At 37.2% G+C, this 57,671-nt stretch carries 45 protein-coding genes and 1 pseudogene; 8 read left to right on the top strand and 38 right to left on the bottom strand.

What is annotated here, in order from left to right:
• Positions 1 to 233: 233 nt before the first annotated feature.
• The 3 genes from galT to MT489_RS08830 all read right to left on the bottom strand — a co-directional run bounded on the left by galT (position 234) and on the right by MT489_RS08830 (position 4,253).
• On the bottom strand, positions 234 to 1,760 hold the full coding sequence (galT, locus tag MT489_RS08840) for a UDP-glucose--hexose-1-phosphate uridylyltransferase (protein WP_244681180.1): 1,527 nt from the start codon (positions 1,758 to 1,760) through the stop codon (positions 234 to 236).
• A 303-nt stretch (positions 1,761 to 2,063) separates the two neighbouring features.
• Positions 2,064 to 3,053: a UDP-glucose 4-epimerase GalE gene (galE, locus tag MT489_RS08835; protein WP_244681179.1), complete on the bottom strand. Its 990-nt coding sequence runs from the start codon at positions 3,051 to 3,053 to the stop codon at positions 2,064 to 2,066.
• 27 nt (positions 3,054 to 3,080) lie between these two features.
• The gene (locus MT489_RS08830) at positions 3,081 to 4,253 is read right to left on the bottom strand and encodes a galactokinase (protein ID WP_244681178.1); all 1,173 of its coding nucleotides are present in this window, start codon (positions 4,251 to 4,253) and stop codon (positions 3,081 to 3,083) included.
• 146 nt (positions 4,254 to 4,399) lie between these two features.
• Between MT489_RS08830 and MT489_RS08825 the strand changes: the two genes are divergently transcribed.
• Positions 4,400 to 5,611, top strand: a complete 1,212-nt coding sequence (locus tag MT489_RS08825) for an ROK family transcriptional regulator (RefSeq protein ID WP_244681177.1) — start codon at positions 4,400 to 4,402, stop codon at positions 5,609 to 5,611.
• Positions 5,612 to 6,007: 396 nt separating this feature from the next.
• Positions 6,008 to 7,189, top strand: a complete 1,182-nt coding sequence (locus MT489_RS08820; RefSeq protein WP_244681176.1) for a M14 family metallopeptidase — start codon at positions 6,008 to 6,010, stop codon at positions 7,187 to 7,189.
• Positions 7,190 to 7,277: 88 nt separating this feature from the next.
• Here the strand turns inward: MT489_RS08820 and MT489_RS08815 are convergent, their stop codons facing one another.
• Entirely contained in the window at positions 7,278 to 7,382 is a 105-nt protein-coding gene (locus MT489_RS08815; protein WP_244681175.1) for a YjcZ family sporulation protein, read from the bottom strand.
• 234 nt (positions 7,383 to 7,616) lie between these two features.
• Between MT489_RS08815 and MT489_RS08810 the strand changes: the two genes are divergently transcribed.
• The gene (locus tag MT489_RS08810) at positions 7,617 to 9,026 is read left to right on the top strand and encodes a purine-cytosine permease family protein (RefSeq protein ID WP_244681174.1); all 1,410 of its coding nucleotides are present in this window, start codon (positions 7,617 to 7,619) and stop codon (positions 9,024 to 9,026) included.
• On the top strand, positions 9,027 to 9,800 hold the full coding sequence (locus MT489_RS08805) for a creatininase family protein (protein ID WP_244681173.1): 774 nt from the start codon (positions 9,027 to 9,029) through the stop codon (positions 9,798 to 9,800).
• A 219-nt stretch (positions 9,801 to 10,019) separates the two neighbouring features.
• Here MT489_RS08805 and manA read toward each other — a convergent pair whose 3' ends face one another.
• From manA to MT489_RS08790, 3 genes are read right to left on the bottom strand one after another with little or no spacing between them, the layout of a single operon-like run.
• Complete coding sequence (gene manA, locus MT489_RS08800) at positions 10,020 to 10,967, bottom strand: mannose-6-phosphate isomerase, class I (RefSeq protein WP_244681172.1); 948 nt, start codon at positions 10,965 to 10,967, stop codon at positions 10,020 to 10,022.
• A 16-nt stretch (positions 10,968 to 10,983) separates the two neighbouring features.
• A complete protein-coding gene (locus MT489_RS08795; RefSeq protein WP_244681171.1) occupies positions 10,984 to 11,442 on the bottom strand; it encodes a low molecular weight protein-tyrosine-phosphatase in 459 nt (152 codons plus the stop codon).
• Complete coding sequence (locus MT489_RS08790) at positions 11,435 to 11,854, bottom strand: VanZ family protein (RefSeq protein ID WP_244681170.1); 420 nt, start codon at positions 11,852 to 11,854, stop codon at positions 11,435 to 11,437. The genes MT489_RS08795 and MT489_RS08790 overlap by 8 nt, the downstream gene beginning before the upstream one ends.
• A 286-nt stretch (positions 11,855 to 12,140) precedes the next feature.
• On the opposite strand from MT489_RS08790, the gene MT489_RS08785 reads away from it, so the two are divergent.
• Both MT489_RS08785 and MT489_RS08780 read left to right on the top strand, forming a co-directional pair.
• A complete protein-coding gene (locus MT489_RS08785; protein WP_244681169.1) occupies positions 12,141 to 13,043 on the top strand; it encodes an acetamidase/formamidase family protein in 903 nt (300 codons plus the stop codon).
• Positions 13,044 to 13,063: 20 nt separating this feature from the next.
• Positions 13,064 to 14,431 (top strand): APC family permease, encoded by a 1,368-nt coding sequence (locus tag MT489_RS08780; RefSeq protein WP_244681168.1) that lies wholly within the window; start codon positions 13,064 to 13,066, stop codon positions 14,429 to 14,431.
• A gap of 44 nt (positions 14,432 to 14,475) precedes the next feature.
• Here the strand turns inward: MT489_RS08780 and MT489_RS08775 are convergent, their stop codons facing one another.
• From MT489_RS08775 to MT489_RS08735, 9 genes and pseudogenes are all read right to left on the bottom strand, one after another.
• On the bottom strand, positions 14,476 to 15,648 hold the full coding sequence (locus MT489_RS08775) for an MFS transporter (protein ID WP_244681167.1): 1,173 nt from the start codon (positions 15,646 to 15,648) through the stop codon (positions 14,476 to 14,478).
• A gap of 160 nt (positions 15,649 to 15,808) precedes the next feature.
• Positions 15,809 to 16,359 (bottom strand): annotated as a pseudogene (locus MT489_RS08770) (NADPH-dependent FMN reductase).
• Between the two features lie 86 nt (positions 16,360 to 16,445).
• Positions 16,446 to 16,640, bottom strand: a complete 195-nt coding sequence (locus MT489_RS08765) for a CLC_0170 family protein (RefSeq protein ID WP_244681166.1) — start codon at positions 16,638 to 16,640, stop codon at positions 16,446 to 16,448.
• A 16-nt stretch (positions 16,641 to 16,656) separates the two neighbouring features.
• Positions 16,657 to 17,895: a Ger(x)C family spore germination protein gene (locus MT489_RS08760; protein WP_244681165.1), complete on the bottom strand. Its 1,239-nt coding sequence runs from the start codon at positions 17,893 to 17,895 to the stop codon at positions 16,657 to 16,659.
• Positions 17,896 to 19,008: a GerAB/ArcD/ProY family transporter gene (locus MT489_RS08755; RefSeq protein WP_244681164.1), complete on the bottom strand. Its 1,113-nt coding sequence runs from the start codon at positions 19,006 to 19,008 to the stop codon at positions 17,896 to 17,898.
• A gap of 15 nt (positions 19,009 to 19,023) precedes the next feature.
• Positions 19,024 to 20,652 (bottom strand): spore germination protein, encoded by a 1,629-nt coding sequence (locus MT489_RS08750; protein WP_244681163.1) that lies wholly within the window; start codon positions 20,650 to 20,652, stop codon positions 19,024 to 19,026.
• Positions 20,653 to 20,909: 257 nt separating this feature from the next.
• Positions 20,910 to 23,375 (bottom strand): beta-mannosidase, encoded by a 2,466-nt coding sequence (locus MT489_RS08745; RefSeq protein ID WP_244681162.1) that lies wholly within the window; start codon positions 23,373 to 23,375, stop codon positions 20,910 to 20,912.
• A gap of 27 nt (positions 23,376 to 23,402) precedes the next feature.
• Positions 23,403 to 24,017 (bottom strand): SGNH/GDSL hydrolase family protein, encoded by a 615-nt coding sequence (locus MT489_RS08740; protein ID WP_244681161.1) that lies wholly within the window; start codon positions 24,015 to 24,017, stop codon positions 23,403 to 23,405.
• 16 nt (positions 24,018 to 24,033) lie between these two features.
• Positions 24,034 to 24,996, bottom strand: coding sequence for a glycoside hydrolase family 113 (locus MT489_RS08735; RefSeq protein ID WP_244681160.1), 963 nt, complete (start codon positions 24,994 to 24,996; stop codon positions 24,034 to 24,036).
• 200 nt (positions 24,997 to 25,196) lie between these two features.
• Here MT489_RS08735 and MT489_RS08730 point away from each other — a divergent pair, with 200 nt between their 5' ends.
• Positions 25,197 to 27,362, top strand: a complete 2,166-nt coding sequence (locus MT489_RS08730) for an alpha-galactosidase (RefSeq protein ID WP_244681159.1) — start codon at positions 25,197 to 25,199, stop codon at positions 27,360 to 27,362.
• Positions 27,363 to 27,389: 27 nt separating this feature from the next.
• On the opposite strand, the gene MT489_RS08725 is transcribed toward MT489_RS08730, so the two are convergent.
• The 11 genes from MT489_RS08725 to MT489_RS08675 form a co-directional block, all read right to left on the bottom strand.
• The gene (locus tag MT489_RS08725; RefSeq protein ID WP_244681158.1) at positions 27,390 to 28,403 is read right to left on the bottom strand and encodes a substrate-binding domain-containing protein; all 1,014 of its coding nucleotides are present in this window, start codon (positions 28,401 to 28,403) and stop codon (positions 27,390 to 27,392) included.
• Between the two features lie 82 nt (positions 28,404 to 28,485).
• Positions 28,486 to 29,676, bottom strand: coding sequence for an AGE family epimerase/isomerase (locus MT489_RS08720; protein WP_244681157.1), 1,191 nt, complete (start codon positions 29,674 to 29,676; stop codon positions 28,486 to 28,488).
• A gap of 561 nt (positions 29,677 to 30,237) precedes the next feature.
• Positions 30,238 to 31,137, bottom strand: coding sequence for an ABC transporter ATP-binding protein (locus MT489_RS08715; protein ID WP_244681156.1), 900 nt, complete (start codon positions 31,135 to 31,137; stop codon positions 30,238 to 30,240).
• Positions 31,137 to 34,013 (bottom strand): ABC transporter permease, encoded by a 2,877-nt coding sequence (locus tag MT489_RS08710; RefSeq protein ID WP_244681155.1) that lies wholly within the window; start codon positions 34,011 to 34,013, stop codon positions 31,137 to 31,139. The genes MT489_RS08715 and MT489_RS08710 overlap by 1 nt, the downstream gene beginning before the upstream one ends.
• 13 nt (positions 34,014 to 34,026) lie before the next feature.
• A complete protein-coding gene (locus tag MT489_RS08705) occupies positions 34,027 to 35,076 on the bottom strand; it encodes an efflux RND transporter periplasmic adaptor subunit (protein WP_244681154.1) in 1,050 nt (349 codons plus the stop codon).
• A complete protein-coding gene (locus MT489_RS08700) occupies positions 35,045 to 35,740 on the bottom strand; it encodes an ABC transporter ATP-binding protein (RefSeq protein ID WP_244681153.1) in 696 nt (231 codons plus the stop codon). The genes MT489_RS08705 and MT489_RS08700 overlap by 32 nt, the downstream gene beginning before the upstream one ends.
• Positions 35,741 to 36,142: 402 nt before the next feature.
• Positions 36,143 to 38,053, bottom strand: a complete 1,911-nt coding sequence (locus MT489_RS08695; RefSeq protein ID WP_244681152.1) for a glycoside hydrolase family 127 protein — start codon at positions 38,051 to 38,053, stop codon at positions 36,143 to 36,145.
• A 41-nt stretch (positions 38,054 to 38,094) separates the two neighbouring features.
• A complete protein-coding gene (locus tag MT489_RS08690) occupies positions 38,095 to 39,273 on the bottom strand; it encodes a sn-glycerol-1-phosphate dehydrogenase (protein ID WP_244681151.1) in 1,179 nt (392 codons plus the stop codon).
• Positions 39,274 to 39,599: 326 nt separating this feature from the next.
• Entirely contained in the window at positions 39,600 to 41,057 is a 1,458-nt protein-coding gene (locus MT489_RS08685; RefSeq protein ID WP_244681150.1) for an alpha-L-fucosidase, read from the bottom strand.
• A 74-nt stretch (positions 41,058 to 41,131) separates the two neighbouring features.
• Complete coding sequence (locus MT489_RS08680; RefSeq protein WP_244681149.1) at positions 41,132 to 42,145, bottom strand: zinc-binding alcohol dehydrogenase family protein; 1,014 nt, start codon at positions 42,143 to 42,145, stop codon at positions 41,132 to 41,134.
• 30 nt (positions 42,146 to 42,175) lie between these two features.
• Entirely contained in the window at positions 42,176 to 43,081 is a 906-nt protein-coding gene (locus tag MT489_RS08675; RefSeq protein WP_244681148.1) for an aldo/keto reductase, read from the bottom strand.
• 138 nt (positions 43,082 to 43,219) lie between these two features.
• Here MT489_RS08675 and MT489_RS08670 point away from each other — a divergent pair, with 138 nt between their 5' ends.
• A complete protein-coding gene (locus tag MT489_RS08670; protein ID WP_244681147.1) occupies positions 43,220 to 44,068 on the top strand; it encodes an AraC family transcriptional regulator in 849 nt (282 codons plus the stop codon).
• 182 nt (positions 44,069 to 44,250) lie between these two features.
• Here MT489_RS08670 and MT489_RS08665 read toward each other — a convergent pair whose 3' ends face one another.
• From MT489_RS08665 to MT489_RS08615, 11 genes are all read right to left on the bottom strand, one after another.
• Complete coding sequence (locus MT489_RS08665; protein ID WP_244681146.1) at positions 44,251 to 45,855, bottom strand: extracellular solute-binding protein; 1,605 nt, start codon at positions 45,853 to 45,855, stop codon at positions 44,251 to 44,253.
• 55 nt (positions 45,856 to 45,910) lie between these two features.
• Positions 45,911 to 47,074, bottom strand: coding sequence for an MFS transporter (locus tag MT489_RS08660; protein ID WP_244681145.1), 1,164 nt, complete (start codon positions 47,072 to 47,074; stop codon positions 45,911 to 45,913).
• Between the two features lie 132 nt (positions 47,075 to 47,206).
• Positions 47,207 to 47,821, bottom strand: coding sequence for a YesL family protein (locus MT489_RS08655; protein ID WP_244681144.1), 615 nt, complete (start codon positions 47,819 to 47,821; stop codon positions 47,207 to 47,209).
• 38 nt (positions 47,822 to 47,859) lie between these two features.
• Complete coding sequence (locus MT489_RS08650; protein ID WP_244681143.1) at positions 47,860 to 48,702, bottom strand: carbohydrate ABC transporter permease; 843 nt, start codon at positions 48,700 to 48,702, stop codon at positions 47,860 to 47,862.
• A gap of 1 nt (position 48,703) precedes the next feature.
• The gene (locus MT489_RS08645) at positions 48,704 to 49,648 is read right to left on the bottom strand and encodes a carbohydrate ABC transporter permease (protein WP_244681142.1); all 945 of its coding nucleotides are present in this window, start codon (positions 49,646 to 49,648) and stop codon (positions 48,704 to 48,706) included.
• A 70-nt stretch (positions 49,649 to 49,718) separates the two neighbouring features.
• Positions 49,719 to 51,056 (bottom strand): ABC transporter substrate-binding protein, encoded by a 1,338-nt coding sequence (locus tag MT489_RS08640; RefSeq protein ID WP_370876419.1) that lies wholly within the window; start codon positions 51,054 to 51,056, stop codon positions 49,719 to 49,721.
• 406 nt (positions 51,057 to 51,462) lie between these two features.
• Positions 51,463 to 52,971 (bottom strand): alpha-glucosidase/alpha-galactosidase, encoded by a 1,509-nt coding sequence (gene melA / locus MT489_RS08635; RefSeq protein ID WP_244681140.1) that lies wholly within the window; start codon positions 52,969 to 52,971, stop codon positions 51,463 to 51,465.
• Positions 52,972 to 53,088: 117 nt separating this feature from the next.
• Positions 53,089 to 53,976: an AraC family transcriptional regulator gene (locus tag MT489_RS08630; protein WP_244681139.1), complete on the bottom strand. Its 888-nt coding sequence runs from the start codon at positions 53,974 to 53,976 to the stop codon at positions 53,089 to 53,091.
• A 61-nt stretch (positions 53,977 to 54,037) separates the two neighbouring features.
• Positions 54,038 to 55,333 (bottom strand): DUF4129 domain-containing protein, encoded by a 1,296-nt coding sequence (locus tag MT489_RS08625; protein ID WP_244681138.1) that lies wholly within the window; start codon positions 55,331 to 55,333, stop codon positions 54,038 to 54,040.
• Between the two features lies 1 nt (position 55,334).
• Positions 55,335 to 56,444, bottom strand: a complete 1,110-nt coding sequence (locus MT489_RS08620; protein ID WP_244681137.1) for a DUF58 domain-containing protein — start codon at positions 56,442 to 56,444, stop codon at positions 55,335 to 55,337.
• A complete protein-coding gene (locus MT489_RS08615) occupies positions 56,445 to 57,404 on the bottom strand; it encodes an AAA family ATPase (protein ID WP_244681136.1) in 960 nt (319 codons plus the stop codon).
• Between the last annotated feature and the right edge of the window lie 267 nt (positions 57,405 to 57,671).

Here is a 57,671-nt window from a genome sequence, read left to right as displayed (position 1 = left end):
AGCAAGAGAAAATTTATTAATTTTGCAAAATAAAAAGCCAGCTTTTTAGCTGACTCCTATGCGTAGACAAATTCATTTTTAATTACATTCAGACTAGTAGAAACGTTTGTCTTTCTAAGCGCGAAGCCTTCCGAGAATCGGAGTTGCCATACTCAGTAATTGGCACCACAGGAAGGCAAGCACTGGAGAAAGCAAGTGTTTGTCAGCAGTCTGAAGCAAGCTTTTAAACTGACTCAAGAATTTTTTATCATATGCTCAATAAACTTTTTAAAAGCTGCCTGACCTTCTGGAGTTCTTTTAAACACACCAGCATGTTCAAGAACAGTAGAGAAGACACGGCCAACCTCTTCACGTAAAATATCGTGAACATTATTTTCATTCAGTTTAGGATGAGCTTCAAGGACCTTGCACGCCCAATCGGCATGTTTGTTTGTTATCTCATCCTCATATAGCGAAGTTTTATAATCGGGTTTTACTAAGTAATCCCCAACGAGCTGAAGCTCTTCTTTTAGCCGTCCTGGCAAAACAGCCAAGCCCATTACTTCAATCAATCCGATGTTTTCTTTTTTAATATGATGAACTTCATTATGTGGATGGAAAATACCTAATGGATGCTCATCATTTGTACGATTATTTCTTAATACAACATCGAATTCAAAATATCCATTTACCATGCGGACGATTGGTGTTACCGTATTATGCGGTTCAGAGCCGCTCGAAGCATGAATTTCTACTTCCGGGTCACTATAATATTTCCACGAATTCAAAATAAAGGCTGCAAGATCTGCAATTTGATTGCGATCCTTTCCACGCAAACGGATAACCGACATCGGCCAGTGCACGATTCCTGCTTCTACTTCTTCATATCCTGGAAAAGTAAAAGTGTTTTCCATTTCTGCTTTAGCCATTGGAAAAACATGATTTCCGCCTTGGAAATGGTCGTGGCTTAATATAGATCCGCCTACAATTGGAATATCAGCATTCGAACCAATAAAATAATGAGGGAATTGTTCAGCAAAAGAAAGTAGTCTTTCAAAGCCAGCTTTCGAAATTTTCATTGGACGGTGCTCACCCGAAAATACAATCGCATGCTCATTATAGTAAACGTATGGGGAGAATTGTAAAAACCATTCTTCACCATTTAAATCAACAGGAATAATTCGGTGGTTTTGCCTTGCTGGATGATCTACCCGTCCAGCATATCCCACATTTTCTTTACAGAGCAAACATTTCGGATACTCTGTAGATTCTTGTTTATTTTTGTTTGCAGCAATTGCCACTGGATCCTTTTCAGGCTTCGATAAGTTAATCGTGATTTCAAGATTTCCATAAGGAGTCTGTGAAAACCAATGCTCATTTTTTGCCACTCTGTCTGTTCGAATGTAATGAGAATCTTGGGCTAGTTGATAAAAATAACTAGTTGCCGCCTCGGCTCCCTCTCTTTTATAAATATCATAAAATGTATGAATGATCGTTGATGGACGAGCAATAAATGCTCCCATCAATTCAGTATCGAGTAAATCACGAAAGGTCACCGTATTATGAGGCAGCTTCCCATTTTCCGCTGCCCAATCTAAAATAGTGGCAAGAATTCTAACGGGCGAATTATCGTCCGGAGCTTTCACTTCAACGGATTTCCATTCCTCAAGACTTAACGTGGCAAGTAAATCATTCCTTACAAAATCAACATCCCACGTTTCAATCAGTCTCTTTTTCAATCCATATTGAATTAGCTCTTCCAAAGCTTCATATATTAACATGCTGTCGCCCCTTTCGTTTTGGTATTTTTCATATTTTTGAGCTCCGTATGGGAGTATAAGAAAATTGAATTCTCGTACGGGAATTGAAGCAACATTAACGGCGATTGCCTTCACTCATACGGGAATTGCAACATCTTGAACCGGAATTGGCATCACTCGAACGAGAATTGAAACACCTCAAACGGGAATTGCTATCACCCGAACGAACACCTTGAACGGGAATTAGCTCATTCGAAAGAGAATTTAAACACCTCGAATGGGAATTGGCCCATATCAAACGAGATTACATCTCCCAAAGTCAAATTACTCCACATACCCATTCGGATTCTTTTGGAACCACGTCCAGGCACTTTCAATCATAGATTCAAGAGAATGATGTTGAGGTTTCCAGCCTAATTCTTTTTTCGCTTTTTCCGATGAAGCTACGAGTTTTGCAGGGTCACCCGCGCGTCTTGGAGATACTTTTTCTAGAATTTCTTTCCCAGTTACTTTTCGTGCAGTTTCTATGACTTCCTTTACGCTAAAACCATTTCCGTTACCCAAATTGTACGTTCCACTTTCACCCGTTTTCCGTAGCTTTTCAATTGCTAAAATATGAGCGTCTACTAAATCCATTACATGAATATAGTCACGGATACATGTTCCATCCGGAGTATCGTAATCATCGCCAAAAATAGCAATTTCATCTCGTTTTCCTAGAGCTGCTTCCAAAACAATTGGAATTAAGTGCGTTTCAGGATTGTGATCTTCCCCAATGATTCCGTTCGTATGTGCACCAGCTACATTAAAATAACGTAGAACGACGTAGCGAATGCCATATGCTGACTCGCACCATTTCAACATTTTTTCCACTGCAAGTTTCGTTTCGCCATATGGATTTGTTGGGTTTGTAATAGCTGATTCGACAATCGGAATTTCTTCTGGCTCTCCATATACAGCTGCAGTTGATGAGAAAACGATATTTTTTACATTGTATTTGTTCATTGCTTTGACGAGAGAAATAGCGCCGCCTACATTATTGTCGTAATATTGAAGAGGCTTTTGAACACTCTCACCAACTAAAGAATCTGCAGCAAAATGCATAATTGCATCAATTTTATTTTCGTTAAAAATACGATCTAGAAATGGTTCATCACGCAAATCACCGTCATAAAATACAGCCCCTTCTGACAAAGCTGCTGAATGGCCCTTTTGTAAATTATCGACTACAACTACTTCTTCCCCACGCGCAAGTAATTCTGCAACTGCGTGACTCCCAATATATCCTGCACCACCGCAAACTAGTATCGCCATCCTAACTCCTCCTTAATGTATAATGCTTCACTCAACGATTTCTTTAGCTCCGTCGCCAATTCCCACTACATAAAAATCAGCTTTTAAGCCAGTAGCTTCTTCATACACTTCTCCAACATTTTTTATAAAATCGTCAAGCTTTTCTTTGTTGACAAGATTAATCGTACAGCCACCGAATCCCGCTCCTGTCATTCTTGCGCCTAACACATCCTCATTCCAAGCTGCTTCAACAAGAGCATCCAATTCTTTGCCAGTCACTTCATAATCTTTCATAAGGGATAAATGAGATGCATTCATTAATTTTCCGAATGCTTCAAGATCACCTTCGTTTAATTTTTCAACAGCAACTAACGTACGTGCATTCTCGGATACTGCATGTTTTGCACGTTTGCGATCTGTTTCGTTTTCAATCAAATATTTATGTGCTTCAAATTCATCTACAGTTAAATCGCCAAGAGATTGAATATCAAGTTCTTTTTGCAATTGTTCAAGGGCTCTCTCACATTCAGAGCGACGTTCATTATATTTTGAATCCGCCAAACCTCTGCGCTTATTCGTATTAGCAATAACTAAAACGTGATCGGATAATTGGAGCGGACTGTATGTATATTCCAAAGTTTGGCAATCAAGTAAGATAGCATGCCCTTCTTTACCCATTCCGCAAGCAAATTGGTCCATAATTCCACAGTTTACACCGACAAACTCGTTTTCAGCTTTTTGAGCATATTTTACGATTTGTACACGATCAATATTTAAATTAAAAACTTCATTCAGCATGACACCTGTTGCAAGTTCTATTGAAGCAGATGAAGATAGTCCTGCTCCGTTAGGGATATTCCCGTAAAATAATAAATCAAGTCCTGTCGGAATGCTTTTCCCTTCTTTTTGGAAAACATCCACCACACCTTTCGGATAATTAGCCCAATCATCTTCTTTCTTATATAAAAGACTATCTAATTGTGCTTCAATCACACCAGCATCAGGAAAATTCATTGAATAAAAACGAAGGACTTTATCTTCTCTTTTCCTAGCCAATACTGTTGTTCCTACATCAAGTGCACATGGAAAAACATGCCCGCCATTATAATCGGTATGTTCACCAATCAAGTTTACCCTACCAGGGGCAAAAAACGTACGAATCTCTCCATTGTCACCGAATATTTCGGTAAACTTTTCACGTAATTCTTTCTTTTTTTCCATGACCTGTCACCTCGTATTTTTGATGGATTGCTTTAAAAAATTGCATTTAAAAAACACTTTGTTAATTAATTTAATTTACTTATATGGTATTATAAGAATAACTGTTTTGCAACAATTATATTCTAAATTAAGGAAGTGCTTTTTCAATGAAAAAAGGTAGCTTTCAATGGATGAAATCATTAAATCGAACGATTATTTTAAATAAAATACGTACAGATGGACCGATTTCCCGCGCTCAAATTGCGAAAGAAACCAAATTGACTCCACCGACCGTCAGTAGTCTTGTCAGTGAATTGATTGAGAAAGAACTTGTGATAGAAAGCGAGCAAGGTGAGTCCATTGGCGGGAGAAAACCAACATTATTAGTTATCAACAGTGATCGCTTCTATATTATAGGATTGGATGTTGGAGCGAAAAAGATTCGTGCTATTCTTATTGATTTATCCGGAAAAACTATCGATAAAACGCAAACCCTCATTCCCAAACCTATTTCAAATGAAGATTTACTCACTTTAATTAAGCGGACAATTAATCATCTTACATCTAATCACGACACAATAGAAGTGATTGGCATAGGGGTTGGAATGCATGGTGCTGTAGATGTTGAGACAGGTTCAAGTTTATTTGCGCCAGGATTGAATTTGAGAGATATCCCTATCAAAAAAGAGCTTGAAGCTGAGTACGATGTTCCGGTAAAAGTAGATAATGACGTGAGAGCAATGGCTTTCGGAGAATATTGGTTTATGGAAGAAAAAAAGGACGAAAGCATCGTGACTGTTAATATTGGAATCGGTGTTGGTGCAGGCATTGTATTAAACGGAAAAATATTTCACGGAAAGTACGACTTAGCCGGAGAAATTGGCCATATGACAGTTGATTTAAAAGGTAATCTTTGTTCCTGTGGGAATATTGGGTGTTGGCAAACACTTATTTCTGGACCTGCTATTGGTGAAGCGGCTAGAAATCAGCTCGAACGATATCCCGAAAGTCTTCTATTAAATATGGTTGAAGGTGATGTTCAAAAAATTGAGGGAAAAACAGTATATGAGGCTGCCGTTGCCGGGGATGCCCTCTCCAAAGAAATTTTAGAAGGAACAGGTGTATACATTGGAATTGGGTTAACAAATTTAATCCATATGTTGAATCCGTCAAAAATCATTATTGGAGGCGGGGTTGCAAATGCTAGTCCCTTTATTTTGCCTATAATCAAGGAAACCATCTCTGAAAGAGGTCTAACCCGTCAAGCAAAAGCAACTCCAATTTACTGCTCTAATCAAGGAGCTTATGGAACTGCAATCGGGGCTTGCGCACTTATTCTAGGTGAAATTTTTGAAGGTGATGTTCCAGTAGTAGGTTGAAGTTCTGGATTTTCAGAGCAAATTTCTTGTTAAAGAAAGATCTGATTTTTCTTTACGGTATTCTTTATTAAAGTGTCTTTCTCAGAATCCATAATAATGAGTTCATCGAGAATTATTCTTTTTAATTAGAGATGAAACTGACAAAAACCATTTTTCGTCGAGAACTACCCGTTAATTCTCGACGAACTCCTAAATTTTATAATTTCTTAGCGAATGATATCTTAATTTAGAGATGAAACTAATCAAATATCAACTTGTTTCATCTTTTTTGAACAATAAAACCCTCTATGTAAGGTGTCATTCCTCCAAACCCATCCATACATTATATAGGTTTCTGTCATCTTTCTTATCTTTTCACATACTACTAAATTGATAAAGGTTTTTGGAGGGACGCAAATGGAAATTCGAGTCCGGTCAGGGGATACTCTTTGGCATTATAGCCATTTATTTTTCATACCTACTGTTCTGATTGTTGATTCAAATCCTGGTATTAACCCTAATAATCTTCAAGTAGGGCAAATGGTAAAAATTCCTGGATTTACTGAAAGTAGTTACACTATTCGCTCCGGAGATACGTTTTGGAAAATTGCACAATCGCATCATTTAAATATTGATGCATTACTGCTGCTGAATCAAAATACGAATCCAAGCCAACTTGAGGTAGGTCAAAAAATTCGAATTCCTCTAAGAGTCACAACATTAACGATGGATGGTCAAGATCACTATGACTTTCAAAAATTAAATAATGATATTGAAAAACTATTGGCTGTCTATCCTTTCATGAGAAGAAGAGAAGCAAGTAAAAGTGTGGATAATTTACCGTTATATGATTTGCGCGTTGGAAAGAGCAATCGTAAAATCCAAATGAACGCTTCTTTTCACGCAAATGAGTGGATTACATCACCGATTTTAATGAAATTTTTAAATGAATACTTGCTAGCATTAACTAATGCTCAAAATATTAGCGGAGTTTCGGCTTTATCAATTTATGAGAATGCCCAGCTTTCTGCTGTCCCAATGGTAAACCCAGACGGAGTCAGTCTAGTGTTAAACGGTCCGCCAGCAGGAAAACGAGAAGAAGTCATTCGTTTAAATAGTGGCAGCACGGACTTTTCAGGATGGAAAGCCAATATTCGCGGAGTCGATTTGAATAAGCAATTTCCTGCTAATTGGGAATTCGAGAAAGAACGAAAGCCTAAAGTGCCAGGTCCAAGAGATTATCCTGGGTCATCCCCATTGTCAGAACCAGAAACAAAAGCTATGGCGAATCTTGTGAAAAATGAAAGCTTCGCCCGACTCCTTGCCTTGCATACACAAGGGCGTGAGATTTATTGGGGCTATGAAGGATTGGAGCCACCTGAATCTGAAGTACTTGCCAATGACTTCGCAAGGCTTAGCGGATATAAAGCCATTCGTTATGTTGATAGTTATGCTGGTTATAAAGATTGGTACATCCAAGATTTTCGCCGTCCAGGATTCACAATTGAACTTGGATTAGGCCAAAACCCTCTTCCTATATCACAATATGATGAAATTTATGCTCATGTAAAACCGTTATTAGTTCGAGCATTAATCTAAAGTCCTCCAATTTCGGGGGGCTTTTTCACTTTATTTAATTAGAGAAAGGGCGGACAATTATTGTCCACCCTCTCCCTAAAGCGATGTTTTAATAGTAACCTCCGCCAACAAACGCTGTCCCAACAATAATTAACAAAATAAATAGGACAACAATTAGCGCAAAGCTGTTTCCGTATGCTCCTCCACCACTCATAAGGTTACACCTCCCTTAATACCGGGATGATTTATCTTATGAGAGATAACCAATTTCGGAATGGACATTCATGTAGACATTTGAATCATTCTACGCCAATTTATTATTATTTCATTCTTCATACCGAATTGTCAGAAGGATTGATAACGCATAATTCATAATTCGTATGAATATATTCTCATTGAAAGTTTGTCCGGTTATCTGGACATTTTTTTAAGAAAAGGGGGGTATTAAATGTCTGATGTCGTAGAAACAAAAGAACATGCACTTGAAGACGGCGAGTATATGCTCGCACCCGTACCTGAAGCAGCAAGACGCCCAACTTGGAATCAAGTAATGGTTTGGGTTGGTTTCGGGTACGTCGTTACAGGATTATTTGTCGGAGGAGTGCTTGCAGGTTTTGGTGGACAGCCTGGTGTTGCGCCTTCAACCGCGTTTTGGGCGATTGCTCTAGGGATGGGGTCGCTAACAGTCTTGACATCTTTACTTGGCATTGCAGCGCAGAAAACTGGGATGAGTCTTGCACTTATTAGTCGTTATTCTTATGGATCAAAAGGGACAAATCTTCCGATGATTGTCATGGCTTTACTAACTCTCGGCTGGTTTGCAAGTATTACGGGAATGGTTGGACAAATTTGGAGTTCCTTTATTGGAAATCCTTCTGGAGTGGTTGTTTTTAATCCGGCTTCACTTGGATATGAAGGAATTCCTGCTATTACACTGGAAAACTTTCTAGCGTGTATGGTGTTCGGACTTGTTTTCACTTTTACTGCCTATTATGGTATTAAAGCGATTGAAGCGATTGCCATTCCTGTTGCACCTGTCATATTAATCATTGCGATCATTGTAGGAATTAGAATGCTTAGTGAGGGTGGTGGTTTTTCATCATTTTTATCAGAAGCAAATAATCTTGGCGGACTTGGTTTAGGTCATGCGATAACCGTTGTTGTGGGAAGCTGGATTGCAGGCGCTGTTATGGGAGTTGACCTTTTTCGCTTCAACAAGTCGGTCAAAGCGGTCATTTGGGGCGCGGTCGCTTGCTTCGTTTTAACTAATCCGATTTTAAATTTCGTCGGTTACATTGGCGCTGTATCAGTTGGCCAATTTAACTACGTAGAATGGATGCTAGATAAGGGACTGTTTCTTGCTATTATTGGGGTCATTGCTTGGACTACTTCTCTATGGACAACGAATAACGCTGAATTATATTGCAATTCATTATATGTTGGTCCCGTACTTTCTTCTTATAAAAAACCCGTCCAACGTAGGAAGCTAGTCTTGATTGCCGGTATTCTTGGAACAATCATCGGTTCCCTTGCTTTCTATCAAATTTTCTTTGCAGATTTTATTACCGTGCTTGGGGCAGCTGCTCCTCCACTTGCCGGCCCGCTTATTGCCGATTATTTTCTTGTTAAAAAAGGGAATTACGATGTTAGTAAATTAAACAGCCAACCAACTTATAGGTTGCCTGGTATCATTTCATTTTTAATTGGTGCAGCACTAGGTTTATTGTTCCAATATGTTATTCCGCTTCCATTTGGCTTGCCATCAGGATTAATTGCGTTAGTCATAACCATCATTTTATATCCATTGATCTATAAATCTCTTAATGATAGCAAACATGATACAGGAGGCATTCAGTAAATGAAAAAAGTATTTTTAAATGAATTCACTGCAAAAGAAATAAAAGAAAAACTGCAAAATAACGAGATTGATAGTGCCATTACGATGTTCGGAGCATGCGAAAGCCACGGCTGGCATCTTCCTCTCGGTCCCGATATTTTTGTTCCTACTGAAATCGCGAAACGAACAGCAGAACGGTTGGATAAAACAGTCGTTGTACCTGGTATCCCGTATGGAACCTCTATTCATTACAACAAATTTCCGATTACAGTTTCTATCCGATACGAAACGACGATTGCTATTGCAGAAGATATTTTTACGAGTTTAATTGAACATGGGATTAAACATATTATCATTTTAAATGGCCATGATGGAAATATCCCTGCACTTGAAGTGGCCGCCAGGAATGTAAAAGCAAGATATAAGGAAGCAGTCCTCGTGTACATTCCAGCATGGTGGGAAATTACCGGTGAGCAAATGAAAGAGGATTTCGAAGTATGGGATGGTCTTGGTCACGGTGGCGAAGGAGAGACATCTATTACGATGGCAGTTCGTCCTGAGCTCGTTAACCTTGATGATGCCATTTGCCAAATGCCGCATGACATGATTGCTATAAGCGAACATGCATCTGTTATTTTTGATATCGAAGAAATAACCGAAACCGGCGCAATAGGAGACCCAACAAAAGCTACTATGGAAAAGGGAGAAAAAATGCTAAACATCGTAGTTGACTACCTAGTTAACCTAATTAAAAACTTGGAAAACCGAAATTGGAAATATGATTTGAAGAAATAATCGAAAAGCCCATTCCTCGTTCTTAATTGAGGAATGGGCTTATAATTCAATATTATTCATTAAATCCACGAAAATTATCTCCAATTCTCTAGAGACATACTTTCACGAAATCCTTTACAATCTCGGATGTCGATTCGATCTACTGGGGGGGGGGGGCAGAACCTGTCCCTTTTGGCCCCGTCCCCTTCGAACCTGTCCCCATTGGACCTGTCCCCAATTTTACAGATGCGACACAATTAATGTCGCATTCCCATCCAATTCAAAGCTTCCAGTCTTAGCTGGCAAGATAAAATGATCTCCTTTTTTCACGGGATATTGTTTTTCCCCTACTGTTAATTCCGCTTCTCCTTCAAGTACACTGAAAAGCATGAAAGGTTGATTTTGTTCAAATTTGGCCTTTCCATCTATGTCCCATTTATACACTGTAAAGTAGTCGGATTCCACGAACTTTGTAATGGTTGCCCCTGGAATTGTATGTACTTCTGGTGAAAAATCGGCAACTTGATGAGGAATCGTTGAAACATCAATTGATTTTTCAATATGTAGTTCACGTAGTTTTCCGTCTTGTCCAGGACGATTATAATCATATAGTCGATATGTTGTGTCGGAACTTTGCTGGGTTTCAAGTACAAGCGTTCCCTCTCCTAAAGCATGAATTGTGCCGCTTGGTACATAAAAGAAATCTCCAGGCTTTATTTTTATTCGTTGTAACAACTCGTCCCACTGATTGTTTTCAATCATCGACACAAATTCTTCTTTCGTCTGAGCAGAATGACCGTAAATTAATTCCGCTCCTTCTTTACAGTCAATAATATACCAGCATTCCGTTTTGCCAAGTTCACCATTTTCATGCTCATTCGCGTATTGGTCATTTGGATGCACTTGAACAGATAAATCATCATTCGCATCTAATATTTTTGTCAGGAGCGGGAATACTTTCATATGTTGATTACCAAATAATTCGGCATGTTTTTCCCATAGTTCTATCAACGTTTTACCTGCGTATTCTCCATTTCTTACGATAGATGGCCCGTTTGGGTGAGCCGAAATGGCCCAACATTCCCCGGTATGATCGTTCGGAATGTCATAACCAAACTTCTCTTTTAATGCGGTGCCTCCCCAAATTCTTTCCTGGAAAACGGGTTGTAAAAATAATGGTTCGCCCATGTTGTTCATCCCCTTACTACATTTCTGCTTTTATTTTATCCAACAAAGCTTGGCATCCTTCTAACACTAAATTATATGTCTCTTGAAAATCCCCAGTGTAATATGGATCGGGAACATCTGTTTTTTTATCTGTCAATTCAAGTAACCTCATAATTTTTGGATGACGCGGTTGGCCACAAATGTCATAAATATCATGAATATTCATCTCATCCATAGCAATAATGTAATCAAATTTCTCAAAATCTTCTTTAGTAAATTGTCTTCCAAGCATTCCTTCCGAGGAAATTTGATATTCTTCCAATTTCTTAAGAGTCCCCTTATGTGGTCGAGCACCAACATGCCATGAGCTGGTACCTGCAGAATCGACATGAATAATCTCTTCCAAATTTTCTCTCTTAACCAAATCCCTAAATATCGCCTCTGCCATTGGTGAACGGCATATATTCCCGAGGCACACAAACAAAACCTTAACCATTTTCATGTCTCCTATCTCTTCCTTTTTTCCTTAAAAGAATCACTCCAATAAGAGCAATAAGTGCACCTATTGAATCTATTCCAACGTCTAGCAGAGCCCCCGTTCTTTCCGGGATAAAAACTTGGTGCAATTCATCTGTCGCAGCGTATAACGTTGTCAACAGCCATGCAAACCAAAATCGGTTCTTTTGTAATCCATTGTAGAAAAGTATAGCGAGCAATCCAAAAGCACTTAAGTGAACACATTTACGAAACACGAGATTCCACATTTGTGCATCTTCCTTAGTAAAATGAAAAAACTTTACCAATATTGACTGTGTATTACTCCCTGTAGATGATGGGGATGCGGTCGCTATAAAAATCGCTATACACCAAACAATCGCGGCTATTAGCCATAAGTATCTTTTATTCATAAACATAATCCTCTTATCATAGTCTTCTATTATTATATCGAAATCAACTATTGCATGCACTCAACAAAAATATGAATAAAGCATTCATTTTTTTCACTAGTGCAAAAGAGTGGCTTTTTTTTAATTAAATCAATCATTTTTCTCTAAAATCTCTTTATTTTTAAAATATTCATAGGAATATATTCACATAATGTTCACTTTTATTTACCCATATGTTATACTCTTTGCAATATGTCATAACATTATGACATTAATATTTATACAAAAAAGAAAGGATGGTAGAAAAATGAGTCAAACAGTAGGTCTAGGTACACCGATATATTCATTCAGCAAAGATCATAAACCTGTTGCCACTGTTGCTTCAGGAAGTCGAATTACAGTAGAATCGTATGATTGCTTTGAAGGTCAAATTACATCCAGTGAAACAACGATGAATTCTATCGATTGGGAGCGGATTAATCCGGCAACAGGTCCAATCTTTGTAGAATCTGCACAACCTGGAGATGTACTAGCCGTTACGATTCACGGGCTTGATATCAAGGGTCCGGGTGTACTTGCAACAGGACAAAACCTTGGCGTCATGGGCCATAGAATTGATGAGTTCACGATCAAAATGATTCCGCTTGAAGGGGATGAGGCTGTTTTCAATGAAAAAGTTCGCATTCCACTTAACAAAATGATCGGAGTCATTGGTGTAGCTCCAGAACTGGATGCTGTACCATGCGGAACACCAGGAAACCATGGTGGAAACTTGGATACGGTACTTATAACAGAAGGTGCAACTATTTATTTCCCTGTATTCCATGAAGGCGCTTTATTTGGTCTTGGGGATATGCATGCTGCAATGGGAGATGGAGAAATTGGTGTATCAGGAATTGAAGTAGCTGGTACAGCGGATTTAACACTTGAAGTAAAAAAGGGAAAGAGCTTGAAACATCCACTTGTTAAAAGTAAGGACGGACTTAGCATTTTAGTATCTGCCGAAACACTCGATGAAGCAGCAAAACTAGCTGTTGAAGAGATGATCGATTTATTATTGCCATATACAGATATGGATGTAGCAGAGATGACGATGCTCATGAGTGCTATTGGGCATTCACAAATTTCGCAAATTGTCGATCCACTTCTAACGGCAAGATTTTTTGTACCACAATCGTTTTTAGATGCATATAACATAGAAATTTTTTAATTGTTTAGGGGGAAATTTGAGTGGCTATAGAAAAATTAAGCCAAGAGGCTGATTTGAACGGGAAGGCTCCTGCATATAAACAGGAACTGAAACGTGCATTAACATTTTGGGATTTAATGATTTATGGTTTGATTTTCATGGTTCCGATTGCTCCATTCGGAATTTATGGTGAGGTTGCAACTGGAGCAAAAGGGATGGTTGCCCTTGCATACGTTATCGGTATGATTGGTATGATTTTTACCGCTCTCAGCTATGCTCGTATGTCGGAAGCTATTCCGTATTCCGGATCGGTTTACGCTTATGCACAGCACGGAATTAACGATACTGCAGGATTTTTCGGAGGCTGGCTCATTCTATTAGATTACATATTTGTTCCTGCTCTCCTATACTTAGTGAGTGCCGCCGCTCTTGCAGACATTGTACCTGAAGTACCGATTATAGTCTGGCTTCTTATTTTCATTGGCATTAACACACTCATCAACGTGTTAGGAATTGAATTCACTGCAAAAACGAATAAATATATTTTGATTGCTGAACTTATTGTCTTAGTTATTTTCGTTGTTGCAGGTATCATAGCCATTGCTCAGCATGCTAATGGTGCAGAATTTACGTTCAAGCCTTTATATGATAAGGAACATTTTTCAATGGCAACTGTCATGGGAGCTGTTTCTATCGCAGTACTGAGTTTCCTCGGATTTGACGCAGTTTCTACACTCGCAGAAGAATCAAAAGGTGGAAGAAAAGCAATTGGTAATGCGATTATTGGTGCATTACTCTTAGTTGGTGTAATGTTCATCATCCAAACTTGGGTCGCTGCACTTATCTGGCCTGATTTTACTACATTTGAAAATGTTGATACAGCATTCTATCAAATTGCTGAAATCGCTGGTGGCGCTTGGTTAAAATGGACAACCATCATTGCTACAGTTATCGCATGGGGTATTGCTGATGCACTCGTTGCACAGGCAGCCATTTCTCGTATTATCTTTAGTATGGCACGTGACCGTAAGTTGCCACATGTACTATCAAAAGTTCATCCTAAGTTTAAAACACCTTATGTCGCAACATTCGTTGTTGCAGCAATTTCATTTATCGTAACTATTTTCTTCTCAGCACAAATTGGACAACTTGTATCTGTCATCAACTTTGGTGCACTTTCTGCATTCTTGTTGTTGCACATTTCAGTTATCAATTTTTATATAAGAAAGAAGAAAAGTACAAATTACTTTAGTCACCTAGTACTACCTGCCATTGGATTTCTAATCATTGCCTATGTTTGGATCAATCTCGACATACTTGCTAAAAAACTAGGATTTATCTGGCTTGGTATTGGGGTCATCTACTTTATTTATTTAAAATTATCGAAGAAAGATATGAAATTAGAATAGTAAACGAAAGGTGCGAAATCCCCATAGGATTCGCACCTTTTCTATTATCCTTCTACCGCCGCTATTTTTCTCAGGGGTTTTTCTTTCATAGAAAACAAGATAAAACCAACCGTTCCAATAAAAGAACAAACCGCCATTGTAAAATAAAGTGTCGAACCACTGAACGTATCGAATATAATTCCACCTACAGAGGAACCAATAATATTCGTTATGCTAAAAACTATTCCCATATAAACCATATGGCCGGTTGCCTGCATTTCAACAGGCAAAGCTTTATATAAATATTCAATAGCACCCATATATAAAATTGCAAAACATAATCCGTGCATAACTTGTATCGAAAGTAAAATAGATGGATCCTTAATGAAACCGACCATCGTCCATCTAATGGTAAAGAGAAAGCCTGCAATGATAATATATATAATTGGGTTTTTAGAACGGAACCAAATGAAGCTTGTAATAAAGAGAATTGCTTCACTCAGAACCCCTATAAACCATAGCCACCCGACAAGCATCTCGTTCCCGCCAATTTCAAATAAATATAAACTAATGAAACTATCATTTATACGGTGTGTTAGAAATATAAAAAAGCTTAAGAGAAAGAAAGTGAGTAATGTCTTATCTTTAAAAAAACTACCTACTTCTTTCAAGTTCACTTTTTTCGTACCTGAATTGGCATCCTTTAATGTGAAAGACAGTATTAAAGTCATACCTGCTACGATCATCATCGGGATTGAAAGGGATGATACACCCATTTTATTAAAATAAAATCCGCTTGCTAAAGAGATGATTGCAAATCCAAAAGAACTCCATGACCTTATAGAACCAAATGTAACCTTCTGTTCATCCGCAATTCGCTTCGCTAAATTATCCGATAATGGATTCAGTGCTGTAAAGAAGAAGAAAAATAGTGCCCCTGCCACATACAGCATAGCAAGAGAGCTAAGCTGGAAGATCAAAAATATACCCATTAAAATACCAATCAACACTACGACGATGATCTTTTTTACAGTTTTATATTTATCACTCATAAAGCCCCAAACAGGCTGGGCAATCAATCCCACCAAAGTACCAAGCGCAAAAAACATCCCTATTGCTGATTTCGTTAGCCCGTTATTTTGAAAATATAAGGGCAAAAAACTAACGACCAGTGAACTGATCGCGGCACCAAAAAACAAAAACATCTTGAGCGACAAAAGAGGATTTTTCCGTAACATAATCATAAGCTTCCTTTGCGAGTATATTCTAATGAAGTTTTCTTTTAAAAAAACAAGGAGCCAGCCCTACTAAAGGACTGGCCAAATATGGCTACTGTTATATACTATACTACTGTTTGGCACAACTTGAATAGCACCTAAATAACTTTCCAAATATATTTTATCTCCCTGACATAATTAGCTCTATGAACTTTTCCACTTTATCATCTAAGAAACTAAGTGTTGTGTCATCTACCAATTTGCCTGTATTCTCGTCAAATTTCTGTGCTGCAAAGTTAACCAATACTTCATTACCGCCTGGTGAAAGAATTTTAGCCTGAACACCTGGTGCTGATAGAATTTCCCGCAAATGCAATTGAGCGCGAATGGTACCAAGCATTCCGGTAGATACACCAAGAGGCATTACGGCTTTACCTAGAAACACTCTTTCCACTCTGGATGCCCAATCAATGGCGTTCTTTAATACACCAGGAACCGACCAGTTGTATTCAGGTGTAATAATAATAACCCATCTGCTTTTGCAATCGATTGTTTAAAATCTTTTACTACCTGTGGTGGATTTTTTTCCTCATCTTGGTCGAAGTATGGAAGTTCACGAATATTAGCAATTTCAATACTAAATTTATCCTTGTAACGTTCTTGCATCGTTTTAGCAAGTTGCATATTATAGGAATCTTTTCTTATACTTCCTACGATTGTAAAGATGTTCATTATGTAACTCACTTCTCCTTTAAGATTGTTGATAAAATCATAAACTAATTTAAATCCTCTGCCAATTTATTCGCTTTCTTCTGTAATTACCAAAACCACTTTTGATAAGCCCAGTAGCCAATTAAAAATATCATGCCTGCAATGACATTCGTCCACCCTAAAAATAAAGCAAATTTCTTTTCTTTTTTCATTTGAATTTTTTTAAAGGTGTTGACATCAATTAATAAAATGAAAAGTCCAGTTGCGATTAAAAGGACTACAAAATAATAATTATAGTGCACCGTGAGTCCCCTCCTTTTATTTCGCCTTCATACCTGTTCGAAGGATCTGTGACTCAACTTGAACATGAACACTTAAATCATTTTTATAAATATTTTGCCAGTCTTCCAATGTTTTTACATGTTTGCTCCAATAAGAAGGATGCCTCGCCCTTATATGTTCACCAAAACCAAAGATATCTGATTTTTCCTTTTGCATTTTTTTGATTAATTTTTCCATGGCTTTCGTATCTTCTTTATTAAATTTTTTTTCAATTTTTTTTATAATTTTTGGGTTATTTATCGGTATTTTGCCTTTCTCTTTTTCAATAATTTCATTTTCGTAACGAATTCTAATCCAAATTTCTGGTTTTCCGTTACGGATTGCTGTTTTAAATTTCGCCCTTCGTTTCATGGCTCGCAGCAATACTTGTTCATTTGTACCAGGAACCGTATAAAATGCCGCATATCCGCCTTCCCCTTGTTGAATGAGAGCCATTTGCAGACCAATTTGAATAGGGGCAATATGTCCTTTCATTTTGTCGCCTTTAAAATATGCAAGTCCTTCCAAATTAATGTTTCCACCTTGTTTAATTTCCAAATAAGGGAGGAACGCATCCTGCCCTTTGCTTGCATGAATACGCCAAAACGCCCCAACTGGATTATTTGGGAATTTCCCCAATTTGACAGAGTTTTCAACCGTTGCATTAAGATATAGAGCAGGAACCCGCTCCAGTTCTGGCGCTACATTCATATAACTTGAGGCTTTTCCCTTCGAAACGGCCATCCAAGCAGTTCTTCTTACTTCAGATTGTCTGCGTAAATAATCGTTAAAACGGCCAACTCCTTCTTTAGCAATTTCTTCACTAAGTATGATGACCCTTAAATGTCCTAAAAACAGTTTATCTGATAATTCTTGCTGTAAATTGGTCATCGCCGAATCAAGCGAGGAGCCTACGACAGACAATACCCAAACTGGTTTCTGCCCCTCTCCTCCCCCTCCTCCAATTTGCGGACCTAAAGGGATACGGCCAGGGACTGCTATTTGGGCGGTTAATTGGATTAAATGAGAATCTTCTTCTGATGTATGACCTTTTATATTGGAAATCTGTTTTTCCTCTTGGCTTCCATGTTCCGTTCCGTGATCCATTTTAGCTTTGTCAATCGAAATTGCTAAGACAGTTGCTCTTTTTTCTATATCTAAGCTATCCCAACAGCCAGATAAAAGAGGAATTACTAAAACGATCAAACAAAATAGTGATACAATCCTCCTGAACATTTAGGATCCCCCTTTTTTCTCGGGTAGTTTACGAATGATGGCCGTGAATAAGATGAGAATGGGGATTAAAATGGTTAGCAAAAGTCCTATCCTCCCAACAATTTTTATAACATCATACATTTGGAAGACGTTTCTTGGTATCATCGCGATAAAAAATACAATAGGCAACAAAAACATAGAAAAAGTTTTATGACCTTGCAATCGGAAAAACTGACTTAGTGAATGGACCGTTAACATGTAACTAGAAAAAATCGTCGTAAAAACGGCAGTTACCCAAACAGCTAGAAACACTACATCTAATCTTTGTAATAGGTTCCCTGGCAAAGAGGTTGCTCTCGCAAGTTCTAATGTTGGCCACATTAAGTTTTTCATTTCGTCCACCCCAAAAACAGATAGAGCAGCGAGCACAATCATGATATATAAGATTCCAGAAATTCCTATACCCCAAATGGCTGATTTCATGGCTTTTCCAGGTTTTTGCATATAAGGTATAATGATCGTTATAATAAAAAAACCTTGAAACAATGCGGCTACTGTCAACATCCCTACAAATACATGATTTAGGCTATTTGAAATTAGGGGGTAAAATATCGGTTGAAAATATAGAGGATTTGCATTCTTAAATGATAATACGACAATAATTAAGGCAGGTATCAAGATAGCCGGCACATAAAAATTATGAATGTAAGTAAATGTATTTATATCATCACGTGTAAAAACAGCAGACATTAACAACATGACAATGACAGTTACCTCAATTGGAGTATTTTTCAATACTGCCGCTACTACAACTTCCCCAAATTCCCGGGATGCCATCGCTGTTAAAAATGTAAAAAATAAAATAATTGTTAAACCATAAAAACGGCCAATCCATTTCCCCAAAACGATTTGACTGTATCCAACGATGGATTGATTCGGAAATCGTAATCCTAGCTTTGTGATACTATATAATCCTATAAAACCAATCAAGACAGCAATTAATGTCAAAAGTGGAGCACCCGTGCCTCCGGCTTGAACAGCAATCAGTGGAAGGTTTAAAACTCCTACTCCAATAATGGTGCTTATTAGTATTGTTGCGGTTTGAACAGCCGTGATATCACGAGATTGCCCCATACAATTTCTCTCCGATCATTTTTTACTTACCTTTGTTTGATTGGACATGTTATTAGCATTAGCTCTAATGATCTCTTCATTTTTTCCTGTCCTTGTATCATTGTTCGGGTGAAGAAATTCAGGTCTTCTCGGCATCCATCTAAATGGAAACCTGATGACAACGTCTTTCATTCCTTGTAAATTCCCAGGAGAAACAGGACTCATATATGGGACTCCAAATGATTTTAAAGACAACATGTGATTGAAAATAACAATGATTCCAACCATTACTCCATAAAGTCCAAATAGACCAGCTAATATAGCCAGTGGAAATCGTAACATTCGTAGAGCGAACGACGCATTATAAACCGGGGTTGCAAAAGAACCGATAGTCGTAATAGCAATCACTACAACAGTTATCGGGCTTGATAACCCAGCGTCTACCGCTGCTTGTCCGATGACTAAGACACCGACAATCGATAAAGCTCCGCCAATTTGTTTCGGTAATCGTACCGTCGCCTCACGCAATACTTCCATCGCCACTTCCATCATTAAAACCTCAACTACGGCAGGAAATGGGACCCCTGCTCTCCCTCCAGCAACAGCTACTGCAAATTCTGTTGGCAGCAATTCCGGATTAAATGATATAAACGAAACGTAAAGTGCAGGAAAAACTAACGAAAATACGAGAGCTAAAATTCTAACAACCCGTGTAAAACTCGCCAAAAGAAAACGCGTTGAGTAATCTTCCGTCGTTTGGTAAAACTGATTGAAGATAACAGGAACCATTAAGGCAAAGGGAGATCCGTCAACAAGAACCACTACTCTTCCTTCAATGATATTTCCGACCACACTATCAGGCCGTTCCGTTAAAATCGTTTGCGGGAAAGGAGAAAACTGATAATTTTCAAGGTACTGTTCAAGATACCCGACATCCATGATGGCATCCACATTAATCTCTGATAAACGCTTTTCAACTTCATCGACTAAGGCAGGATCCGCAATTCCTTTTAAATAGCAGATTGCCACTTTTGATTTTGTTATCCTGCCGACTCTCATCTTTTTCACACAAAAATCAGGCGTAGGTAAACGATATCGAATTAATCCTATATTCGTATCTAGCCGTTCGATAAAACCTTCTCTCGGTCCTATAATAACCTGTTCAGTTTCAGGTTGTGTAATAGCTCTTTTTTCGATGTGATGTGTATCATGATGGAATGCTTCATACACTCCATCAATTGCAATTACCGTTTCCCCCGCAAGAATCTTTTGGACAAGTTTTGCAAGTTTAGATTCTAAATTAATTTGACTATGATATATCACTTCTTCAGCCAAAACTTCTACAATATTACTATTTTGAATCTGATTGATTTCAAGATGCTCCGGCGGAAATAAAATTGGCTTTATCAAATCATTGTTAATTACTGACTGATCAACCATATTACTTATATAAAAAATGACTGCCGGGAATTTTCCAAAAATAGTAAGCTTACGGTTTATAAAGTCATCATTTTCTCCTAAAATATTGTTTATATATGCAACGGTCCTTTTTAGATCGCCATTTAATGTTTCATTGCTTGACTGATCAAGCTTAACATGAGGAACGTTGTTATCAATTTTGCTGTTTTCTTTTTTCGTTTTCTTTTTCCTTAACGAACCTGACATTTATATCCCTCTTAACTTGTCAGAATATAGTAAAGTCATTATGTGTAATATACGAATATTTATGTAAAACCTATCATAAAAAAAGAATTCCTCTAAATGTACCCATGTATAGCAATACTAATCCTTAGATTTTACATAATAGCAAAGTTTCCCATTCAGACTTACAATCCACCTTAATAAACAATTCGCTTTGTTTAGTAAGTCCCTAAACGGAAAAAAAGACAGGCTTGGTCTTAAGCCTGTCTGCTTTATTATGATCAATACGTGTTGTAAATGCTTCTCACACTTAATATATTCTTCAACTCTTCTAAGCTTAATTTCTTGCTCAAGCTTTCTTTCCTGACCGTAATCTTTTTCACATCCCCAGCAGATAAGTCAAAATAATTATCGCTGAATTTGCAATCTGCTTCCTCTAAATCAATTTCTACATATTTAGCAAATCCACCTTTTGCTTCTACCGAAAGGATAAATTGCTCATTCTCTTCCTGAACTTCAACAGTGATTTTCGGATCAACAAATTCGAAATGCTTTGGTTTTACGAATAATGCGACTGCATTTGAATGAACTTCCCCATCCATAATGAATGTCGCTTCAAGATAAGTATTTCTTATATTTCCATCTGAAAGAACATCCTCAAAAGAAAGCTCTATGCAATTTTCTGCGGATAATTTTCCAACACTAGCTTCAACTGTGCCTTCCTTCAATATTTCAGATGTATTTGTACGTAATTTCCATTCAATTCGTCCCGTAATGTCTTCCAGAGAGTCATTCGTTACATGAATCGAAGCTGTCTTGCCTTCTTCTTCAATAGAAAGAAGAATCGGTGCATAAAATTTCTTCGCGAAATAATGAAGCGCCTTCCAACGGCCAAAACTATCAACGCTTGACCATGAAGCTACAGGCCAGCAATCATTTAACTGCCAATATAGGGAACCCATACAGCGACCACGGTTACGGCGCCAATGTTCAACTCCATATTTGATCGCTTCCGCTTGTAAAAGCTGAGAAGCATAAAGCAAGGAATCAAAATCTTTCGGGTAAAGGAAGTTCTCAGATAAATAGAATAAAATTTTTCCGTTTGCCCCTGCATTTTTCTGATGAGTTTCCATCACTCGCGAGAAAATATTGCGATCCTCTGGAATCGTGAAGCTCTTCACTGTTTTTAATGAAGGGAATGATTGGAAACCAAACTCAGAGCAGAAACGGAAAAAGTACTTACGATATTCCGTAAATGGCTTTAATCCGTGCCATACTTCCCAATAATGCATATCCCCGCGGTTCGGGTCACGCGGTTGATCAAACCCACCACCGGATGTCGGAGATGATGGCCAGTAAAATGTTGCAGGATCGAGTTCCTTCATCATTTCAGGGATAATGTATTCAAATAACTTAATATAATCTGTCTTGCGCATTGGATCCTGTGGCCATCCCCAATGTACCCAACCTTCTTCGGTTTCGTTATTTCCACACCAAATACCGAGACTCGCATGGTGGCGTAGACGTTTTACATTGTCTGCAACCTCTTTTTTTACTGTATCTACAAATTCATCTGTCAGTTTATACACACTGCACGCAAACATGAAGTCCTGCCAAACGATGAGGCCGAGGCGATCACATAGATCATAGAAATAATCTTCCGGATAATGGCCACCGCCCCAAATGCGTACCATATTAAAATTCGCTTCAATACTATCTTTTAAAAGCTTTTCTGTTTTTTCCACAGAGTTTCTTGCTAAAATATTGTCCTCAGGAATATAGTTAGCACCCATTCCAAAAATAGAAAGGCCATTTACATAAAATTCAAAGGATCTACCAAACTCATCTGGAACTGATTTCACTTCAATTGTCCGTAGACCGATATTGTAATCCTTTGTATCAAGCTTTGAACCATTATTATCTAGTACAGATACTTCCACTTGATATAATGGCTGTTTGCCATACCCATTTGGCCACCATAATTCAGGGTTCTTCACGTTAAAAGTGATGATGTCTTGCAGTGCTGAAACAGCAACCGTATTTACTTCAACATCTCCTGCTGGGCTTTTCAGAGCTACTTCCAGTTGAAGATCTTGATTCGCACTCAGCTTTTCCACTTTTACCTTAACATCTAGTTGCACTTCATTATCTTTATGCACTTGTGTCATATACACATCATCTAGCTTTGCGGAAGTCCAAGCTTGGATGGAAATATTTCTCCAAATACCCATGTCCGGAATTTGTGGACCCCAGTCCCAACCAAACATATAATGGGCTTTTCTTAAATATGGATATCCAGCAACTGCATCACCAACTCCAGCTAGTGGATCTTCTTCTTGCAAAGGTCGGATATATTCTGTAGGAGAATTGAATTTAACTGTAATTTCATTTTCGCCTTTACGTAAAAAAGGTTTTACATCCATTTCATAAATACGGTGCATATTATTTGTTTTTTCAATAAGCTCCCCATTTACAAAAACTTCGGCAAGTGTATCGAGACCTTCGCAAATAAGCATAATTTTTTCTTGGCTAAAAAACTCTTGTTCTACTAAAAATGTTCGTGAGTATACGAAATCTTTTGCTGCAATTTCAAGACCAATTTTTTCATTATCGCGATAAAATGGATCTTCAATTTTTCCATGTTGCAATAAATCATTCATGACAGACCCCGGAACTTGAACGTCAAGCCAAAAATCTGCTCCTACTTCTTGCATTTTCCATTGTCCATTTAAATCAACTTTTAACATCCTGCCCACTCCCTGAAGTTATATTGCTTATTTTAATAAACTCTCACATGCTTTTAGCCAAGAAGTGGCCATTAGCATATTCCCCGCCGAATTCATATGAACACCATCAGTTGTCAGCTTATATGTTGTACCCGTTTTCAAATATTCAATAAAATCCTGATGAGTCGGAACGAGAATAGCATCGAATTTTTTAGCAAGTGACCTAACAATCTCTACATATGGAATTAACTTTTGATTTCCTTCAGAATGAACATCTTCGTCGATTACCGTTGGTTCCATTACTATTAGCTGTGCATTCGTTTTTTCTAATAATCCAGTCAAAATCTCTTCAAATTGCTCAGGATAAACTTGTGCCATATCCGGATTATCAAGTTGGCGCCACACATCATTAATTCCGATGGATACTGACACATAATCAGGATTTAAGGAAAGAACATCTTTCTCCCACCTGTCTTGTAGATCTGTTGCACGGTTGCCGCCTATCCCTTTATTAATAATTTCTAGTTGCTTGCTTGGGAACTTTGTCATTAAATAATCATGAATAATTCGAACGTAACCGATTCCCATTCCCTCAGGATCTTCATTTCTACCCCATTCAGTAATGCTGTCACCAATAAATAAAATTCTCGCATTCTCTTTCATCTTTTTCCCTCCAAGTCTATTTATTGAAATACCAATCTTTTAAAACTTCTTCTGCTTTCTTTCCATAAATATCAAAGCCTCTATTATTTTTTGCTTCTTCTAGTGAATATAGCTCCGTGCTCCAATCCCACCAGAAAAAGCCTGAAAACCAAGGCTCGTCCCAAAACGTTTTCATAACAGAGCTATAAAAATTAGCTTGCTCTTCCTCATTGAAAGGCAGGTCTCGATGTTCAAAATCCCACGGCATCATTGCACAGCTTTCTGCGCTTCTGCATCCAATTTCCATAAATACTATTGGCTTATTAAATTTCCTATGAAGATTTTCAATTCTTCCTTTTACCTTTTCCCAGTTTTTCAACATTGTTTCTTCACTGTCACCAGGTTTTTCTCCAACAGGATAATAAGCACTAGTCCCAATAATATCTACTTGATCAAACCATTCAATTCCATCCTCTTTCCCATGATTTGCATTGTAAATGATCGGGCCGCTGTAAACATTTCTAACTCTCTCTACAACCTTAATCCAATGCTCCGTCTGGGATTCGGTCCCCACCATTTCACAGCCTATGCAAAACATTTCACATCCAAGATCTTCTGCCAATTCTGCGTAATGAACGACAAAATTAGCATAAGACTCAAACCATTGCGCCCAATAATCATATGCCTCTTCTGGAAATCCTATTCTAGCTCTCCATAATCCATCTCTTGAGTTAACAACTGGCTTAAGGCATACTTTCAAACCAAGCTCTTTTGCTTTTTTTACCGCAAACATGATATCACTATCTGTCATAGTGAAACCGTAATCAAAAGGAATATCGGTGGAGAAGATGGTGTTTTGGTATGTATAAAAAGACAAGGCAATCCACTCACTACCTGTTTCCTTTAATTTCTCTAACGATTCAACCGCTCTTGGAGTTCGATAGGCCCCTCTTGATGAATTCCAGCCATATGTCATCCCTTTAACAAATAAATCCTTCACAATAATTTTCCCCCGTTATCATATTTATCAGGTGTGATAATCATCATGATGTGACTTTCGTTCTGTAAAATTAATCATAACTTAATCGTTAACCTTAGGCAATTTGTTTTTCAAAAATTTATTATTTTGAAACATGACTTTTGAAAGTTAATATGACATACACTATACTTGCTTTTAAAATACATAAGGGAGATTTTTCAATGACTATCCATTACGAAGATCAATCTAACATATTTCATCTTCAAGCAAAAGATATGAGCTACATCATTCAGATCGTAAATGGAACTCCTGCCCACGCATATTGGGGTAAAAAATTGCGCCACGAAAAGAGTTTGGAACAATTTATTGCTCCTCGCTGGGACGATAAACACAATAGCCTTCCACTAGACGGGCTTCCCCAAGAATATCCCCAATACGGAACTGGTGACTTTAGAAGTCCTGCATACCAAGTTCATTTGTCAGATGGAAGCAGAATAACTGAACTTGTTTATAAAAAACATCGAGTTATTAAAGGAAAACCGAAGTTAGAAGGTCTGCCTGCTGTGTATGTAGAAAACGAAAATGAAGCTGAGACACTTGAACTTGAATTAAGAGATGAATATAGTGGTCTAACTGTTTTCCTTAGTTATACGGTATTTGCAGATCATAATGCTATTGCGAGATCAGTTAAATTTTTAAATGAAGGCGAAGATCCTATTGAGCTATGGCGTGCCCTTAGTGCATCCATTGATTTTCATGATTCAGATTATGAAATGATGTACCTTTCAGGAGCTTGGGCAAGGGAAGCTCAAGTACGTACAAGACCTTTACTTCCCGGCTCTACTAGCATTAATAGTAAACGTGGTGTAAGCAGCCATCAACATAATCCTTTTGTTGTGATTAAGAGGCCAGATGCGAATGAAGATCACGGAGATGTATACGGTTTCAGTCTAGTGTATAGCGGAAGTTTTCTTGCAGAAGCGGAAGTTGATCAATATTTTAATACAAGGATTTCTATTGGAATCAATCCTTTTGATTTTGGCTGGACATTAAATCCAGGAGATCACTTTCAAACACCAGAAACGGTTATGGTATATTCAAGCGAAGGTATAGGAGGTATGTCAAGAACGTACCATAAATTGTATCGCACACGACTTGCAAGAGGAAATTTCCGAGACAAGGAACGTCCAATTCTTGTAAATAACTGGGAAGCAACTTATTTTAATTTTGATGCAGATAAAATTGTATCGATTGCCGAAGCAGGTGCTGAGCTCGGAATTGAACTTTTCGTTTTAGATGATGGCTGGTTTGGAAAAAGGGATGACGATACGACATCTCTCGGTGATTGGTATGAGGATCGTAGAAAATTGCCAAATGGCCTTGAAGATTTAGCAGAGCGTGTTAAAGCCACTGGATTGCAATTCGGACTATGGGTCGAACCTGAAATGGTGTCACCAGAAAGTGAACTTTATAAAAAGCATCCTGATTGGTGCATTCATGTAAAAGATAGGCGAAGAACCTTACAAAGAAACCAATTGGTACTAGATTTTTCTAGAAAAGAAGTACGGGATTATATATTTGAGGTATTAAGTGATATTTTTACAAGGGTCCCTATTTCTTATATCAAATGGGATATGAATCGATATTTAACGGAAATCGGTTCCGTAGATTGGCCTACTAGCCAACAAACTGAAATTGGTCATCGTTATGTTCTTGGATTATATGAATTACTTGAGAGAATCACAACAAAATTCCCGCATATCTTATTCGAAAGCTGTTCAAGTGGTGGAGGCCGTTTTGATCCTGGTATGCTTTTCTACATGCCACAAACATGGACAAGTGATACAACAGATGCGATAGAACGTTTAAGAATACAATACGGGACAAGTATTATTTATCCGAACAGCTCTATGGGTGCACATATTTCTTCTATTCCAAATCATCAAGTTGGAAGAATGACTCCACTTACTACGCGTGGAGATGTTGCGATGTCCGGAAACTTTGGGTACGAAATGGATTTAAGAACTTTTTCAAATGAGGAAAAAGAAATCGCCAAACAGCAAGTTTCATTGTATAAAGAAATTCGCCCACTCGTTCAAAAGGGAGATTTTTATCGTTTGAAAAACCCATTTATAGGTAATGAAGCGGCATGGATGTTCGTTTCAGAGGATCAACGCGAAGCATTAGTCTTTTATTTTAAAGTATTGGCTGAACCACAAATGCTTAATAAACGATTAGTTTTAAAAGGACTGAATCCTGAATTTAACTATGTTTCCGTAAATGACGGTATTGTGTATGGTGGAGACCAACTGCTTAACGCAGGGATTTATTTGCCAAAACTACATGGCGATTATGCTAGTACATGGTTTAAATTACGGGCACAATAAGGAAAGAGAGAGGGCAGCCTCTCTCTTTTAATTTTTCGTTATTTTTTTCACCGAATCCCTGTAAACGATATTTCCTTTTACCTGTACTCTCCCATGTTTCTTATCTTTGTCACGTATTTTTTCATGAATAAATCCGACCGCCGTTCGCGACATTTCTTCAACATTCACTTCAACTGTTGTTAGCCTTGGTTCTGTAATTGTCGCATAAATATCGTTATCAAATCCAACAACGGAGAAATCTTCCGGAACACGATAACCTAAATCTTTCAATTTTGCGATTAAAAGATGTGCGATTTGATCACAATTACATACAAATGCTGTAGGAAGATCCTCAGGGAATTCAAGCTCAACATACTTTCCATGTTCGTCACGATCACTCAAAATATATCTCTCGTTTAGTTTTATATTATGTTCAAGCAAGGATTTATAGTAACCGAGAAATCGATCTTGAATACTGCTAGTCGAATAAATATTGCCGACATACGCAATTTTTTCATGGCCGTTTCGAATCAGGTAATTAGTAATATCATATGCGCCATAAAAATTATCGGTAATGACCGCATCCATATTTGACTCGTCATCATAAAAATCCATGAATACAGTTGGCAGTTCTACCGTTTGCAATTTTTTAATGTAAGGCTTCTTAATTTGCCCTAGTATTATAAAGCCATCAACCTTTTGTTCCAAATAAATTCTCGGAAGCTTTAATTCATCCTCATCTTCAGATCTCAAAATATGCAGGATACCATAATACCCTTGTTCTTCAAGAACTTTTGATATCGATTGATAAAAATTCAAATAAAACGATTGAGCTAAACCTGTAAAACGTTCAGGAATAATAACGCCAATATTGAATGATAGCCCATCTTTCATCGATCTTGCTGCCGTGTTAAATCGATATCCCATTTTTTCTGCTAATTGTTTAATCTTTTCTTTTAATTCATCGCTGACGCCTTCTTTGTCATTCAGTGCTTTAGAAACCGTCACACTGCTGACTCCTATCTTTTCAGCGATATCCCTCATCGTTACATTGTTTTTCATTGATATCCCTCACGTGCACAGCATGCAGCCGTTCATATTATTTCTATAAAAGTTGCTATTATTTTAGCAGGTTCTACTTGGATTATCCTGAAAACCTTTCAATTGTCCGTGTTCTTTTCATAAATTCTAAACAAAATCGCCCGTTATGATAAGAGGCTTTCCACGAATCCGCAATATTTATTTTTTGAGGTTGACCATCTGGATTTACAGCTGAATACCATTCACCGTTTTCGCGTTTGTCAATCAAATACGATTTCATATAGTCCCATAAACCCTTAGTCAGCTTGAGGAATCTTTCATCTCCAGTACGTTCATACGCATTATAAAATCCAACAGCTGCTTCGGCTTGCACCCACCAGACTCTTGTTCGGTCTATTTCATTACCAACTTGTTCATTGACGAGCGATCCATCTTCTTCAATAGCGCAATCTGCAATATTATAAGCAATATCAATTACCATTTGGTTATAAGCTGGATTTTCAATGGCAATCGTTTGGATCGCTTCATCTATTAACCAACTCGCTTCGATATCATGACCAAATGATTTTACATCAATGAGATTGTTCCAATTTTTATCAAAAAACACACCTAGAAACTTTGTTTCTTGTATGTAGATGTTGTCGTGTAAAATGTGAAGAAGATTTTCGATTCTCTCTTGCAATTCAGGGGCTGGCCACGCCTTATATAAGTTCGTATATGCCTCAAGAACATGAATATGAGTGTTCATTGTGATATCAGCTAATATTCCATTACCACTTAACATTTGATTGGGCATATCATTCCATTCCCTATCAAATTCTTCACAGTATGCATTGATTTCACGATTAAATCCTTTTTCTTCAATTAAAAAATAGATAGTTTTGGCCAGTTCAAGCGCTTCTTCATCCTTGGATGCCATAAAATATTCACTACATGAATACACCCCAAATGTTTGTGTGTACACATGCTTTCTCGTATCTTTCGGATCACCCTTGTAATCTAAAAGCCAATAGAGACCTGAAAACTCTTGATCAAATACTTTTTCTTTTAGAAAACGGAATAATTTCTTCGCCGCTTCCAGGTACTCTGGATTACCCGTTGCACGATATGCAGCTGAAAAAGTCCAAAGAAATCTCGCTGTAACAATACCACTTTTATCAGCCTCTTCGTTTACCGTCAAATCATAATCTACTAATCCGTATAGACCGCCATACTCTTTGTCTTGTAGCTTTAACCAAAACGGGAGAATATGCTCAGTCAACTCTCGTGTCACTTCTTCTTTTAATTTGATCAAATGCTTCCCCCCCATATAAGGAGTATTAATTTATCGATAACTTTATTAATAAATATTACTTCTTGCATAGTAAAAAGTCAATGTAAGCGCTTTATAAAGATAAAGAGAAACAAAAGATTATTTGAGGTAGTGGCGTTATTAAACCTATTTTGCAGATTAATTACCTTTGTAACTGAAATAATGAGAGACTACGATCACCGATATGGCGATTGGTTACCTTTGTAAACAAGATCATGAAGGTCTAGGTCACCAATACTGGGATTGTTACCTTGGTTAACGAATTCACGAACCACAAGGGCAGCATTACGGAAATTGGTTACCTTCATAAACAAAATCATGAAGGTCAGGTCACCAATACATACTTTGATGAACATCATTTAGATCCTAATTCGAACGTAATCCCTTACTATTTCAAGTATGGTTGAAAATACTACTTGGAAATAAACTTTGGATAAGAATCCTCTCTAAAATCGAACCATTTAATATCCAAATCTACTACAAAAACATAACAAAAAAAGCCATCCCTATTCGAAATGGGACGGCCGTTTTCATGTACATTGTTTATACAACTTTTGATTTTATTTCATTGGGATTGACGATGACTATTTTTCCATCTTCTAGTTCCATTCTTACTTTGTTTGTTTCGGAAATTCCGATGGCTTCTAAGTAACTTTCTGGTACTTGGATTCTTCTTGCACTATCGAGGACTGCCAATTCCACGTGTGTATCCTCTTCCATACCGTCATCGCTGCTTTCGTTCTCGTCATTATTTATATAGTACGATTTACGTAAGATCTCACTAGATGTTTTTCCGTCACGAATGGCAACGACACGATCCATTTTTCTCGTAAGCTGGGTATCATGGGTAACAATAACGATTGTTACTCCAAGTTCCCTGTTTAAATTACGAAAAACGTCTAAGATGATATCGGCTGTTTTCACATCCACGCTTCCCGTCGGTTCGTCTGCCAATACTAGTTTGGGATTATTGGCAAGGGAGATGGCGATTGCCACCCGTTGCTGTTCACCGCCGGACAGTGCACTTAGTTTGTTATTAATTCGATGGCCCATTCCGACCATTTCTAATAACTCTTTTGCACGTTCACGTTTATGGCGTCCTTTTATTAACATCGGCAGCTCGACATTTTCAATTGCCGTCAAGTAAGGGATCAAGTTACGGGCATTATTTTGCCAAACAAAGCCGACTGTTTCGAGTTTATATTTCACTAAATCTTTATCGGATAAACGGAGCAGATCCTTACCGCCTACGATTAGCTTCCCAGCTGTTGGACGGTCCAATCCACCAAGCATGTTAAGTAATGTGGATTTTCCACTACCACTACTTCCGATAATCCCCATTATTTCACCTTGCTCAACTCTTAGATCCAGTCCTTGCAATGCGATAACTTCATGATCATCATCAATCTTATAGATTTTCATTAAATTTTGGCAATCGATCATTAATCTTCACCTAACTTTATGGCTTGATGAATTTTTATTTTTCTCAAGAAGCCGATTAATATAGCGGATCCTAAAATTAGCATAGCAGCAGCAAAAATATAGATCTTCGCCTCATCGCTTGCATTGGAAATTACAGTAAATGGCGGCATTAAGTCCCTTACATTCAACGAAAGCTTGAATAATGGAACGTATAATTGACTTGTTATTCCTCCTACAATGATTCCGAGTATACAAGCAAAGCCCGAAGTCAAGAGTTGTTCAGAAACTAGTATCCCGACTAATTTTGGCATTGGAATTCCCATTGCCCTGTAAATTCCATATTGTAGTGTTCTTGATTTGATCGTCAGCACCCAATATAAGAGGAATCCGATAAACGAGATCAATAACGATATAAGGAACCCTAATGTCATTGTACCATTTAATCCTAACAACAATGCTCCATTTTTCAAATCGGTTATTTGCGGATTCACATCGTTCATGACAGTTACTGGTATTTTAGCGTCCTTAACCTCTTGATAAAACTCAGCACGAGTAGTATCTGGTTTCAATTTCAACCAAACCTCATAAGGTTCCAGTCCAAGCATATTTTGAACATATGGCAGGTTGGCTACAATCAGCGCTCCTTCGGATTTGCTATCATCTACCTTTGCAAGAGGATTAAACGATGGCCAATAATCAATAATTCCATATACTACAAATTCACCGTAGTCGGAACCTGCCCATTGCATCGTAATATAATCACCTTGCTTTAAATCTAAGGATTCAGCTGCTTTTTTCGAAACAAGTACAGCACTTGGCTCCTTCGCAATCAAGTTCAAATATTGATACCAATGATGCGGCAGTAAAGAAGGCTTAAACCATGCTGTTTCCCCAAAAGCTTTCGGTTCAATTGCCATTAAAGTGGGGTAATGGATACTTTTTCCACTTGGAGTTGTAACGGATACCGAATTCTTTTTAAATACTTTAGCAGCGTGCTCTACATGTTTTAACTTTTGAATAGGATCAAATGGTGGTTCCGTATAAACGACTGGTTCAACTTCCGCTAAACCAGCACCATTCGAATCTCCACCGCCCCCTTCTGGTCCACTTGGACTTGGAGGCATATAACCACTACTTAATGGACGGCTGCTTTCCCATCTTAATAGCATGCGGACTTCCGAACCATTTTTATAAAGCAACTGTTCTTCCAAATTTGTGTTTATGGTTCTGGCTGCACTCGCGCTGAACACACCCATTCCGATCGTCATTACAAGAAACAACATAAGAAATTGGTATTGCTTCGTTGACCTACTTACTTGTAAAAATGTACTATACAACGATACTGGCCAAAACTTTTCTCCAATTTTATAAATTAACTTCAATATCAATGGATAAATTCTTAATGCTACTAAACCTAACCCAATGATGAAAAGAGCCGGCATGAAAAAAAGTTCAGGATCAATCATAATATCGGAACTCTCAACATCAAGAGATTGTAAAAACTTCTGACTACGGTTAAAAGAAACGAGTCCATAAATGGCTATTCCAAGTACAGCAAATTCAAAAACAATTGAATACCAAGGTACCTTACCAACATCCCTCGCAATTTGCTGTTTATGACTGACAATACTTTGACCGGAAGCTCTATAGACTGGAATCATAATCATCACGATAGAAGCTAATACGGCTAGCAATGCATAAAGATATGCTTTTGCGGAAATTTTGACTGGCAATGCTGATCTTTGAATAAATTCAAGGAAACCATTGGAAGCACCGAGTAATTTACAAAGCTGCAAACCTATGATAGGACCTATTAAAAGCGCAAGCGCTCCTAGAATGGCTATTTCAATAAAATAGATTCCTAGAATCTGAAAACGACTCGCTCCCCTACTAGTAAAAACGGCTATCTCATTTAATTGTCGTTCAATAATTAAGCGGGAAATCATATATAAATAAATGGCTAGCATGATGAGAACCGGAACATTCAATGACCAGAGCATTGTCGTCATTTGCTTTCCTTTAGTATCATATGATTTTAAAATAGTACTAATTGGAAAATTAAATAAAAGAGTTGCTTTTTTCACACTAGCAATTTGAGACTTCATTTTATTTGAAAGAGAAAGCAATGCCGGAAAATGCTCACTTGTTATTTGTTGATAATCGAATGCCGTGCTAAATCTTCCAATACCTAAAATCTCTTCATGGTTTTTAACTAATTCATTTTTAAACCATTTTTCGTTAACAATAAAATCATCACTAAATGATTGAGGTAATAGCGCCCAGTACGGATTTTCTTCTGATTTAGGCTGAAACGTTCCGACCGGCATGACGGTAAACTTGTGATTCTCATTTCCTATAATGAATTTAGTTCCGAGAACCATACTTCGTTTTACAAGTGCCGTTTCAGATACTAGTACTTCCACAACCCCATCGGTTGTCTTATCACTAGGATATGTACCGTCTGAAATGGTAATATGCTTCTCTAACCCAGTAATCATCAGCAGTTTTGCCGCATTTTGAGACTGGCCTCTTCTCTCCTCATCCTCATACATTGTTCTAAGTGGAGTGGTTCCGATTAAATTGACATCCGCTAATATAGGCAATCCGACATTATTAATGTTAGTCTCTTTAATCTGTTCAACTTTACTTAATGCTTCTGCAGGATTTTTAACAATCGCTTGAGCAAATGAATCCGAAAAAGAAAATTCTCCTGGATATTGATTTTTTTTCACTTGATGGTCTTCTAATTCTCGAATCAATAATTTTTGTAAAACGCTGGAAGTATAAGTTGGAATACTGGAGACTAATGATACGGTAATGATCAAACCGAGGAATAAGCTTCCAGTTAGCCAACGATTGTTCAGCATTTTACGAAAAATTAATTTTATAATTGCCACGGGCTTATCCCTCCTACTTTAAGATGATGACGTCCCCTTCATTGAGTCCTTTCAACACTTCCACTTCTGTAGAGGAAATAATTCCGACTTCAATATCGACCTCACGTTTTGTATTGTCTACCATGACTTGAACATAGTTTCTTCCGACAGTCGTACGAAGACCATTCTTCGGAATAATTAATGTATCCTTTTTCTTTGCAGTGATAATTTCAATTCCAGCAATATCTCCAACTTTTATTTCTTCAGGTAGTTTTTCTGCCTCTACTAAGATCGATTTACTATAAAGATCAGGGTTTTTTTCATATATATCAGCTGGAACATCTTTTGGTGTTTGTACAACTTTTCCTTTTATATCTTCACCTTTTATGTTGGTGATTACATCCATTCCAAGTTTTACATCAGCAAGATCGTTAGCATTTATTGCCGTATATTGAATTTGCAATTGAGTTGTTTCCGCTACTTGGAATAAAGATTCATAAGCAGGTACGCCTTGTCCTTGTCGAATTTCAGTAACATATGTAATGACTCCATCTATCGGAGATACAATTTTTGACTCAGCTAACTGATTATTCATAAAATACAGTCGGTTATTAATACTTTGGATATCTAGTTTTCCCATTTCAATAGAATATTTATCATCTTGATGTGCTTCCATTTGCTGAAGTCTAAGCTGAGCTTTTTTCAAATCAATATAAGCTTGGTCTATTTCAAAAGCTAGATTCCCTGTCTCTAATTCTGCAAGGGTTTGGCCTTTCTTAACTAGATCTCCTTCTCTAACACTAATCTTCTTTAAACGTCCGCCATCTTTTGTATAATATAAATCATGATGACTAGTTGGAACCATTGTCCCTGATCCTTTAACTCTTTTTATAATTTCGCCTTTTTTCACCTCGGCCGTTTCATAATCAAGCTTCGCAGGTTCAACGAGCGGAGGAGCCAATACTGGTTCTTCTTTAGGTAAAAAAGAACATCCACCTAAAAAGATTGAAAGTAAGGCAAAAACCCCTAGTAAAAAGTAAACTTTTATTCTATTAGATGATGATTTCTTGTTTATCTTTTGCAATTTTCCGATCCTCCAATGTATAAACATGTTCTATTATTTCAAGAATACCAGGATCATGAGTCGTCATCACGATCGTTGTCGTTTTGCTTTTCACCAGTTCCTGAAAAGCACTAATAATATGGAAAGCCATTTTTGTATCTAATTCAGCTGTAGGCTCATCTGCAAGTAAAAGTGCTGGTTTTGTTGCAATAGCTCTTGCTATAGCAACCCTTTGCTGCTCTCCGCCGGAAATTTCATACGGACGATGTTTCGCACGTTTGGACAATCCAACAAGCTCTAATGACTCATTTATTTTCTCTGCCCATTCGCCACGCGGCACTCCAGCAATTCTAAGTCCGAACTCAATATTTTCTTCAACAGTCATTAAAGGAACAAGTCCATAGGATTGGAACACAAACCCCATCTTTTTCCTTCGCAACTCCGAACGCTGTTTTTCATTGTATTTACTGATTGGGTTTCCTTCTATGTATATCTCCCCATCAGTTGGCTTATCTAGTGCACCGATTAAATTAAGCAAAGTTGTTTTTCCAGAACCAGACCTTCCTCTTAGAGCAACCAACTGATATGGCTCAATCGTTAAATTAATTTGGTCCAAAATATCTACTTTTTTATTTCCAGATCCAAATGACTTACTTATATTTTCGACTTTTACAACCGGTTCCATTTTCACAGCACCTTTCTATCCTTTCTGGATGCTAAACTCTCAAACTTTTAAACAACCACCCCTTTATCACCCTAACTGTCTGTAGTCAGCGCTTACAAGAATATTGAAATAAAATTTAACTATATTACTTTAGTCTTAAAATTATGTCAGTTTTCGCATAACTTTATCATATTATTGATAATTCTATACGTCAATGCAATTTTACAAGTATATTACAATATTGGAAAAGCACAGGGCGGCCCTTATCCGTCCGAGCATGTTTTAAGCGATAAAACCCGTAGCTGGATAAAAAACACATTTTTAGAGTTTAACAATAATCTCTCATTAATTTATATAAAGGCTGTCCCTTAATCTAAAATCCTCAGCTTTTAGATCAAAGGGTACAGCCTTTGGAATTAATACTTATTTCTCATTCACCCAAACTAGCATTTCTCCTGGATCACGATTACACCAAGCAAAATATGGGATGGCTGATAACCTATGTGGTTTAAATGTTTCTTCAGCTGGTTTATATAAGGCTGGACCCCATTCTGAATCTTCTAATCTACTAGCTTCTGCCTCGATTACGACTATACCACCTAATAGTTCGCTATCAAAATGTGCTTCCAATCTAGTACTCTTTGGCAAAAAGATATTCGGCAAGTTAGTACCGTTATCTACTTCTTCAAGGCAGTACACTACAGGACCTCTCTGCAAAGCTGTTTTCCCAGCGTTTTCTCTTACACGTGGGTGTGCTTTAATCCGCTCTATCGGCATGTCTAATATAAGATCAATATAATCATTTTCACTCCATGTTCGATTCAAATAAACATATCCGTTAACGGTATTTTCGATCGCTACGTTTTCTCCATTTACTTTTAGTTGCGCTTTCCTGCACCAACCAGGGATTCTTAATGCAATCAAAAATTCTGTGGGTTCTTCAGGAGAAACAGATATGGAGACTGTTCCATCCCATGGGTACTCTGTTTTCTGTGTAATGGTGACTTTTCTGCCTTTTACATCGAATTCCGCTTCGTTCCCCATATAAAGATTTACAAAAATTCCATCATTGCGCTCTGTATAAATATATTGACCAATTGAACTGATTAACCTAGCTAGATTGGGTGGACAGCAAGCACAATTGAACCATTTTTGGCGAACTGGTTTCACATGTCTTTTATCGTGCCTTGAACAAGCATCCGGCCAAACCTCTAGTGGATTTACATAAAAAAACTTTTTTCCATCGAGGTCCATTCCACTTATTGTTCCATTATATAGAGCTCTTTCCATCACGTCGGCATATGACGAATTTGCTTCTAAATTAAGCATTCTTCTAGCCCAAAACACTAATCCAATGGAAGCACATGTTTCTGTGTAAGAGAGGTCATTCGGGAGGTCGTAATCGAAACTAAATGCCTCACCAAACTCACTAGATCCAACCCCTGCTGTTATGTACATTTGCTTATTCGTCACATTCTCCCAAAGACGCTTGCACGCTTCTTTTAAAGAGTCGTCACCTAACTTTTCAGCAAGATCTGCCATCGCTGCGTACATATACATTGCACGAACAGAATGGCCAACCGCTTCTTTTTGCTCGCGGACAGGTAAATGGGACTGGCTGTACTTATAACTGCTAAAATACCAAAATGGTTTAGTATCACCTCTTGCTTCGCTTTCTCTATCAAAAAAATGTGGTTCTTTCCCACGCTCTTCAATAAAAAACTGACTCAAATTTAAGTATTTTTTATTTCCAGTTACTTCATATAATTTAACTAGTGCGAGTTCGATTTTCTGGTGACCATCGTATCCTTTGATTTTCCCTTCTTGTTCTCCAAAAACAGAATCAATATAATCTGCAAATCTGCACATGATATCCAATAATGTACGTTTACCCGTCGCTTCATAGTAGGCAACAGCTGCTTCAATCATATGACCCGCACAATATAATTCATGTTGATCTCGTAAGTTCGTCCATCTAGCATTTGGTTCTTTTACAGTAAAATATGTGTTCAAATAACCATCTTCCTGCTGCGCTCTACCAAGTAATTCAATTAATTTATCTGACGTTTTTTCCAGTTCAGGATTTGGATCCGCTGCCAAACTATATGCAACAGCTTCTAACCATTTCGCAACATCACTGTCTTGAAAAACAAACCCATGAAACTCTCCTTCTGCTTCACCAGCTGCAATTCGAATATTTTCAATTGCATGGCTTTTAGCTGCTCCTTCTATACGATCATTTAAAGCCTCCCACTGATAAGGGATAACTTCGTCACGAACAACATCCATATACCTGCGCCAGAACGAATCAGTTACTTTTGGTTGACCTGCCATCTTTTTCAGCTCCTATGAATTTTTATTCTATAAAATTCTATTTACTGACTGAGCTTGATGTTATAACATTTCAACATTGTAAAACGATTTCTTAATAAATGGGCTTCCTTTAAACTTCTTTCAACTAATTCATTGTTAATGCCTAATTCTTCGGGCGTCGACGGACCACCTACCTTTTTTAAAAGGCCAGCTACTTGCTCAGTTGTAGGTATCGATGAAATAATCTCAGCTATTTTTTCGCTTCGATTGTTTAATGCTTTTGGTAAAAGCTCCCCTGATGAAAACCAATCACGGTAAAGATTTGCGAGAAGAACGGAACTGACCCCGACCTTTGCACCGTGTAACACTTGGTGACGGTTCTTTTGTAAAAATTCCATTTCCCAGTAATGTGAAAGATGATGTTCTCCGCCAGATGCGGGATGTGATTGTCCAAACAAAAGCATGGCAAGTCCCGACTGAATGAGGGAAGCAAGTAAAATGCGAATTCCTTCTTCTTCCCCTAGAGCTATTTCATCTACTTTTTCTACACAATTTTCTAAAGCTTCCTTCGTAAGAGATGCAGCAAGTGGACAAAATGGTTCGTCAGCTATCAATCTACCAAAATTCCAATCAGCAAGTGATGTGTATTTTGCCAACATATCACCAAATCCAGCCGCAGTCATTTCTTTTGGTGCATTCATAAGCACTTCAATATCTGCAAAAAGAGCGATCGGAGATACAGTTTGAAACGTCTTTTTTACTCCACGGACTATTAGTGGAGCACCTAAGGAAGTAAAACCATCTACCGAAGCCGCTGTCGGAATCGAAATAAAAGGTTTTCCTGATTTAGCACTACAAAATCTTGTAATATCGTGAATCGTACCAGAGCCAACAGCTAAGAGGGCATCGATGCTGTTATCGATTTCCAATAGTGCTTGTACAATGGCTACTTCATCAGCCACTATATCTCCGATTTTATTTGATTCAATAATACATACCGAATATTCAAAATTTAATTCTCGCAAAGTGTTCCCCAGTTTTTCTCCTGCAGCAACATATGTGTTTTGATCCGCTAATAAAAGGACACGCTTAAACTTTTTTTCTAAAAGAAATGATGAGCATTTTGCAAAAGCATCGGTCCCAATAAACATCGTTTCAATCGAAATATGATTATGGTTATTACCACAATTACATGTCTTACCTAAAGCTTCTATTTCCGCAATCATTTCTTCCAAATTCATAAAAGCCTTCCTTTCGCTTTACTTGTACGAACATGTTACCATTTTTCGCTTGATAGTTCAATTGTTTATGGGAGTTATTCTAGTTGTTTTACAATAAAAGTAAAATAAACTTTTCCAAATCTGAATACCTGTACGCATAAGCGCTTAAAACTAATATAGTAGAAACAATCTAAACTTTAAAACACACTTACCCTTTCTTATTTTTGATTAGAATAAGAAGAAAATTGACAAGTATTACAAAAAACTCCCCATATAAGTACTCTTTCTACTTTTGAGGAGTTTTTTTTATTACGTTTGTTAACCTCATTACACATTCATGTTCTAAGTCAATCTATTTCAATCTTTAAAACAACGGGATATAAACTTTGTACTGTCTTAGTTTGAATAACTAGTGCTTCCTCATTTCTCTCCCAAGAAGGTTGCTCATTAAAGCCAATAATACTTACATTCTTAATAATCCCATGGAAATATGTTGATTTTTCTTTAAGTGATTTTATTTGGACTTGCCCATCCTCAGGAAAAACTAATATGGTCGCATATAAATAGCTTCCTTTGCTTGTAAAACGAATATCTTCACTAGTAAACTTTTTAGCTGTATGGTCAGTAAATTGACCCTCCTCTACTTGAGTAGGTCCTTCTCCAAAAATCCTCCAGTAAGAAGTATCGTAAATAGCTTCACCGTTCACTTTTAACCAATCACCAATAGCCATTAAGATGTTTTTGTCTTCTTCTGGAATCGTGCCGTCTGCTTTTGGTCCGATATTTAATAGAAGACTTCCATTTTTACTAACGATATCTACTAAATCTTGAATGATTTCTATGGGTGATTTGTAATTGTTATTAGGAGTATAGCACCAAGAATTGCGTGCAACTGCTGTATCTGTTTGCCAAAAATATGGCTTCATATCCGAGAATTGTCCTCTTTCTACATCTGGAACGGCTGTACCTAACATGAATGCATCGTGTTTATAGTTGATAGCTACATCATATCCCCACTCAGCCGCTCGATTATAATAATAAGCCGCAAACTTTTTAATATAGGATTTAAAGGCAGAATGATGAATCCACCAATCAAAATAGAAAATTTTTGGTTGATAACGATCTACTAATTCACAGCAACGAATCAACCAGTCTTCTAAATACTCTTGATTTGGTGGAGAATCATATAAATCCTGAAATTCTGGTTCTCGACTAGCTGGCCAGTAAAAGTCCCCTACTTTAAGCGGTTCTTTAATATCGGAATCAAATTCCTTCCCATGTGACATAAAGAACCAGTGTTCAGCTCTATGAGAAGAAACACATAACTGTAAGTCCTGTTTTTCAAAGGCTTCTTTCATCTCTCCTAAAAGATCTCTTTTAGGTCCCATTTCAAAAGAATTAAATGATGATATATCACTCTTATACATTTGAAAACCATCATGATGTTCCGCTACTGGCATTATGTATCTTGCACCAGATGCCTTAAATAAATCTGCCCATTCACTTGCATTAAAATTTTCTGCTTTAAATAAAGGGATAAAATCTTTATAACCGAATTCTTTATGTTCTCCATATACTTCAATATGGTGTTTATACTCATCAGTTCCTTGGATATACATATTTCTGGGATACCATTCATTTTTAAAAGCTGGGACAGCATACACTCCCCAATGAATAAAAATTCCAAACTTTGCACTACGGTACCAATTAGGAACTTTAAACTCGGATAGTGAATTCCAATCAGGTTTGAATGGACCATTCGCAATAACTTCATCAATAGTTTTTAGATACTCTTCTTTTTTCATTTTAGAATCCCCTCCAAAAGTAGTCGGGTTTGTAGACCAGACCTATTTTAAAACTCTATTCTTTAATACTAATCTTATATTTCTACCACTGCTTTGATTACTTTAGATTCCGATTTTAACCATTCATTAAAAGTAGATGGCAGCTCTTCAAAGGTACAACGATGTGTAATAAATTCATTTATATTTATATTGCTCTTTTCTAAGGATTGTTTAACATAAAAAAAATCATCCTTAGTTGCATTTCTACTGCTCAGTAATGTCAATTCCTTTCTATGAAACTCGGGATCTGAAAAAGTAATTTGATCATTTACCAAACCAACAAAAATAAGTTTGCCTCCTTGCTCTGGATATTGAAAGGACGAGTTCATTGAGTGAACATTTCCTGTTGCATCAAACACCGTTTCTGGTAGCTCTCCATTAAACATTCCCCGTAATTTTGTAATGCTTTCTTCATTCGGAACAATTGAGTCGAATACACCTATCTCTGATAAACAAAATTTTAATCGTTCTTCATTAATGTCCATTGCAACGACAGTAGCGCCTTCCAGTATTGCAAATGTCATCACCGCTAATCCGATGGGACCAGCTCCGATTACAAGAACCTTTTCTCCCTTACGTAATGATGCCCTTCTCACAGCATGAGCACCTATACTTAGCGGTTCAATCAACGCAGCTTCATCTAGGGTTAGATTATTTGTTTCGATTAAATGATCAACTGGTACGGAAATATACTCTCTCATTCCTCCGTCCTCATGAACTCCAAATACAGATAGTGTAGAACAACAATTTGTTTTCCCTGATCGGCAAGCAAAACATTTTCCACATTCTAAATAAGGAAGAATAGATACTTGATCGCCAACCTTTATTTCGGAGTTGTCACTGTTTACCTTTTCTACAATTCCAGATAGTTCGTGTCCAAGAATTCGCGGATATGTAAAAAAAGGCTGATTTCCTCTAAAAGCATGAAGATCTGTCCCACAAATACCAATTCTCTTTATTTGTACTAACGCTTCTCCTGGATGACATTCTGTTTTTTCACTATTTGTCATTTTGAAGATATATGGCTCTTGACATATAATTGATCTCATCATTTCACCTTTCTACTATTAATACAATCTTTACCAAGTTTCGTTATGAATGGGCTCCAGTATTTTCTGTACTTCTGTAAGCAGTCCTTCATCCATTGGTTCTTCAACCCACCGGATATTATTTTTAACATTTTTAGGATTTGCTGTGCTAATTAATGTGGTTGGTATGCTTTTATTATTTACAGAGAACTGTACTGCGAGTTTTTCGATAGGTACCCCTTGCAAGTTGCAAAAATCGACTGCTTTTTGGCATACACTTTTTATTCTCTCACTTGCAGGATGCCATTCAGGAGCACCTCTTTGACTAAGTAGCCCCATCCCTAAAGGTGATGCATTTATTACTCCAGTCTTTGTTTTACTCATAAGAGGTAGAATATCTTCAAGAGATGTATCATTGATCGTAAAGTGACAATAGGATAAAATCACATCTAAATTAGTTTGTTTCACCATATCTGTAAAAATTGATAAAGGAAGGCCAGAAACACCAAAAAATCTAATCTTACCTTCTTTCTTTAAGTCATGAAGAGCGGGAATCCCCTCATTAACTATTTGGGATCTATCACCAAACTCGATATCATGAAGTAAAAGTATATCTAAGTAATCTGCATGGAGCCGTTGCAAACTTTCGTCTACACTTTTAATGATTCTCTCATGTGAAAAATTAAAATCGTTTTCTCCGTACCTACCAGCTTTTGTACATAAATAATACTTATCTCTCGAAACTGTCTTTAACGCTTTTCCGAGTACTGTCTCAGCCCTTGTTAACCCATAATAAGGTGAAACATCTATTAAATTAACGCCTAAATCAATAGCTGTATGGACTGTCTTTATTCCTTCAGTTTCATAAATATTTCGAAAGACAGACCCAAGGGACGAGGCTCCAAAGCTAAGTGCTGAAACAGATAATCCTGTTTCTCCTAATGTACGGTATTCCAATCTCTCACCTTCTTTGTAAAATGTTCACGCTTTCAATTAATAGTAGCAAAGTAATAATGTTATAAAAATATCTATTTTTGTCCTTTATGTACCTTTTTTTGATATAATGTTAGAAAATTAAAATAATCGTGGTGTGACATGAAACCTCTAACAAAATCAATTGAAAGTGATTTTATTCATATTGTTTTCCAAGATACAAAGCAGCCTGATCATGAGTTGCCCGATCATGTTCATGATTGGCATGAGATTGTTTATGTTTACAGTGGAAAAGGCACTTTTTTTATTAATCAGCATTTCTATGAAATGTCCAATGGGGATATTTTTGTATTACCTGCAAATACGATTCATCGAGCAGTACCTGATTCGAAAAATCCAATCACTTCCACCGCTTTATTTTTTCATCCTTCCATCATCGCTCAATCTACTTTTTTTAGGAGTCTATCAATTGGAGGAATTATAGATAAAAGTAAAAAAGACCAAGAATATCGCTATTCTCTTACAACAAACAAAAATGATAAGATCGAAAACTTTCTAATGGAGATAGAAAAAGAATATAGGTATCAACGAGTGGATAGTTGGGAGGCAATTGTACTACTGTTGCATTTATTATTGCTAGAATTGAATAGGCATTGTTTAAAGCAAAATGAAAGAATTGGAAACCTTGAACCCGAATGGCTAAAGAACAGTCTAATATATATTGATAAACATTTAGGTGAAAAACTAGATTTAAAAACAATTGCCAAAACCGTCTCCGTCTCACCTGCTCATTTAAGTAGAGAATTTAAGGATTTTATTGGAATGAACATTACTGATTACATCACAACAAAACGTATAATCTGGGCGAAGGAAATGCTTCTTTCGACAAATGAACCGATTCATTCCATCGCCCATCAATGTGGGTATCAGAGTATGCCCCATTTTTATAGAACTTTCAAAAGTATTACTGGAAAGACACCTAAAGAGTATAGATTTAATATTCAATACTAAACTTGATACTAACTCTTTAATTAAGGTATTGGAATTTTTACAGTTAACTACAAAAATAGAGTGAGATTTCATCTCTCACTCTCAATTTTTGGACAATTAATATTTATTTTTCTTTCGAGAAGCAGAGCAAAAGTACAAAACGTCTGAGAGAAAGATTCTTTTTATTTTTCTCTTCATACCATTTAAAATTCTATCTTATTTACTTGATATTCATCATAATACTTTTGCATCATATCTATCGATCTTGTAATCCCTATGCTTTCTAACTGTTGTGCGTATTGATCCCATTCTTCATCTATACCACCCTCTGTTATCCATTTTCCGAAAGCTCCCATCGAAAAATTCATTAAGGCGGTATTAAGCTGTGTTAATATATAGTAATCTTCTGGACTATATTTTATAAAAATCTCAGGATATAGGCTTTTTTCTTTATCAATTGAATCAAGGGCTGGTTTCAATGGTTTTGTTTGATCAATAACAGCTTCTAAATCAGCACTAGGTGTTAGCTGCAAAGAATCCGGTATATACATCGGACCATAATCTCCCCAAGTCGTTGTCCATTTCCATGTTGCTGGATCCATTCCAAGGTCCTCAGGTGGAAGTACCGTGTAAGTTCCGTCTCCATTATCGGAAATATTTGCTCCGATAGAACCAAATAAGACTTGCATACTTACAATTGGGTCATATAGTTCGTTAATGAATTTCATTGCTGCGTCCTTGTCTTTGGCGTTAGCGGACATCTGAACCATATTCGATCCATACGTCAATCCGTAGTAATCATAGCTCCAAGAAACTTGTTTGTCGGAGCTTGATGAAACTTGCAAGGATGGCAACGAAATATATTGCGGGGCGAGTGTATTTCCAAATCGTTCTGATATTTCCCAGCCCCATGTAAAGCCAACGTTTGCTATATCACCATTGCCACGCGCAACGGATTGATATGTCGCATAATCGCGGGAAATAATGTCTTCGGTTAATACACCGGCTTCCCAACATTTATGTAAAAATGTAATCAATTCCTTAGCACGTTCATCTACGAAAAAGTTCTTCACTACACCATCTTCAACAAAATACCCTTGCCCTCCACCATTAGTAATTGTAATTCCAACACTTCCTAATAAAACAGTCGGATGAAAGAAATGAAATCCTCCCATTTCAAGTGGAGCAAAATCCATTGGGATTTCATCATTTGAATCTCCATTACCATTTGCATCATTTTCTTTGAATGCTACTAAAACAGCAAACAATTCATCCCATGTTGTTGGTACATCCAAACCTAAGTTATCTAACCATTGCTTATTTATAAATTGTCTCGTTGCCGTTTCCGTTCCAAATGGTTGATACTTCGGCAATCCATAAATTTTTCCATCGAGTTGGGTCGCAATCATTTGCGTTTCAGGCTTATCTTGAAACATTTGCAGAACGTTCGGGCCATGCTTTTCAATTAACTCCGGCAAATCTTCAAACAAGCTAGGATATTGCGCAAATTCCGCATCAGTTATTGCGTTTGAACCAATGATTAAATCGGGAATTTCCCCACTTAATAGCATTTCTTGTTTTATTTTTTCCCAGTCTGAAGTTACTTCCTGCCATTCAATTTCCACACCCGCATTTTTCTCCGCTTCTTTGAGCCAATTCATATTGGCTACATCTTGAGTTAATGGATGTTTAACGATAATAGCATTTAGCTTTACCTTACTTTTTTTCATAGTACCAATGCTGATACAGCCCGCCAACATAAACATACAAATGGTTATCAATAAAAAAGCTAAAAGGTTCTTTTTCACCTTATTCCCCCACTCTTCACTATTAGCTAGTTTAATGATACCAAGTTTTGGAAGACTATGCTGCTGATTTTTCAACTTTTTCTGATTTTTCTAACGAATAGCTGATGAATATGATTAATATGAGAGGTAATGATAATATCCCAAACAAAACACCCATTTGAACATGCTCAGCGATAAATCCAAATATATAAGGAATGGTCATCCCACCAATTCCACCTGCTGCAACGGCTAGACCAAAAGCAGTTCCAGAGTATTTCGATGAAAACATCGTTCCTGCTTGTGAAACTACAAGCGGCCATATTCCGGAAAAACCGAGACCCATTAGAAACAATGTTACTGGAGCAACTGAGTTAAATACCGGGAATACTTGTGCGACTAGTCCCATAATCGATATGAAGCATAATCCACTCACAAGAATTTTATTTGAAAATTTTTCCGCCAACCAAGCTGAAATAAAACGACCGATTGTAATTCCAAACCATAATAAACCTACCATAAAACCTGCAAACGTTTGATCATAATTCAAATCTGTTAAATGTTTCGGAGTCCAACCCCAAGCAGTTGTTTCTACCCCTACATAAAGTGCTATAGCGATACAAAGCAAGATAAAGCTTTTATTCCCTAGAATGTTTTTAAATGCCGAAATATCAAAACTTCCATCCGTCTCAACTTCTGGATACTCATAGCTTGTTACCCATATAACAGCAGCAAAAGCTAAGATAGCTGCGACTAAGTAGGCGGTATTCCATGAAAATTGTGAATCGATTAACCACCCAGAAAAAGTAGGACCGATAATGGCGCCAACTCCGAAGAAAACATGGGCAAAGGTCACTGCTCGTCTTTCATTCCCCGGATTGACATCTGCTACGATGGCACTAAGAGTACTCTCGATGACACCTCCGAAACCACCTACTAGAAAAAACAAAATAATAGAAAGAGCAAAATAAGGAGATATGGAGAATAATAGGAGAGAACTCGCAAATCCAAATCCTGCCCAAACAACTACTCGCTTTTTCCCGATCCGATCGGAAATGATTCCTCCAAATATAATCGCTACTGTAAATCCAGCAGCAGAAACCGAAAAGAAAGACCCCATTTGCGCTATAGACAAATGAAAAGAATCGGACATTTTTTCAATCAAAGGTCCAAGCATTGTCATTTGCAATCCAAACACTAAAATGGTGAAATTGATGGCATACGTAAAAAGTTTTCTGTTCATACTTTTTCCCCCATACATAGGAGTCAGCCCCTTACCAACAAGCGAAAGGGACTGACTCCATCAATAATTTTTATATTTTTTTGAATTACGTTAATATTAGAATACCAAAAGTCTGTAAGGAAAGAAAGCGATTTAATTTTTATCCAATTGTTTAAAAACCTGCATGGCTACCCACATACACCCTGCTAACCCAATGCCAACCGAAAAGAAAAGAATAAAAGCAGGAATCTCTAAAGAAATATAAAACACAATGAAAAAGACCATGCCAAGTAAAAGGGTATAATGGATCTTTGAAATCCCAATAATGAAGGCATTTTTTATATGAATATGCCACTTCGATTCATAATGAGCCATTAATGGAAATGACCATAAAGCAGTAATCGTAAAGAAAAAAACTAAAAGATAGAAAGCAAATGGAATGATAAACATAATTTCGTTTGTTGCGTTAACCATTACCCGATAATTTATATAAAGCACCAAGCCACCAATCATAAGCATCCAACCTATTAAATTAGCACTTTTAAATTCTTGCTTATAAATCTCTCTAAACGTTTTATAAATATGAATCTCATCATTTCCGGTAATCCACTTTCTTGCTACTCCAAGAGCAGCAACCGTGGCAGGAAAAATACCTGCTACGAATAGACCGAGCAATGAAAATAGGAACCATAATACGTTCAGAATTGCGAAACGCATAACCCAATGCATGATTCTATCGAGAGAGGTTATGATTTGTTTACCATCCATGTTGCAGTCACCCTTAATCAATCTTCTATCACTCTATTCTATCCTTTTACCCCTCCAACTGTAAGCCCTGTCACAAAATAACGTTGGAAAAAGATAAACAATACGATGATTGGTAAAATCGTCATAACGGAACCAGCAATCAATATATCATAGTTATTCCCATATGGCGTCAACAATGTCGCTAATCCAATCGGCAAGGTAAACATGTCATTTGAACGTAAAACGATAAGCGGCCATAAGAAGTTGTTCCAGCTTCCTAATCCTTGTAATATTGCCATCGCAGCTAAAGATGGCGTCATTAATGGCAACATAATTTTAAAAAAGATTCCATACTCCGTCGATCCATCAATTCTTGCAGCATCCATTAATTCTTTAGGTAACCCAAGTGCAAATTGCCTAAAAAAGAAAACAGCAATTGGTGCAACAATCGCAGGCAACATAACAGCCGTATATGTATTAATTAACTGCCAGCTGATCATGAGTTGGTAAAGCGGCAGCATTAAAATTTCAAAGGGAACCATTAAAATAAATAAAACGAGTAAAAACAAAAGATTTCTCCCTTTAAAATCATATAATGCAAGAGCGTATCCTACCATTGATGAGAAAAATAAAGATAGAACAATAGTAATAGCTGAAATGACTAAACTATTTCCGTACCAGTCCCAATAATTCCCGGCCACTGTAAAAATATAGATATAGTTGTCCATATTCAATGAACTCGGATCAAAAGTTAAGCTAATTCCGTTCCGCATCAGTTCGGATGAAGGTCTAAAGGAAGAAAGCAGCAAACTCAAAATTGGGAACAAAGCGATCAATGATACGATTACAAAAAACACATTAATCACCCATTTGAGTCCTAGGTCCTTTTTTGTCGGTTTCATATTATTCATCTCCCCTTTTAAATGCTCCGGTGAGGATTAACTGAATGAAACTAATAATAAAGATAATAATCATCAATACGACACCAATTGCAGCACCGAATCCCATATTATTTTGCTGAATACCTTGCTGATAAAGATATCCTACAACTGTTAATCCGATATTACCAGGAGAGCCACCACTCCAGTAAACGAAACTCTCTTCAAACATCCGATAGCCACCAATGATTGAAATGGTTGACACAAAAATTGTAACTGGTTTTAAAAATGGCAGAGTTACGTAGCGAAATTTTTGGAACCTAGATGCACCATCAATATCAGCCGCTTCATATAATTCGTTTGGAACAGTCTGTAATGCAGCGAGAAAGTATAAAATATTGACTCCCATCCAACGCCAACAACAGAGCAAAACCATCAAAAGCATGCCAGACCACGCATGATAACGCCATTCAACAGAGTTCAGACCAAGCCAATTCATTAATTGGTTAGCAGCTGCGCTGTCAGTTTCTCCAAATAACAATCGGAAAACCATACCTGCAACAATCGTGGAGGTTAATGCCGGAATAAATAAAGAAGCTCTAAACAAGACTTTGAATTTCACTAACTTTGAGTCTAGTAAAACTGCCAATACAATCGGAACAGTTACTAATATGACAACAGTCAACACCACATAAATGGTCGTATTTGATAAAGCTTTATAAAATGTGGGATTAAAAATTCGGGAATAATTCTTGAATCCTACGTAAGTGATTTGTCCAGGCAAAATACTTTGAAAACTCATAATGAATGCTTTGATTGCTGGATAAAATGTAAAAACGAAAAACGAAAGAACAAACGGGGTTACGAATATATAAGGTACAACTTTTTTAGAGTTTAAAAACTTTAAAATTTTATTCGGGCTCTTTATTGGTGCAATTTCTGTTGCAGCACTTCGCGGTGTTGGTAACATAAGATACCACCTCGTCATTTCTTAATTACTTGATAGGACAGGCAATGGTCCTGCCCTATCAAGTATTCATTTACTGCTTGTTGCTTCTAATTTTATCTGCCGCTTCTTTCAATGCTTCTTCTGCTGTCTTCGTTTGTTGTCTCAGGACACTGTCAAATGTAACAGTATTGATTTCATTTTGTACCTCAGGTGTTTGTGAAGTGATATTAACAGGATTGATTTCTTCACGAATTTCTAAAAGCGTATCGAAAATATCATTGCCAAAATATTGGTAGAACTTATTATCTTGTTTAACCTCATCGCTTTCCCATACATCCCAGCGTGGCGGGTCAAAACCTAGAACCGTCCATAATTTAATGTTTGCTTCTTTTGAAAGCTTTGCAAATGCCAAAAACTCTTTCGCAAGGTCAGGGTGTTTCGTTTGATTCGTTACAACTGTCCCTGTTCCACCCATACCTGCTGAACGGAATCCACCTGGCTCCCAAGCCGGCATCGGACGAATGACCATTTTATTTTTTAAATCTGGCATGTAATCTATAAATCTACCCATATACCATAATGGCATTGAGATGGATGCAGCTCCACCCTCATTCATATAAGCGTAATATTCTTCCGCGTGAGGCTGCCCTCCTGGAGTCAATTCAGCAATTTTATGCACATAAACAAGGTCATGTAGAAATTGAAGTGCTTTTATATTTTCTGGACTATCAACAGTAACTTCCCCATTTTTATCAAACCAGTCTGAACCTTGTTGGCTAATCATAGCCCACATAGGTATGTAATCACCTGTAGTGACATTCGTCATCATTTTTCCAGTTTTTGCAACTACTTGTTTTCCAGCTTCTACGTAGTCATCCCATGTTTTAATGGAATCAATATCTACTCCGGCTTCATCCATAATTTCTTTGTTATAATACATGACTGATGCACCGACATGTGTTGGCATTCCGTAATATTGACCGTCTTTACTATATATTTCCAAACGAGCTTTAACAAAATTATCGATTTCAGGCTCAACAAACTGATTCATCGGCAATAATTGCGGCTCCCCTTGCAAATAATTTGGGAAACGGCTGATTTCAATATCCACTATATCAGGGGCACCTTTACCAGATTGTAGTGCTAAAAGAAGGTTATTATGCATTTGATCATATGGATATGTTTCTACTTTTAGTTTAATCGGCTTGTCAGAATTCTCTTCATTCCAGCGTTTGGCAGCTTCTTCAAAAAACTCCATATGCAAGGAGGCAAACGTCCAAAAGCTTAATTCTGTCGCTCCTTTAATATCATCTCCAACAACAACACTTTCTGTAGCTTCTCCAGAATCTGAGCCTGATTTCTTACCACCACAAGCTACAAGAACAATTGACATTAATCCAATAAGTAAAATGAAAAGACTCTTTTTTATCACCATTTATCCCCCCTGTTATTTAACACATCACTCAGTAACCAGGAAACGCTTTCAAAAAAATTGAAAACTCACACCTCCGTAGTATTTATCGGTATAGTTGTTGTACAAGTGGTGATAACTTTACTCTTTTACCTGTACGAACATGTTATCATTTACGATAATTATGGTCAACCATTTTATTTAAAGAAACATAGTCAAAAAGTCTTATTTAACAGTAGTTTTTTCGACAAAAATATCCATATTCATCTCCTTAAAAAGGTTGTAGTTGTATATTTATGTATTTTTATAGAATTACCTATACGTACCAATAGGTTTTTATAGTTATATTATACGCTTATTTTTCAAGACGAAAAAAAGAGTAACTTGTCATGTTAATACGACAAATCACTCTTTTAGTTTAATATTATTTCACCTGCGCTGGCCGCTCCTTGGCCTTATCTGCTTCCCCGGCATTTTTACTCGCCGCTTCACGATCTTCAGCCATTTCTTCGACCGATTTTACTTTCAGACGAGCTGCGCCTTTGTAATCGTCTTTCGTAGGAATGAGATTACCTAAAGCAAGGCGTTCCTTTGCCTCGATGATTGCCTTCTCATATTGTGGCAACCATTTTTCCTGAGCCACTAGCATCTCGTCAGTCATTTGCCAAATTTCTTTCGGATTACATACCGCACCTGTTAACGGGTCCATCATCATAGCTTGACGAAGAAGGAAATCATCGCCATGTACTGCCGCTTCCACTGCAAGTCTTTGAACAGATATACTTATGTTACAAACTGCTGCTGGACCAAGTGGTAAATCACCCACATGAGGCATATTAATTCCATTTCTATCAACATAGCCTGGCGCTTCAATGATTGCATCCTCTGGAAGATTCGAAATGACTCCGTTATTTACAACGTTAAAGTGACCGCGGTACACTCGACCTGTCTCAAGTCCTTCGATAATCCAAGAGCCATGCTCTTCGCTTCGTTTTTCCGGCTTGTATTCCATTGGTTTTTCTTTTAACCAATTCGGAAAGTCTGTTTCAAACCAGTTTCTTCCTTCTGTACAAACACGCAGATAGCCTCCAGTTTCACCATTAATCCATACGCCTAAATCAATCCAATCATTGATTTCTTCAGGTCGTTTGCGGTACCAAGGAACATATTCACTTAAATGACCATTCGATTCAGTACTGTAATAACCAAATCGCCTTAACATATCAATGCGGACTTTTTCAGTTTTACTAAATTCGGGATGACTTTCAAACGCTTCCAATATTTTATGTGTTAAATCTTCCCCATTATGTTTTACACTAATATACCAAGTTTGATGGTTGATTCCCGCACAAATAATATCAACTTCTTCTTTCTTAAGTCCAAGAGCTGTTGCAATCTGCCAATGTCCACCTTGAACACCATGACAAAGTCCGATTGTGTTGACCCCGCCATATTTATTGCAAGCCCACGTAATCATCGCCATCGGGTTGGCATAATTAAGAAGAAGTACATCAGGAGCAGCCATTTCTCGAATATCCTTACATATGTCTAACATTTCCGCAATTCCGCGCTGCCCATACATAATTCCGCCCGCACATAGTGTATCACCTACACATTGATCAATTCCATATTTTAAAGGAATATCAACGTCCAATTGGAAAGCTTCAAGACCACCAATACGGACAACGGAAAAAATGTATTTCGCATCTTTAAACGCCTCTCTGCGATTGAGTGTTGGTTGAATTTTAATATTTAGGCCATTTTCATCAATATCCCTTTGGCAAAGCTGAGTAACCATGTCCAAATTTCGCTCATTAATATCGGTAAAGGCAACTTCAATATTATGAAATTCAGGAATTGACAGCAAGTCACGTAAAAGTCCTCTAGTGAATCCAATACTTCCTGCTCCAATAAAAGCCACTTTAAATGACATTAACATATCTCCTTTTCAAAAAAATTTGATTGCTATCATCATAGCAATCATGGCATTCAGAATATTGCAGGATAATAACTTTTCAGTTCTCCGCATGTTTAAAATCTTAACTTTTGATTAGCGAAATTTTGCTATTTGACTCGAGCAGGTTCTTCTATAATCAATCGGCGTCATATTTGTATGCTTTTTAAAGACTTGACTAAAATATTGACTACTATTAATTCCAACATAGTGGGATATTTCAATAACAGGGATATCTGTATCGGCTAAAAGTGCTTTTGCCTTGTCCATTCGAAGATAGGTTAAATATTCCATAATAGTACAATTCATCAGTTTTTTAAAAACTCTATGTAGATATCCAGGGTGCAGATTAACAGCCTTTCCGATATCTTCTAACTTTAAATCGCAGTCATAATTTTGGTGGAGAAATTCAATGGCTTGATTAATATATACATTCGCTTGCTGATTTTCTTTTTTCATTTTGTGATCTTCAACTACCATCCTTGCTAGTTGAATAAGTAATTGCGATAAAAGCAGTTGTACCATCATCTGCTTATCTTCTTTTTTATCACTTTCAAGAACGAGATTTTTAAGAGTGTGGTAGATTTCATTTGGATCTTTTAAAACGATGTAAGGAATATCCATGTGCAGGAACTCTGATAACGCCGTGTTTTCTTGTGCTATCTCCTTAATGGACGGAAAGCTTCCACTCGATTTAATGAATGAAAATTCCACGTTTAACATTCTGCATGAATGACCTGCTTCGACAACGAGCCGATGAGGAATATTCGAATCCAGTAAAATAAAATCGCCTTTTTTTAACGTAAATGCTTCTGTTAATGTCTCAACTTTGCATTCACCATTAATCACATACATAATTTCCACATCTTTATGCTCATGAAAAGCCATTTCATATGGTTGCCAATGCTTGAAATAATAAGCATTAATTTTAGGAAAATAGTTTTCTTTTAGTAGTAGCGGGTGAAAAATGCTTGTGATGTTCATCTCTTTCCCCCTTAAAACCTATGAAAAATTAAAAGGGACCTCATCAATGATCCCTAAACATTTATTCTTTAATTAATAATCGCAGATTTTTTATTTTACTGTCTTCCACGTTTTTCTTCCCATACCGCACTTGTTCATATGCATCACGCAATTCTTCTAATGACGTATTTTCCGTTACTAACGTCTTTAATAATTCAATAGTTTCTCGTGGTGTCTTGGATGCCTTGTACTCTATTTCTTTTTTATTTTGCTTCAACATTTGCTTGTATACATATCGAACCTTTTGCTCGTTTGTAAGGGAGTCCCATCTTGGTTCACGCTTAAATATTTGTTGAAAGAGCCCCTTTGCTTTATCCTTCTGGGCATCTTTCCATTCTTTCCAGTCAAAAACACTTTCTTTTTCATCTATATATTGGCCAGCTTCTTCCAATTCTGATGAACGAAAGATAATATTTTTCAAAAATGCGATGAATTTACTAAGGTACTTTTTAACTAACATTCTTACTCTTTTAATAAATAATAGAAGGATTCCCACAGCTAGAACAACAATTACAGCGTAAAATACGTACATGAAAATCATTTCTAGAAATTTTAAAAAGGCATTGGGCTCCCCTTTTTCGAGGCCAAGTTCCATCTGGTTTGGAGGTGGTGTTTCCTCCACAGCTTTCCCACCTTGATCTGACCCAACTAACCATAAAATCAGCTGAATGAAGCCTTTAAATGCTTGTAAAACTGCTTCTTGTACAACTTTTCCGTTTGTTAATAGAAAGATTACGGCAGCCGTCAATATTAGGTACACTCTATTTTGAGTTTTAATGGCCCGACTTATAAAAGGTTTCTTATCTTTAGATAAAGTTGATGCCTTCAACTGCTCACTATTTGAAATGAAAAGAATAATAACAACTACAGCAGCTCCACATATCGAAATAATAGTTAAATAAGATTGAAATTTTTCAACATAACGGAAAAGAATGTAGCCGACAAAATAAATTCCAAAACCTCCATACCACATAAATGATGTAGGGAGAAGACTTTCCCAATTGCGACCTACATACATCATTCCACGGTAAATAACGATTGGGTGGATGAAACTTAATAAAATTAACGACAAGATATAGTGACCAAATAATATCGTTGGAATAATCGAAAATACAATTGAACATATGGCATAGACCCACCATTTTTGTTGCGAAAATATTAATCTAAATAGAACGCCTACAATAAACAAACCGATTAAAACAGCAATCCAAATCCAAAGCTTTTCGGGCACAATAAAAATTCCAAACATTAAAACTAGCGGAAAGAAAAGGAGGTATTCAAACAATCCTTGAATGAGTGTAATTATACGTTTTTTCATGTTATCCCACCTTTTCATTCGCCTTTTTTAGTAAAATTTCAGATTGTAAAGGAAGAACTTCTACCGAATTTCCATGTGCCTCTAGCTTTTTAATGATTTCCCTCATTCCATCAGTAATGATAGCCGTAATTATAAGGATATCGGTCCCTTGTATATGACTATCCACATCCTCCTGTAAGAAAAATTCAAAAAATGTGCTAGTGCCTATTTTCACTTTTGCCAGGGTTTCAAATAAATAGGTCAGCTGTTGCTTACTGTTCTCAGGTTCAATTCGAATCGGTTTTTTATCCATTTCATCGAAATAAGCGTTGCATCCAAAACCAGTCGCAATCCCATTTGCTACAGCATATTGAGCGATGGATGCAGCGTAAGAAATAGCTTGTTCCATAAGGGATTCATCAATAATCGGAATACGAAAATCTTCCGTTTGATTAAAATTTATGTAAATCATTAAGTGATGATCTGCAGAATAATCCTTCTTGCTTACTTGAAGGCGATTTGTACGAGCAGTTGCCTTCCAGTTAACCGAATTTAAAGGATCCCCGTATGCATAATCCCGAATACCTGCTGTTAAAAAGGGATCTTCAATAATCCACCTTCGGACGATAATATCTCCTAACCAACTATGTGCAGGTAATGGGATATTTTCCAATGGAACTAATTGCGGATACACAATAATTTCCGCAGCTGATGAGACGCTTGTAAATCTCTCACTAATTCCAAATGCATCACCTGTAGAGAGGGACACGGTTTTAAATTGATAATGGCCTCTTTTTGCGCAAGTCAAAAACTGTCTTCGTTTCACTTTTTGATATGGCATTAAGCTAAATAACGTGCGATGATAGTCCCCACTGTTGACTTCATTATCAGTAGAGGATGTTTTTTGGAATTGCAAATGGGCACTTATTTTTGATTCTAGTCGAAGCCATGGGATGGGAAGAAGTTTTTTATTCGAAATTTCGTCAATCATTTCCACTTTTTCACCTTCAAAAACTGCTTTTTCGCTAAATGACCGCGTATATTCAATTCGTCGTAAACCCCATTTATGATAGATATAAGCTTGGACTCCGACTACAACAAATGTAATCAAAATAAACCATGCAATATTCATTTACTTCACCGTCAATTCTTCCGCCGGAACCGCCACCTGATCAATAATTTCATCTAATAATAGGTGAGCTTGATTCTCACGAAGCCTCATCGTATGAGCTAAAATGAGACGATGAGCTAAAACAGGCTTAATCATCGCTTTCACATCATCTGGAATCACGTATTCCCTACCTTTTAATAAGGCATATACTTGCACAGCCTTAAGTAAAGCCTGACTTCCGCGTGGGCTAACACCTAATTCAATATGTTCGTGATTTCTCGTTTTTTCTATAATTTCCATCATATAACTGAGCATATCGTCACTTACATATACTTTTGAATACAGTCTTTGAGCTTCTACAATATCTTCCTTACTAGCAATAGGCAGCAATTCATGAATCGGATTTCTTTCCTTAAATCTTTTTAGAATAGCGATCCCTTCTTCTTTGGAAGGATACCCCAAGTTTAACTTTAATAAGAAACGATCGAGCTGTGCTTCTGGCAATGGAAAAGTTCCTTGGCTTTCGAGAGGATTTTGAGTCGCAATGACGAGAAAAGGTTTTTCGAGAATATGTGTCTCCCCATCAATCGTCGTTTGCTGTTCCTCCATACATTCAAGAAGGCTTGATTGAGTACGTGGGGTTGCACGGTTGATTTCATCAGCCAAAATGATATTTGAAAAAATAGGTCCTTGACGGAACTCGAACTCACCTATTTTTTGATTATAAAAATTGATTCCTGTCACATCGGACGGGAGTAAGTCAGGTGTGAACTGGATGCGTTTACAAGAACAAGATAGCGATTGCGCCAACGATTTCGCAAGTAGAGTCTTTCCTGTTCCCGGCACATCTTCAAGAAGAACATGTCCCGAAGAAATAAGTGCGACAAGCAGTTGATCAATCGTTTCTTCTTTCCCCACTATGACTTGTTGAATATTTTGTTTTACCTGATCTGCAAGATCTTTTATTTTTGTCAACTCCATAAAACACGACTCCTTTTCCATGCAAATTACGTTAAATTTTTGATTATTTCAATTATACACTATTTATCTGTGAAAATAATGTTAGAATCGTAGATTGGAGTTAGACCAGCTCAAGGAAAACTAATTTTCATACGAAAATTTAATAGAATCGTAAATATAGGAATGGAAAATAGATTCTTTGAAACAGCTAATAGAATCTCCGAAACGGCTAATAGAATCTCCGAAACGGCTAATAGAATCGCCAAAACGGCTAATAGAATCGCCAAA

It is taken from the genome of Lederbergia wuyishanensis (assembly GCF_022900255.1).
GTDB classification, from domain to species: Bacteria; Bacillota; Bacilli; order Bacillales; family Bacillaceae_C; genus Lederbergia; species Lederbergia wuyishanensis.
The sequence above is the reverse complement of the archived record's forward strand: the minus strand, read 5'-3'. Positions and strand labels throughout refer to the sequence as shown.

What these genes read in the sequence shown, in the direction of transcription:
- MT489_RS08615 (WP_244681136.1), bottom strand. Translation starts at nt 57,404, where the DNA reads ATGGAGTTGACAAAAATAAAAGATCTTGCAGATCAGGTAAAACAAAAT.
- MT489_RS08730 (WP_244681159.1), top strand. Translation starts at nt 25,197, where the DNA reads ATGACTATCCATTACGAAGATCAATCTAACATATTTCATCTTCAAGCA.
- galT (WP_244681180.1), bottom strand. Translation starts at nt 1,760, where the DNA reads ATGTTAATATATGAAGCTTTGGAAGAGCTAATTCAATATGGATTGAAA.
- MT489_RS08805 (WP_244681173.1), top strand. Translation starts at nt 9,027, where the DNA reads ATGAAAAAAGTATTTTTAAATGAATTCACTGCAAAAGAAATAAAAGAA.
- MT489_RS08625 (WP_244681138.1), bottom strand. Translation starts at nt 55,333, where the DNA reads ATGAAAAAACGTATAATTACACTCATTCAAGGATTGTTTGAATACCTC.
- MT489_RS08645 (WP_244681142.1), bottom strand. Translation starts at nt 49,648, where the DNA reads ATGTTACCAACACCGCGAAGTGCTGCAACAGAAATTGCACCAATAAAG.
- manA (WP_244681172.1), bottom strand. Translation starts at nt 10,967, where the DNA reads ATGGGCGAACCATTATTTTTACAACCCGTTTTCCAGGAAAGAATTTGG.
- MT489_RS08670 (WP_244681147.1), top strand. Translation starts at nt 43,220, where the DNA reads ATGAAACCTCTAACAAAATCAATTGAAAGTGATTTTATTCATATTGTT.
- MT489_RS08785 (WP_244681169.1), top strand. Translation starts at nt 12,141, where the DNA reads ATGAGTCAAACAGTAGGTCTAGGTACACCGATATATTCATTCAGCAAA.
- MT489_RS08700 (WP_244681153.1), bottom strand. Translation starts at nt 35,740, where the DNA reads ATGGAACCGGTTGTAAAAGTCGAAAATATAAGTAAGTCATTTGGATCT.
- MT489_RS08830 (WP_244681178.1), bottom strand. Translation starts at nt 4,253, where the DNA reads ATGGAAAAAAAGAAAGAATTACGTGAAAAGTTTACCGAAATATTCGGT.
- melA (WP_244681140.1), bottom strand. Translation starts at nt 52,971, where the DNA reads ATGTCATTTAAAGTGGCTTTTATTGGAGCAGGAAGTATTGGATTCACT.
- galE (WP_244681179.1), bottom strand. Translation starts at nt 3,053, where the DNA reads ATGGCGATACTAGTTTGCGGTGGTGCAGGATATATTGGGAGTCACGCA.
- MT489_RS08620 (WP_244681137.1), bottom strand. Translation starts at nt 56,444, where the DNA reads ATGAATATTGCATGGTTTATTTTGATTACATTTGTTGTAGTCGGAGTC.
- MT489_RS08685 (WP_244681150.1), bottom strand. Translation starts at nt 41,057, where the DNA reads ATGAAAAAAGAAGAGTATCTAAAAACTATTGATGAAGTTATTGCGAAT.
- MT489_RS08810 (WP_244681174.1), top strand. Translation starts at nt 7,617, where the DNA reads ATGTCTGATGTCGTAGAAACAAAAGAACATGCACTTGAAGACGGCGAG.
- MT489_RS08755 (WP_244681164.1), bottom strand. Translation starts at nt 19,008, where the DNA reads ATGGGGCAATCTCGTGATATCACGGCTGTTCAAACCGCAACAATACTA.
- MT489_RS08660 (WP_244681145.1), bottom strand. Translation starts at nt 47,074, where the DNA reads ATGAACAGAAAACTTTTTACGTATGCCATCAATTTCACCATTTTAGTG.
- MT489_RS08630 (WP_244681139.1), bottom strand. Translation starts at nt 53,976, where the DNA reads ATGAACATCACAAGCATTTTTCACCCGCTACTACTAAAAGAAAACTAT.
- MT489_RS08815 (WP_244681175.1), bottom strand. Translation starts at nt 7,382, where the DNA reads ATGAGTGGTGGAGGAGCATACGGAAACAGCTTTGCGCTAATTGTTGTC.
- MT489_RS08655 (WP_244681144.1), bottom strand. Translation starts at nt 47,821, where the DNA reads ATGGATGGTAAACAAATCATAACCTCTCTCGATAGAATCATGCATTGG.
- MT489_RS08760 (WP_244681165.1), bottom strand. Translation starts at nt 17,895, where the DNA reads ATGTTCAGGAGGATTGTATCACTATTTTGTTTGATCGTTTTAGTAATT.
- MT489_RS08790 (WP_244681170.1), bottom strand. Translation starts at nt 11,854, where the DNA reads ATGAATAAAAGATACTTATGGCTAATAGCCGCGATTGTTTGGTGTATA.
- MT489_RS08825 (WP_244681177.1), top strand. Translation starts at nt 4,400, where the DNA reads ATGAAAAAAGGTAGCTTTCAATGGATGAAATCATTAAATCGAACGATT.
- MT489_RS08725 (WP_244681158.1), bottom strand. Translation starts at nt 28,403, where the DNA reads ATGAAAAACAATGTAACGATGAGGGATATCGCTGAAAAGATAGGAGTC.
- MT489_RS08745 (WP_244681162.1), bottom strand. Translation starts at nt 23,375, where the DNA reads ATGTTAAAAGTTGATTTAAATGGACAATGGAAAATGCAAGAAGTAGGA.
- MT489_RS08750 (WP_244681163.1), bottom strand. Translation starts at nt 20,652, where the DNA reads ATGTCAGGTTCGTTAAGGAAAAAGAAAACGAAAAAAGAAAACAGCAAA.
- MT489_RS08820 (WP_244681176.1), top strand. Translation starts at nt 6,008, where the DNA reads ATGGAAATTCGAGTCCGGTCAGGGGATACTCTTTGGCATTATAGCCAT.
- MT489_RS08795 (WP_244681171.1), bottom strand. Translation starts at nt 11,442, where the DNA reads ATGGTTAAGGTTTTGTTTGTGTGCCTCGGGAATATATGCCGTTCACCA.
- MT489_RS08690 (WP_244681151.1), bottom strand. Translation starts at nt 39,273, where the DNA reads ATGAATTTGGAAGAAATGATTGCGGAAATAGAAGCTTTAGGTAAGACA.
- MT489_RS08715 (WP_244681156.1), bottom strand. Translation starts at nt 31,137, where the DNA reads ATGATCGATTGCCAAAATTTAATGAAAATCTATAAGATTGATGATGAT.
- MT489_RS08650 (WP_244681143.1), bottom strand. Translation starts at nt 48,702, where the DNA reads ATGAAACCGACAAAAAAGGACCTAGGACTCAAATGGGTGATTAATGTG.
- MT489_RS08695 (WP_244681152.1), bottom strand. Translation starts at nt 38,053, where the DNA reads ATGGCAGGTCAACCAAAAGTAACTGATTCGTTCTGGCGCAGGTATATG.
- MT489_RS08680 (WP_244681149.1), bottom strand. Translation starts at nt 42,145, where the DNA reads ATGAGATCAATTATATGTCAAGAGCCATATATCTTCAAAATGACAAAT.
- MT489_RS08740 (WP_244681161.1), bottom strand. Translation starts at nt 24,017, where the DNA reads ATGAAAGAGAATGCGAGAATTTTATTTATTGGTGACAGCATTACTGAA.
- MT489_RS08775 (WP_244681167.1), bottom strand. Translation starts at nt 15,648, where the DNA reads ATGTTACGGAAAAATCCTCTTTTGTCGCTCAAGATGTTTTTGTTTTTT.